Annotated in this window: 46 protein-coding genes (2 of these 46 cut by a window edge); 21 read left to right on the forward strand and 25 right to left on the reverse strand. The window is 44.6% G+C overall.

Translation table 11 applies throughout. The features are described from left to right. From BLT07_RS00480 to BLT07_RS00525, 10 genes are all read left to right on the forward strand, one after another. Nucleotides 1–1,548, forward strand: the 3' portion of a protein-coding gene (locus BLT07_RS00480) for a tetratricopeptide repeat protein (RefSeq protein WP_091864661.1). It extends 237 nt beyond the left edge of the window; only the last 1,548 of its 1,785 coding nucleotides appear in the window; its start codon lies beyond the left edge, outside the window; the stop codon is at nt 1,546–1,548. 233 nt (nt 1,549–1,781) lie between these two features. Beyond that, a complete protein-coding gene (locus BLT07_RS00485) occupies nt 1,782–2,093 on the forward strand; it encodes a DUF4286 family protein (RefSeq protein WP_091864663.1) in 312 nt (103 codons plus the stop codon). A gap of 25 nt (nt 2,094–2,118) precedes the next feature. Further along, nucleotides 2,119–2,430, forward strand: coding sequence for a gamma-glutamylcyclotransferase family protein (locus tag BLT07_RS00490; protein WP_091864665.1), 312 nt, complete (start codon nt 2,119–2,121; stop codon nt 2,428–2,430). A 10-nt stretch (nt 2,431–2,440) separates the two neighbouring features. Next, nucleotides 2,441–3,301: a 16S rRNA (adenine(1518)-N(6)/adenine(1519)-N(6))-dimethyltransferase RsmA gene (rsmA, locus tag BLT07_RS00495; RefSeq protein WP_091864666.1), complete on the forward strand. Its 861-nt coding sequence runs from the start codon at nt 2,441–2,443 to the stop codon at nt 3,299–3,301. A gap of 93 nt (nt 3,302–3,394) precedes the next feature. After that, nucleotides 3,395–4,750, forward strand: a complete 1,356-nt coding sequence (mgtE, locus tag BLT07_RS00500; RefSeq protein WP_091864668.1) for a magnesium transporter — start codon at nt 3,395–3,397, stop codon at nt 4,748–4,750. Between the two features lie 51 nt (nt 4,751–4,801). Further along, nucleotides 4,802–6,121, forward strand: coding sequence for a gluconate:H+ symporter (locus BLT07_RS00505; RefSeq protein WP_091864670.1), 1,320 nt, complete (start codon nt 4,802–4,804; stop codon nt 6,119–6,121). A 78-nt stretch (nt 6,122–6,199) separates the two neighbouring features. Next, nucleotides 6,200–6,664 (forward strand): RidA family protein, encoded by a 465-nt coding sequence (locus tag BLT07_RS00510; RefSeq protein WP_091864672.1) that lies wholly within the window; start codon nt 6,200–6,202, stop codon nt 6,662–6,664. An 83-nt stretch (nt 6,665–6,747) separates the two neighbouring features. Then, nucleotides 6,748–7,860, forward strand: coding sequence for a D-TA family PLP-dependent enzyme (locus BLT07_RS00515; RefSeq protein WP_091864674.1), 1,113 nt, complete (start codon nt 6,748–6,750; stop codon nt 7,858–7,860). Between the two features lie 146 nt (nt 7,861–8,006). After that, nucleotides 8,007–8,744, forward strand: a complete 738-nt coding sequence (locus tag BLT07_RS00520; protein ID WP_091864676.1) for an SGNH/GDSL hydrolase family protein — start codon at nt 8,007–8,009, stop codon at nt 8,742–8,744. Between the two features lie 66 nt (nt 8,745–8,810). Further along, nucleotides 8,811–9,467 (forward strand): hypothetical protein, encoded by a 657-nt coding sequence (locus BLT07_RS00525; RefSeq protein WP_245726412.1) that lies wholly within the window; start codon nt 8,811–8,813, stop codon nt 9,465–9,467. Between the two features lie 18 nt (nt 9,468–9,485). Here BLT07_RS00525 and BLT07_RS00530 read toward each other — a convergent pair whose 3' ends face one another. Then, nucleotides 9,486–11,726 carry an acylase gene (locus tag BLT07_RS00530; protein WP_091864678.1) on the reverse strand — a complete coding sequence of 747 codons (2,241 nt, stop codon included), beginning with the start codon at nt 11,724–11,726 and terminating at the stop codon, nt 9,486–9,488. A 371-nt stretch (nt 11,727–12,097) separates the two neighbouring features. Here BLT07_RS00530 and BLT07_RS00535 point away from each other — a divergent pair, with 371 nt between their 5' ends. Further along, the gene (locus tag BLT07_RS00535) at nt 12,098–13,834 is read left to right on the forward strand and encodes an ABC transporter ATP-binding protein (protein ID WP_091864679.1); all 1,737 of its coding nucleotides are present in this window, start codon (nt 12,098–12,100) and stop codon (nt 13,832–13,834) included. A 178-nt stretch (nt 13,835–14,012) separates the two neighbouring features. On the opposite strand, the gene BLT07_RS00540 is transcribed toward BLT07_RS00535, so the two are convergent. The 9 genes from BLT07_RS00540 to BLT07_RS00580 all read right to left on the reverse strand — a co-directional run bounded on the left by BLT07_RS00540 (nt 14,013) and on the right by BLT07_RS00580 (nt 26,061). Next, complete coding sequence (locus BLT07_RS00540) at nt 14,013–14,405, reverse strand: hypothetical protein (RefSeq protein ID WP_175455220.1); 393 nt, start codon at nt 14,403–14,405, stop codon at nt 14,013–14,015. Between the two features lie 187 nt (nt 14,406–14,592). Beyond that, nucleotides 14,593–14,922 carry a 2Fe-2S iron-sulfur cluster-binding protein gene (locus BLT07_RS00545; RefSeq protein WP_091864681.1) on the reverse strand — a complete coding sequence of 110 codons (330 nt, stop codon included), beginning with the start codon at nt 14,920–14,922 and terminating at the stop codon, nt 14,593–14,595. Between the two features lie 59 nt (nt 14,923–14,981). Further along, nucleotides 14,982–16,040 carry an NAD(P)/FAD-dependent oxidoreductase gene (locus tag BLT07_RS00550; protein WP_091864683.1) on the reverse strand — a complete coding sequence of 353 codons (1,059 nt, stop codon included), beginning with the start codon at nt 16,038–16,040 and terminating at the stop codon, nt 14,982–14,984. A 70-nt stretch (nt 16,041–16,110) separates the two neighbouring features. Then, nucleotides 16,111–16,362, reverse strand: a complete 252-nt coding sequence (locus BLT07_RS00555) for a NifU family protein (RefSeq protein WP_091864684.1) — start codon at nt 16,360–16,362, stop codon at nt 16,111–16,113. Continuing rightward, entirely contained in the window at nt 16,362–17,507 is a 1,146-nt protein-coding gene (locus BLT07_RS00560) for an Mrp/NBP35 family ATP-binding protein (RefSeq protein ID WP_091864686.1), read from the reverse strand. The genes BLT07_RS00555 and BLT07_RS00560 overlap by 1 nt, the downstream gene beginning before the upstream one ends. A 94-nt stretch (nt 17,508–17,601) precedes the next feature. Then, nucleotides 17,602–18,264, reverse strand: a complete 663-nt coding sequence (locus BLT07_RS00565) for an ABC transporter ATP-binding protein (protein WP_091864688.1) — start codon at nt 18,262–18,264, stop codon at nt 17,602–17,604. 167 nt (nt 18,265–18,431) lie between these two features. Then, on the reverse strand, nt 18,432–20,849 hold the full coding sequence (locus tag BLT07_RS00570) for an ABC transporter permease (RefSeq protein ID WP_091864690.1): 2,418 nt from the start codon (nt 20,847–20,849) through the stop codon (nt 18,432–18,434). 171 nt (nt 20,850–21,020) lie between these two features. Then, the gene (locus BLT07_RS00575; protein WP_175455221.1) at nt 21,021–23,390 is read right to left on the reverse strand and encodes an ABC transporter permease; all 2,370 of its coding nucleotides are present in this window, start codon (nt 23,388–23,390) and stop codon (nt 21,021–21,023) included. 241 nt (nt 23,391–23,631) lie between these two features. Further along, nucleotides 23,632–26,061 carry an ABC transporter permease gene (locus BLT07_RS00580; RefSeq protein ID WP_091864693.1) on the reverse strand — a complete coding sequence of 810 codons (2,430 nt, stop codon included), beginning with the start codon at nt 26,059–26,061 and terminating at the stop codon, nt 23,632–23,634. Nucleotides 26,062–26,387: 326 nt separating this feature from the next. Here BLT07_RS00580 and BLT07_RS00590 point away from each other — a divergent pair, with 326 nt between their 5' ends. After that, nucleotides 26,388–27,335 carry a lipid A deacylase LpxR family protein gene (locus BLT07_RS00590; protein ID WP_091864697.1) on the forward strand — a complete coding sequence of 316 codons (948 nt, stop codon included), beginning with the start codon at nt 26,388–26,390 and terminating at the stop codon, nt 27,333–27,335. A 293-nt stretch (nt 27,336–27,628) separates the two neighbouring features. Here BLT07_RS00590 and BLT07_RS00595 read toward each other — a convergent pair whose 3' ends face one another. The 8 genes from BLT07_RS00595 to BLT07_RS00630 form a co-directional block, all read right to left on the reverse strand. Next, complete coding sequence (locus BLT07_RS00595; RefSeq protein WP_091864698.1) at nt 27,629–30,061, reverse strand: ABC transporter permease; 2,433 nt, start codon at nt 30,059–30,061, stop codon at nt 27,629–27,631. Between the two features lie 236 nt (nt 30,062–30,297). Further along, nucleotides 30,298–32,715, reverse strand: coding sequence for an ABC transporter permease (locus BLT07_RS00600; RefSeq protein ID WP_091864700.1), 2,418 nt, complete (start codon nt 32,713–32,715; stop codon nt 30,298–30,300). A gap of 222 nt (nt 32,716–32,937) precedes the next feature. Continuing rightward, nucleotides 32,938–33,696, reverse strand: a complete 759-nt coding sequence (locus tag BLT07_RS00605) for a head GIN domain-containing protein (RefSeq protein ID WP_091864702.1) — start codon at nt 33,694–33,696, stop codon at nt 32,938–32,940. A 33-nt stretch (nt 33,697–33,729) separates the two neighbouring features. Continuing rightward, nucleotides 33,730–36,081 carry an ABC transporter permease gene (locus BLT07_RS00610; RefSeq protein ID WP_091864703.1) on the reverse strand — a complete coding sequence of 784 codons (2,352 nt, stop codon included), beginning with the start codon at nt 36,079–36,081 and terminating at the stop codon, nt 33,730–33,732. Between the two features lie 29 nt (nt 36,082–36,110). Further along, entirely contained in the window at nt 36,111–38,492 is a 2,382-nt protein-coding gene (locus BLT07_RS00615; protein ID WP_091864705.1) for an ABC transporter permease, read from the reverse strand. Between the two features lie 203 nt (nt 38,493–38,695). Further along, complete coding sequence (locus BLT07_RS00620; protein WP_091864707.1) at nt 38,696–39,391, reverse strand: ABC transporter ATP-binding protein; 696 nt, start codon at nt 39,389–39,391, stop codon at nt 38,696–38,698. A gap of 271 nt (nt 39,392–39,662) precedes the next feature. Further along, nucleotides 39,663–40,913, reverse strand: coding sequence for an efflux RND transporter periplasmic adaptor subunit (locus BLT07_RS00625; protein WP_091864708.1), 1,251 nt, complete (start codon nt 40,911–40,913; stop codon nt 39,663–39,665). Nucleotides 40,914–41,070: 157 nt separating this feature from the next. Further along, nucleotides 41,071–42,417 carry a TolC family protein gene (locus tag BLT07_RS00630; protein ID WP_091864710.1) on the reverse strand — a complete coding sequence of 449 codons (1,347 nt, stop codon included), beginning with the start codon at nt 42,415–42,417 and terminating at the stop codon, nt 41,071–41,073. A 296-nt stretch (nt 42,418–42,713) separates the two neighbouring features. Here BLT07_RS00630 and BLT07_RS00635 point away from each other — a divergent pair, with 296 nt between their 5' ends. From BLT07_RS00635 to BLT07_RS00645, 3 genes are all read left to right on the forward strand, one after another. Continuing rightward, nucleotides 42,714–44,075 (forward strand): sigma-54-dependent transcriptional regulator, encoded by a 1,362-nt coding sequence (locus BLT07_RS00635; RefSeq protein ID WP_091864712.1) that lies wholly within the window; start codon nt 42,714–42,716, stop codon nt 44,073–44,075. A 116-nt stretch (nt 44,076–44,191) separates the two neighbouring features. Beyond that, nucleotides 44,192–44,542, forward strand: a complete 351-nt coding sequence (locus BLT07_RS00640; protein WP_091864714.1) for a DUF2834 domain-containing protein — start codon at nt 44,192–44,194, stop codon at nt 44,540–44,542. Nucleotides 44,543–44,550: 8 nt separating this feature from the next. Then, a complete protein-coding gene (locus BLT07_RS00645; protein WP_091864715.1) occupies nt 44,551–45,942 on the forward strand; it encodes a sensor histidine kinase in 1,392 nt (463 codons plus the stop codon). Nucleotides 45,943–45,987: 45 nt separating this feature from the next. Here BLT07_RS00645 and BLT07_RS00650 read toward each other — a convergent pair whose 3' ends face one another. From BLT07_RS00650 to BLT07_RS00670, 5 genes are all read right to left on the reverse strand, one after another. Continuing rightward, a complete protein-coding gene (locus BLT07_RS00650; RefSeq protein ID WP_091864717.1) occupies nt 45,988–46,326 on the reverse strand; it encodes an MGMT family protein in 339 nt (112 codons plus the stop codon). Nucleotides 46,327–46,335: 9 nt separating this feature from the next. Continuing rightward, nucleotides 46,336–46,962: a LysE family transporter gene (locus BLT07_RS00655; protein WP_091864718.1), complete on the reverse strand. Its 627-nt coding sequence runs from the start codon at nt 46,960–46,962 to the stop codon at nt 46,336–46,338. Nucleotides 46,963–47,046: 84 nt separating this feature from the next. Continuing rightward, nucleotides 47,047–47,712 carry a tRNA (guanosine(46)-N7)-methyltransferase TrmB gene (trmB, locus tag BLT07_RS00660; protein ID WP_091864720.1) on the reverse strand — a complete coding sequence of 222 codons (666 nt, stop codon included), beginning with the start codon at nt 47,710–47,712 and terminating at the stop codon, nt 47,047–47,049. A 179-nt stretch (nt 47,713–47,891) separates the two neighbouring features. Beyond that, the gene (locus BLT07_RS00665) at nt 47,892–48,950 is read right to left on the reverse strand and encodes a sensor histidine kinase (protein WP_091864722.1); all 1,059 of its coding nucleotides are present in this window, start codon (nt 48,948–48,950) and stop codon (nt 47,892–47,894) included. Further along, the gene (locus BLT07_RS00670; RefSeq protein WP_091864724.1) at nt 48,950–49,636 is read right to left on the reverse strand and encodes a response regulator transcription factor; all 687 of its coding nucleotides are present in this window, start codon (nt 49,634–49,636) and stop codon (nt 48,950–48,952) included. Before BLT07_RS00670 ends, BLT07_RS00665 begins: the two co-directional genes overlap by 1 nt. 215 nt (nt 49,637–49,851) lie before the next feature. Between BLT07_RS00670 and BLT07_RS00675 the strand changes: the two genes are divergently transcribed. The 3 genes from BLT07_RS00675 (at nt 49,852) to BLT07_RS00685 (ending at nt 54,703) form a co-directional block, all read left to right on the forward strand. Further along, complete coding sequence (locus BLT07_RS00675; RefSeq protein WP_091865553.1) at nt 49,852–51,264, forward strand: hypothetical protein; 1,413 nt, start codon at nt 49,852–49,854, stop codon at nt 51,262–51,264. Nucleotides 51,265–51,356: 92 nt separating this feature from the next. Then, nucleotides 51,357–54,185 (forward strand): TonB-dependent receptor, encoded by a 2,829-nt coding sequence (locus BLT07_RS00680; protein WP_091864727.1) that lies wholly within the window; start codon nt 51,357–51,359, stop codon nt 54,183–54,185. A gap of 128 nt (nt 54,186–54,313) precedes the next feature. After that, complete coding sequence (locus BLT07_RS00685; RefSeq protein ID WP_091864728.1) at nt 54,314–54,703, forward strand: carboxypeptidase-like regulatory domain-containing protein; 390 nt, start codon at nt 54,314–54,316, stop codon at nt 54,701–54,703. 85 nt (nt 54,704–54,788) lie between these two features. On the opposite strand, the gene BLT07_RS00690 is transcribed toward BLT07_RS00685, so the two are convergent. Continuing rightward, nucleotides 54,789–55,151 carry a toxin-antitoxin system YwqK family antitoxin gene (locus BLT07_RS00690; RefSeq protein WP_091864730.1) on the reverse strand — a complete coding sequence of 121 codons (363 nt, stop codon included), beginning with the start codon at nt 55,149–55,151 and terminating at the stop codon, nt 54,789–54,791. Nucleotides 55,152–55,414: 263 nt separating this feature from the next. Here BLT07_RS00690 and BLT07_RS00695 point away from each other — a divergent pair, with 263 nt between their 5' ends. Further along, the gene (locus tag BLT07_RS00695) at nt 55,415–55,723 is read left to right on the forward strand and encodes a T9SS type A sorting domain-containing protein (protein WP_091864732.1); all 309 of its coding nucleotides are present in this window, start codon (nt 55,415–55,417) and stop codon (nt 55,721–55,723) included. A gap of 242 nt (nt 55,724–55,965) precedes the next feature. Beyond that, nucleotides 55,966–56,289 carry a T9SS type A sorting domain-containing protein gene (locus BLT07_RS00700; protein WP_091864734.1) on the forward strand — a complete coding sequence of 108 codons (324 nt, stop codon included), beginning with the start codon at nt 55,966–55,968 and terminating at the stop codon, nt 56,287–56,289. 132 nt (nt 56,290–56,421) lie between these two features. Here BLT07_RS00700 and BLT07_RS00705 read toward each other — a convergent pair whose 3' ends face one another. Continuing rightward, nucleotides 56,422–56,853, reverse strand: a complete 432-nt coding sequence (locus BLT07_RS00705; protein WP_091864735.1) for an FKBP-type peptidyl-prolyl cis-trans isomerase — start codon at nt 56,851–56,853, stop codon at nt 56,422–56,424. A gap of 252 nt (nt 56,854–57,105) precedes the next feature. On the opposite strand from BLT07_RS00705, the gene BLT07_RS00710 reads away from it, so the two are divergent. Beyond that, nucleotides 57,106–57,671: the 5' portion of a LuxE/PaaK family acyltransferase gene (locus BLT07_RS00710; RefSeq protein WP_091864737.1), read on the forward strand. The gene runs 412 nt beyond the window's last position; the window shows 566 of its 978 coding nt (coding positions 1–566); the start codon lies at nt 57,106–57,108; the stop codon falls past the right edge of the window.

The following is a 57,671-nucleotide window of genomic DNA, read 5'->3' on the forward strand; positions in this document are numbered from 1 at the left end:
GAGAGCAACGCCTATCCTACCTTGCTCATCGAACTGGGCTACAATTATACCTTGCAAAAAATGCCCAAGAAGGCCGACATATACTATGAAAAGGCCATTGCAAAAATCAATGAGAATCCCAACTTTGGGTACGGCGTAGGCTTTCGGTTCCAAAAGTATGTTTTATTGAATTGGGCATTGAAGGCCTACACCAAAGCCATGGAACTCAACCCGCAGTTGGATTATAATTACCAAATGGCCCGCATCTACGGCGAACAGGGCGATATCGAAAAAATGTATGTTTCGTACCTGAAACTTGTCAGCGAGGGCAAGACCTCAATGTCGAACGTGCTGCGACAAATCGACGATTTCGTAACGGCCGACCCCGAGAACGAGAACAACGTACTTTTCAAACAGGTAGTACTGAAAAACGCACAGCAAAGTCCTAATTTGCTTTGGAACGAGCTGCTGAGCTGGCTCTTTGTTCAACAAAAACAATACGACAGCGCCTTCCGCCAAGAAAAGGCGCTCTACAAACGTATGGATGCTCCCTCGATGCAACGTCTCGAAGGCTTGGGCGGTTTGGCCTTGGAAGATACCGAAATCGAAACTGCCAAAGAAATATTCGAATATATTGCGGACAACAGCGGTGAAGAAATAACCAAACTCAACGCTCAACTGCAATTGATCGATATACAGTTATGGGATGCCGATGAAAAAGATCTTGACGATATTCAAAAGCAGTTCGATGAATTGATGGCCATCCACGGTTATAAAAACCAGACGTTACAATTACAGGTCGCCTACGCCAATTTTCTCACTTTTGAAAAGGATACGCCCGAACCCGCCATCGACATCCTTAAGAAAAGCCTGGACCTGCCGCTCAACGATAGGGCGGACGCTTTCGTAACCTTGGCTTTGGGCGATATCTTGGTCTGTGATAAAAAATTCAATCAAGCGCTGATCTATTTTTCCCAGATTCAAAAAAGATTGAAAAACGATATTTTGGGCCAGAACGCCCGGTTCAAAGTAGCGCAGACCAGTTTTTATAAAGGAGATTTTGATTGGGCGCTGACACAGTTGAAAGTCCTGAGAAGTTCGACCTCGCAACTGATTGCCAACGACGCCATGCAGTTGAGCCTTTTGATTTCCGACAATTCGTTGGAAGATTCCACCCAAACCGCCCTGAAAAAATATGCCCGTGCCGACCTTTTGGCCTACCAAAATAAGAAAAAAGAAGCCATAGCCGAATTGGATGTCATCTTAAAAGATCATAAGGGCGAAAAAATAGAGGACGAAGCCTTACTAAAACAGGCCGAACTCTTGGAAAGTGTAAAGGATTATGAGGCCGCCGAGTTCAATTATCGTAAGATAACCGAATTCTATGCCAACGGAATCCTGGCCGATGACGCTCATTTTGCACTGGGCGAGCTATACAGAAACATTCTCGACGAACCCGAAAAAGCCCAGGCCGAATACGAGAAAATCATCTATAACTATCAAGATAGTTATTATTTTCCGCAGGCACGGAAGAATTTTAGGATGTTGCGAGGGGATGCTGTGAATTAAAGTCAAGCGCAAGTTCGAGAATATTCCAAAAGGATGCACTATTCAAAAGTTATTTTTTTCTAAACTCGTCAACTAATAAATTTCTAAACTTTACTTTTAGGTGGGGCTAAGGCGCCAGGTCGAGCCCGTTGATTGCGCCCAAGACAGGCGCACTAGAGACCAAACCGACGGGAGTTCTCGACTTTAGTTTATGCTGATCTAGTCGAAGTGCTAAAACAGGCAATATAAAAAATATGCTGATTTACAACGTAACAACAAACATCGAAGCCTCCGTTCATGTCGAATGGCTGCAATGGATGCAGGAAACCCATATTCCCGATGTGCTGGCGACAGGCAAGTTTTTGAACGCTAAAATGAGTAAAGTCCTGGTGGATGAAGATCTGGGAGGCCTAACCTATTCGGTACAATTTACGACCGTGGACAGAGAGGCATTGCGAAAATATTATTCCGAGGATGCTACCCGATTGAGGGACAATGCCTTAAAACGCTTCCCGAACAAATTTGTATCCTTTAGGACGGAACTAGAAGTAATCAGCGAACACTAATAATTAAAAATAGAGTAGAAGTCCAATGGAAAAAATCGAATTTCTGTTCACCTATGGTACCCTCCAAGATGAACGCCTGCACCATGCCCTTTTCCATAAAAAGATGGAAGGTACTTCCGATACACTGCGATGCTATCGCATATCGGAAGCCAAAGTAAACGGAGTCTATGACATGGCGGAGCATACCGGAAACGAGGAAGATACCGTCGAAGGCATCGTATATAAAATTGCCGAAGAGCATTTGAAAGGAGCGGATGAATACGAGGGCGACCTTTACGAGAGGATAAGCGTCACCTTGGTTTCCGGCAAAAAAGCTTGGGTCTATATCACCATTTGAAAACTTTGACATGTCCAAAAAGAAAAATTATGGGAAGAAATCTAAAAAATATCCTTCGGATAAAAGTCCCGTAAAGGCCAAAAAATATCTCGGCCAACATTTTCTGAAGGACGAAGGTATCGCGCGGCAAATCGCGGAAACCCTTTCTTTGGATGGCTATAAAAATGTCATCGAAATCGGTCCCGGTACGGGTGTACTCACCAAATACCTGCTGTTGCACAATATCGACCTGGTCGCCATGGACCTCGATCCGGATTCCATCGTTTACCTGAACCATAGTTTTCCGTTGGAAAATCCGAAAGTTTTGCAAAGGTCGGGTTCCTTTCAGGTGGTCGAAGCAGATTTTCTTCATTACGATTTGACCCAACTTTTCGGCAAAGAGCCCTTTGCCATCACGGGCAACTTTCCTTATAATATCTCTACCCAGATTGTCTTTAAAATGCTGGAAATAAAGGAGCAGGTTCCCGAATTTTCGGGCATGTTTCAAAAAGAAGTGGCGCAGCGCATCTGTGAAAAGGAAGGCAGCAAGGCCTACGGCATATTATCCGTTCTCGTACAGGCCTTTTACGATGCCGAATACTTGTTCACGGTACATCCGGAGGTGTTCGCCCCGCCTCCAAAAGTGCAATCCGGCGTGCTACGGCTCGTCCGAAAACCGGATTTTACGTTAGATTGTGATGAAAAACTGTTCTTCCGGGTGGTAAAAGCGGCCTTTAACCACCGGCGGAAGACCATCCGCAATAGCCTGAAATCTTTTGATCTTTCGGATGCGCTCCGGGAAGATAGTATTTTCGACTTGCGACCGGAGCAATTAAGTGTTGATGATTTTATTCAATTGACCACAAAAATAGAGGCGGAAATAAAGCTTTAAATCTCAGCCTCATTCCAATAATATAAACCCATAATCTCATAAACTCATAAACCTTTATTTACCTTTGCGCACTTTGTGTGAAACCCTCCAACGATGACCCCGTTCAAATTAACAGAAGAACTCGTAACCGAGATCGAACAGCTGATCGAAAACCAAAGGGATACCGACCTGGTAGCCCTAATGGAAGACATGCACTATGCCGATGTTGCCGAGATTATTGATGAACTAGACGAGGACGAGGCTACCTATATCATCAAACTGCTCGAAAGCGATAAGACTTCCGAGGTGCTTACCGAACTTGATGACGATGTTAGGGAAGCGATCCTGGGCAATCTTTCCGCCAAAGAAATTGCAGAAGAACTAGGCGAACTAGATACCGATGACGCGGCCGATATCGTAGGGGAACTACCTAACGACATCATTCAAGAGGTCATTTCGGAAATCATGGATCGGGAACATGCCAGAGATATCGTCGACCTATTGCGTTATGACGAATACACTGCAGGCGGTCTCATGGCCAAAGAACTCGTTAAGGTAAAGGAAGATTGGAACGTGCTGACCTGCGTAAAGGAAATGCGCGCACAGGCCGAGAACGTCACCCGCGTGCACTCCATCTACGTAGTGGATGCCGATGATAAGTTAATGGGCCGTCTATCGCTTAAAGATTTGCTGACCACTTCCACGACTACCCATATTAAGGATATCTATATTCCGAAAGTAGATCGTGTCGGTGTCAACGAAAAACCCGAAGAGGTGGCCAAGATCATGAGCAAATACGATTTGGAGGCTATTCCTGTAGTCGATGAAATCGGAAGGTTGGTCGGTAGAATAACCATCGATGACATTGTAGACGTTATCAAGGAAGAAGCCGACAAGGATTATCAAATGGCGGCCGGTATCTCCCAAGACGTCGAGGCCCACGATAGCATTTGGAAACTTACAAGGGCCCGTTTGCCCTGGCTGATTATCGGTATGTTCGGCGGTATCGGGGCGGCCAGTATTATCAATAGTTTTCAAGCCGTAATGTCCGAGTTTCCCATTCTACTGATTTTTGTGCCTCTGATCCAAGCAACGGCCGGAAATGTCGGGGTACAATCTTCGGCCATTATGGTACAGGGCTTGGCGAACGATACGGTCAAAGGCGAAATAATTAATCGCCTTTTAAAGGAATTCGCCCTCGGCCTAATCAATGGTGCGGTCATTGCCGTCATCGTACTGCTCATCAGCCATTTTGCCTTTCAAACTTCCTACTTGATATCGGCGACCCTTTGTATCGCTTTGGTCACGGTCATCATCATTGCGGCACTGATCGGCACGTTCATACCCGTTTTTTTGGATGCCAGGGGCATAGATCCCGCGGTTGCTACCGGGCCCTTCATCACCACGGGCAACGATATTTTCGGCATTCTGATCTACTTTTCGATAGCTAAAGTAGTGCTTGGGATTTAAGAATTTTACCCTATTCCCGATTTTAGTATCTTAGGCGAAACAAACCACCCTATGCCCCTCGCCATTGTCATTGCCGGAATCATTCTCCTTTTCATTCTGATCGCCCGTTTCAAACTCAATGCCTTTATTGCCTTTATTATCGTATCCCTTTTGGTAGGGGTCGCCGAGGGGATGGATTTTCTGACCGCTATCAAATCCATACAGAACGGAATAGGCAACACCTTGGGCTATCTGATTTTAATCTTGGGCTTGGGTGCCATGCTGGGCAAATTGGTCGCCGATAGCGGGGCCGCCCAACGGATTACCATGCAATTGGTAGAAAAATTCGGGAAAACCAACATTCAATGGGCCGTGGTCTTGACCGGTTTTATTGTGGGCATCCCCATGTTCTACACGGTTGGGTTCGTGATATTGGTGCCGCTGGTCTTTACCGTTGCCGCCGCAACGGGACTTAATTTGATTTATGTCGGGCTTCCTATGCTGGCCTCGTTGTCCGTGACCCACGGCTATCTACCGCCGCACCCCGCACCTACCGGAATCGCCATCATGTTCGACGCCAATATCGGGAAAACTTTGCTGTACGGCATTATCGTTGCCATTCCCGCTATTATCGTTGCAGGGCCTCTTTTTTCTCGGACTATTAAAAACGTTGAGGCCACTCCGCTAAAGGAGTTTATGAACCCGAAAGTACTTACAGATGCCGAGATGCCGAGCACCCTGAATAGCATCCTCACGGCTTTATTGCCCGTTGTTTTAATAGGATTGGGGTCGATCGTGGCGCTGGTTCTTCCCGAAGAAAATATCCTCCGAAAAATAACCGATGTTCTCGGAGACCCGGTTATCGCCATGCTGATTTCCGTACTGGTCGCCATTTACACGCTAGGCCTTGGCCGAGGTAAAAAAATGGACGAAGTGATGCGTTCCGTAGGTAGTGCCGTATCGGGCATTACCATGGTTTTACTTATCATCGCAGGTGCGGGCGCCCTAAAAGAAGTTCTCATCGATAGCGGTGTAAGCGAATACATTGGGGATATGCTCAAGGGCTCCACTATTTCTCCCTTGATTCTGGCCTGGCTTATCGCGACCGTTATCCGGGTCTGTGTCGGATCGGCTACCGTTGCGGGACTTACGGCTGCTGGTATCGCCCTTCCATTGATCGCAAATACGGGTGTTAGCCCTGAATTAATGGTATTGGCCATCGGATCCGGAAGCCTGATGCTATCCCACGTCAATGATGGGGGTTTTTGGCTCTATAAGGAATACTTTAACCTCTCGATAAAGGACACGCTCCGCACCTGGACGGTCATGGAAACGACCGTGGGCGTTATGGGTCTCATCGGGGTGCTGGTCTTGGAACAGTTTGTGGGGTAGGATGCAATATATTTTCATACCTCAGCAATTTGACAAAAAAATCGTTATTTTGTAACTAAACTTGCTAAAGAACGCTTTATGAAACCCATATCCCAAAGAATCGAAGAACTCGGCCTGATTTTGCCGCCCGCACCTCCCCCGGCGGGACTTTACAAACCGGTACTTGTCGTAGACCATTTTTTATATGTCTCGGGGCAAGGACCGATGCTGCCCGATGGAACCTTGATGAAGGGCAGGGTCGGTGATAGCCTCACGCTTGAGGAGGGAAAAGCCGGTGCCCGCCAGGTCGCCCTCACCATGCTTTCGACCATACAGACCCATTTCGGTAGTATCGACCAAATCAAGCGCTTGGTAAAAACCTTGGGTATGGTCAATTGTACTCCCGATTTTCCTGACCATCCTTTGGTCATCAACGGTTTTAGCGAAGTGATGGCAGAAATTTTCGGCTCGGAGAACGGGGTCGGGGTACGCAGTGCCGTGGGCATGATGCTTCCCGGAGGAATCTCCGTAGAAATCGAGGCGATGTTCGAATTACATCGCTAGCCCATGGGCAACGAATGTTGGCACAAAATTCCAAATTTCAAGTACTAAATTCCATCTAGTTATAAAGGTAAATCTGAAATGGTATGGAAAACAAGAACTGGTACGAATTGACCGATACCAAAGATGTGATTTCCCCGTCGTTATTGGTTTATCCCGATAGAATACTGCACAACATCCGAACCATGCTTGAAATGGCAGGGGGAGCGGAACAGCTACGTCCGCATATAAAGACCCACAAAACAGCGGAAATTGTCGAGATGCAGTTGGGTCAGGGCATTCAAAAGTTCAAATGTGCCACTATCGCGGAGGCCGAATTGCTGGCGATGTGCAATGCCCCTGATATTCTTTTGGCCATGCAGCCGGTCGGGGCTAATTTGAAACGGTTTTTTGGTTTGGTGGATACGTATCCGGAATCTAAATTTTCAGCGCTTGTCGATAATTTGGATACGCTGAAGGCCTTGTCCGAAATGGCCAGAGTGCAAGGGGCGAGGGTTTCCCTTTGGATGGATATCAACTGTGGGATGAATCGAACCGGGATTTTTCCTGACAAAAACGCCATCGACCTATACCGTAAAATGGACGCTGACCCAAACGTCGAGGCGAAAGGATTACATGCCTATGACGGCCACATTCGAAACACGGATGTCGCGGAACGGAAAAAAGCCTGCGATGTGGCGTTTGCACCCGTTGTCACCTTAAAAAATAATTTAGAATCCGAAGGAATCAAAGTCAAGGGAATTATTGCCGGAGGCTCTCCCACCTTTCCTTTTCACGCCCAGCGCGATGGGGTCGAGGCCAGTCCGGGCACCACCTTGCTTTGGGATGCCGGCTACGGCGACCTGTTTCCCGAAATGGATTTCTTGCCCGCAGCGGTACTCCTGACCCGAATTATCAGTAAACCCGCAAAAAACATACTCTGTTTGGATCTGGGACATAAATACCTCGCCCCTGAAATGCCCTTTCCGAGAGTGCGTTTTTTGAACCTGGAGAAATCCATCCAAAAAGGCCAAAGCGAGGAGCATTTCGTGCTGGAATGCGAAAATGCAGAGCAATACGCTATAGGCGACGTTTGCTATGCGCTTCCGGTGCACATTTGCCCGACAGTTGCCAAATATGATAGTTTGCAAGTAGTTTCTGAAGGAATGGTCATCGACGAATGGCAAGTTGTGGCCAGAAATCAGCGTATTACGCTTTGAAAATAGTAAAGGGCGCATTGAACCCATCTTGAGTTATTCTTTTGGTGTAGTTCCATACAACCACTCCAAATGGCTTCATGTAGGTAAAATGGTCTGTCCGAAATTATTTGTGTATTTTTCGACAGTATTCCAATTCATACCCTTCGATGAACCGACGACACTTTTTAAACCGCTCTGCCCTCGCCCTATTGGCAACGCCGCTTATTGGATGTTCGGACGATAACAAATTCCGGTTTAAACAGGGGCAGATTATCGGATGTTTTGGCGACAGTATTACCGCGGTGGAAAATGGGTATGTGGCCCTACTACAGTCCAAAATCGATAGTGCACATCCCACTATGGACTTAAAGTTTATGAACTATGGCCTAAGTAGTGAAACCGTAACCGGACTTACTGAAAAAGATCATCCCGGCCCAAGACCGTACCTATTCGAGCGCTTGGATGGTATTCTTGACAAAACGCCCATCGACGTTGCCTTTTTCTGCTATGGTATCAATGGCGGTATTTACGGAAAACCCTCCGAGAAATTGTTCAAAAGTTTTAAAATAGGGGTGTATACTTTTTTGGAAAAGATGCGACAGCGGAAAATTCCTGCTGTACTGTTGACGCCTCCGCCGCTGGCGTTGAAAGCAGCACCGGTCGAAACTTCCAGGGATACAGACTTCGGCTATAAAAATCCATATCCCAAATATGAGGAAGAGGTTTTACAGGAATTCGAGCGGATCATACTCCAGATGGAACATCCTTATGCAAAGCTCGAAATAGATATACACACGCCCCTTCTCGAAAATCAAGCGACGTGTTACGACACCGACCCCATTCACCCCAACCAAAAAGGACACGAACTGATTGCGGATACGATTTTCCGGAATTTAGCGTTTTAACAAGTACTTAAGTCCGCATGGCAGGGTATTTGTTATCTTTAATGCCGGTCTTTTATCGCCTCAAAAATGCCAAAAAGTTATCTTTTCATCGTACATGTTTTTTTAATGCTAGCCGCAGTCAGCTATGGTCAGACCGATTTACCTACCCAAAAACCTTTAGAAATCGGTGTTGCCAATAAAATTGATGAAACAGCGAAACCAGATAAGGGCACAGCGCTGAAAATACCTTCCGTCATCGATAATAATCCCGAGGTCAAATTGGATATGAACAAGAGAAATCCGGTAAAGATGTTACCGGATCGTGAACTCGTTCAAGCGGGCACAGGAATGAAAATCGATCCGAAAGCAGGCCCAAGGGAACCCAAAGAAGGATCTAGGGAACACTTTTCGGATATGTATCTCGGCGATGTAAAAAGCGGCGGTAAATTTGTGGGCATCGTATGTCGAGACCATGAATATGTCGACGGAGACCGGGTCAGGATATGGCTCAATGGTAACGTAGTAGATCCGAACACCTTGCTGACGGCATCCTTTAAAGGGATAAACGTCGATTTGGAGGAAGGCTTTAACCGCTTTGAATTCGAGGCCCTGAATGTCGGGTCTTCCCCTCCCAATACTGCACAAGTCGATGTTTACGATGATAAAGGTGAACTGATCTATTCGAACAAGTGGTTATTGTCTACGGGGTCAAAAGCTACATTGATTATTACTAAGGAAGAGTGAACAGTATTCTGTGACACCTCAATTTCCGCGCTCCCCAGGCCGGTATTTTTCCTCCGCGCGCTTCAGCACATCCTCTTGATAAAAAGCAACCACTTTCCAGTCCGCATTGGCGTAGCGTTCGATCTGGTCGTCGAAATGCGGGGAAGCCGGGTCTCCACTCTGCCCGCCTGCCAAGATGCTTTTCGCCTTGATTCTTTCGCCAAACTCGACCACGGCGGCAAAACTGTTGCCACGGGTGCCGTAAATCTTTTGGGTGTCGTTGTCGTAGCTGACGCCATAAGCGGCCAAAGCGCCCCACCGGCCGGAGGCCAAACCGATCGGTCTGCTAGGTTTGCTATCGTCAAAAGCCTGTCGGATGTCTCCGTTCAATCGCTGATAGCGGTTGACTTTGCCCCATGGGATGTTCCATGTGCCGAAATCGGCCGTCAATCGGTCGAAAACTTGTTCGAAAGTCCGTACGCCTTCCTTGGAATGTTGGCCCAGCCAAACAAAGGATTCCATATCGCTTAGGCCATCAGGTCGTTCGGCTTCCCGACCCATTGCGGTGCCGTAATAGTGGGCCAAGGTCATGGCTACAGATTCCTTACCCGTTTTATAATCCCATTTCTTCAAAACTTCCATAGCATCCCGAAGTTTAGGGTTTTTATCGTCATGACTATTGTAGGACTCCACCAAACCGGGAATCAAGGCCTCGAACGCCGGCAAATACGGGTCGTGTGCCAATTGGATCAGGCTATCCACCGTATAGCCGCGTCTGCCCCGCAAAAGTTCAATGGCATGAACTCCCCGAAAATTCTCTTGATCGATGGACATATACCTCGGATAATTTTCCTTATTTGGACTAAATTCCAAAGCCGCGGTGTAGGGGGTAGAATTGCAATTTTGTATCCATCCATTTTCAGGGTTCAGTAATAGGATGTTTTCATCGACCGTATGCAGCCCCTGCCAATCCGTTTTGGGATTACTGCCATCGACCGGTTTCGAGTAGTCGAAAACCGTATCCCGTTTCGGAATGAAATTCCCATGAAAATAGGCGATATTTCCCTCGGCATCTCCATATACCGTGTTGTTGCTGGAATTCGTTCGCATATCCATCATCTTTCGGAATCCTTTATAGCCCTCCTGTTTTGAGCGGATAAACGATTGTTCCAAAGCTTTGGGCGGTGCCCACATCATGGCGGTAGCCGTCCATTGGCCGTCTTCGAGATGGGTTATCGGACCATGATGGGTGTGGTATGCGGGGAAGGTTTTTTCTTTTAGGCTATCCCCATCAGTATATCTTAAAGTGATTTTGGATGTTTCTACTTGGCGAAGTTCTTCACCATATCGATACATCAACTTTCCATCGATATTTAGTATCTTTTCCTTGAACTCGTCGATAATATCCGTGTACGTGCTGGTATGCATCCATCCCGTTTTTTCATTAAAACCTTGATAGATGAAAAACTGGCCCCACGTAACCGCACCATAAGCATTCAGTCCTTCCTCGGAAACGGCATGCACTTCCCCGCGAAAATAAAAGGAGGTATGCGGATTGATCAACAGCATGGCGTTACCGGACTGTGTTAATTTCCCGGAAATTGCGATTCCATTTGAGCCTTGGGGTTCAAATTCCTGTTTTTGCCTCCCATCTTTATCCTTCTTCAATTTGACTTTCTTCGTCTCGGCCCTCCTCGAGTCCACCTTCTTCGCCTGAAATTCCCTATTACCGGGAATTTCCATCCCACTTTCATAAAAAGCCTTGATTTTTTCCGTAGAAACTCTTTCTATATCGCCACCTATCGAACCTTCGCTAAAGTACATCGGCATCCAAGGTTCGAAATGGGTCAATAATTTGGGTTGTACTTCAGGATGGGTGTGCAAATAATAGTTGATTCCATCGGCAAAGGCATCACAAAGCTTTTTTAACCAAGCGGGACTTTTCCCATAATTGGCCTTCGCTTCCTCCTCCGTCATAAAGAGTTTCGCCCTTAAATCACTGTAAAGAGCTTCTTTGCCTTCGACCTCAGACAAACGTCCGGTTGCCCAGATATAATTTTGTTCCACGCGGTTAAAATCATCTTCGCATTGGGCATAGAGCAATCCGAAAACAGCATCGGCATCGGTTTTTCCATAGATATGTGGAATCCCAAAATCATCGCGGATGATGTTTATATTTTCGGCTTGGGTCTTCCAGCGGAGGAGTTCGCTCTGGGATTGAGCCGTCACAGTGATGGAAAATAATATAGTGCCGATTATAAAAAATGGCTTATACAACATGGGAGACGATTTGTATTGTGAATGTAACAACTTTTGGTGAAACTTTGGTCCATTCGCGGAGTATCGGCCTTCCAAAAAGGTCCGAATTTCATTGTAGTAGGCACTATACATTGACGAATTATCAAATAACAGCGACAAATCGTGATTCGTACTATTGCAATAATGCGTCTCTTGCTCCTCGAGTTATTACTTTTGGCTAGTCCAATTAAATTTTTTCCTTTTTTATAAAATTTGGAATCTGTTTTTTAAAATTTTTGGCCTGATGGACTTGCCATGAGGAATTTGCATAGATTCCCGAGCATTTGTCCAATCTCTTTCCATTGCGTGTACCCTTATTTCAAGTACCTTGCGAGTTCTTTTAAAAAACTGATATGCCCGAACAAAAAGTGAGTATCCTTACCGCCTTTAAAACCATTATTTGGCCAAGGCGGAAATTGGTCTTTATCGGCCTTTTATTAATAGTAATCAGCAAAGCGGCCAGTTTTGTAACGCCGATTGCCTCAAAATATCTCATCGACGATGTTATCGCCAAAAAAGATGTTCAGATGCTTAAGATTCTGGTAGCAGGGGTCATCATTGCCATTTTGGTTCAGTCGGTCACTTCGTTTTTGTTGACCAAGATTTTGAGCGTTCAGGCACAATACATGATTTCGGAACTGCGTGCCGATGTACAGAAGAAAGTGCTCTCCCTGCCCATCCGTTTTTTCGACAATACGAAATCCGGCAATCTGGTGTCGCGGATCATGAACGATGTCGAAGGGGTCCGTAACCTTATCGGTACGGGACTGGTGCAGTTGGTCGGGGGCACCGTAACCGCGATTGTTTCCCTTATTTTACTATTGCGGATCAGTCCCACCATGACGCTCTTTACTTTTATTCCACTGGCGATTTTCTCTTTTATCGCACTGAAGGCGTTCAAGATTATCCGTCCTATTTTTCGCAAACGCGGAAAAATAAATGCGGAGGTCACCGGACGTTTGACCGAAACTCTGGGAGGCATCCGTGTCATCAAAGGTTTTAATGCCGAAGCACAGGAGAATCGGATTTTTGAGGATGGTGTCGAAGAATTGTTCCAGAATGTCAAAAAAAGTTTGACCACAACGGCCTTTATGACCAGTTCGGCCACTTTTCTTATCGGGATCGCAACCACTGGCGTAATGGGTTTGGGCGGATATAAAATTATTCAAGGAACGTTGACGATCGGCGACCTTTTGATGTTCACGGTGTTATTAGGCCTAATGGTCGCCCCTATCGTACAGATGAGCAACATCGGCAGTCAGTTGACCGAGGCACTGGCTGGACTCGACCGTACCGAGGAACTTATGAACATGGCCCCGGAAGCCGATGAGGCCAACCGCACCTTGGTACTCGATAACGTGAAGGGCGATATGGCATTTCATGACGTTTCGTTTGCCTATGAAGAGGATAAGGAAGTACTGCACAATATTAGTTTCGAGGCCAATTCAGGTTCGGTGGTAGCCCTTGTGGGAAGTTCCGGTTCGGGAAAAACGACTATAGCCGGATTGGCCGCAACCTTTTTGAATCCCGATTCAGGGAAGGTGACCATTGACGGCAAAGATCTATCGAAGGTTGACCTCAACAGTTTTCGGCAACATCTGGGTGTTGTTCTACAGGATGATTTTCTCTTCGAAGGTACCATTCGGCAGAATATTCTGTTCCCACGGCCGCACGCATCCGAAGAACGATTGCAGCAGGCGGTAAAGGCAGCCTATGTCAACGAATTTACCGACCGCTTCGATGACGGCTTGGACACCTTGATCGGCGAACGCGGTATCAAACTGTCCGGGGGGCAGCGTCAACGGATTGCCATTGCGAGGGCGGTCTTGGCCAATCCGAAAATCCTTATTCTGGACGAAGCTACTTCCAATCTGGATACCGAAAGTGAGGCACTGGTCCAAAAAAGCTTGGCCGAATTGACCAAAGGGCGGACCACCTTTGTTATCGCCCACCGGTTGAGTACCATTCGTAAGGCGGACCAGATTTTGGTTATCGAAAACGGACGCATTGCGGAGCGGGGCACACATGATGAACTGATTGCTTCCGAGGGACGATATTATAACCTATTTACCTATCAGGCAAGAATCTGAATTGGAACACGCAATTGCCAGGAGCGATTTTGTGACGAAGTAATCTGTATAAACTTCTCGCAGGGTTAAACAGATTGCTTCGCTGTGCTCGCAATTTTCAAAAAAAAAAAGGAACCGTGCTAACACGGTTCCTTTCTCACAATTGGTTTGGAAATATCCCCAAATCAATTTACTCTTCTTACTGCTCAACAGCGTTTCCTTCTTCGTCAACGATAAGGGCACCTGAAGTTCCATCTTCCAAAGAAACCTCTACTTTGTAATGACCAGCTTCGTTCTTGGCTGCACCGTTAACGGTAGCACCAGGATAGTTAGTTTCAATCATTGTAGTAATAGCTTCTGGCACTTCTTCAACTGCGATTTCGCTGAAATCGTCTTGGGCAACAGCTTCAGTGGCAGCTTCCTGTCCTTCTGCAGCACCTTCGGTTGCTTCATCTTGTACTTCTGTAGCAGCATCAGTTGCTTGATCTTGTACTTCTGTAGCTGCATCTTGCGCTTCAGTAGCCTGCTCTTCTTGAGCAAAAGCAGTTAAACTTCCTAATGCAAATACGGCTGTAATAAATAACTTTTTCATGATGTTCTGAATTTAATGTTTAATAGTTAAATACTTGTTCTATTTGCTAAACCATATTGAAAATATGATACCAAAATGAATTTAAAACATAATTTATTGACTATCAGTTATTTAAGTATGTCAGGGAATTCTAGCAGTGTGTAAATCCGTGAAAACATTCACCAATTGGGTAAATTTTTCACAGTTTTTAGCTTTCTGGGGCCAACTCTACCTCCAAACCGTCCAAGTCTTCGGTCAAGTGAATTTGACAACCCAATCGGCTATTTTCGGCTACATTAAAGGCTTCTGCCAACATGGCCTCTTCATCATCCGATTTTTCGGGAAGTTCGTGGTCGGATTTTACATAGCACTGGCAGGAGGCGCACATGGCCATTCCGCCACATATACCGATAGTGCCTTCGGGAGCCAGTTCGTAAGAGCGAACTACTTCCATCAGGTTCATGTTCATGTCAGTCGGAGCATCTATCTCGTGGACGACGCCTTCGCGGTCGGTGATTCTAATTTTAATGTCAGTCATTAATCAATAAAGGTTAATTCAGAAATTAGGTCCCTAATAAGGTAATCCCTTGTAAAACTTTAATCTATCGCTTTAACTACGGCTTTTGGTGCCTCCTTTTTGCTGCCATCAAAACCGATCACTCCTCCTACCGTCGTATACTTCATTACATATTTTTTATCGGGATGGATACGTTGGTAGGCGCTCTGGCACATCAGCGTCGCTTCGTGGAAGCCACAAAGGATCAATTTTAGTTTACCGGGATAGGTGTTGACGTCCCCGATAGCGTAAATTCCCGGTACGTTGGTCTGATAGTCGAAAGTGTTTACCTTAATGGCATTCTTTTCGATTTCGAGCTCCCAATCGGCAATAGGGCCCAACTTGGGCGATAATCCGAATAAAGGGATGAAATGGTCTACTTGTATCCTCATATCCTCTACCGCAGTGGTATTCTTTCGGACGGTTACCGCTTCCAGCTTTTTATCACCCTCAAGAGCCGTGACCTCGCCGGGGGTAATCAATCTTATCTTCCCCTGATTTTTAAGGGATTGTACTTTTTCCACGGAATCCAACGCACCCCGGAATTCCTTTCTGCGATGTACAAGGGTTACTTCGGAAGCTACGTCCGAAAGAAAGATACTCCAATCCAAAGCGGAATCGCCGCCCCCGGCAATCAACACCTTGGTATCGCGATAGACCTCGGGGTCTTTGATGATATAGGCTATGCCGTTATCCTCGTACTTTTTCAAGTTCTCCAGTAAGGGCTTTCTGGGTTCAAAACTTCCCAATCCGCCGGCTATAGCGACAACGGGGGCTTGGTGCTTCGTTCCTTTGTTCGTAGTCACTATAAAGGAACCGTTTTCTTGCTTTTCAATGGTCTGCGCCCTTTCGCCCAAGGTAAAACCGGGGGAGAAGGATTTGATCTGTTCCATGAGATTATCGACCAAATCACCCGCTAGGACTTCGGGAAAACCGGGAATATCGTAAATGGGTTTTTTGGGATAGATTTCCGAGCACTGTCCGCCCGCTTGGGGCAAGGCATCAATCAAATGGCATTTTAACTGTAACAGGCCTGCTTCAAAAACGGCAAAAAGCCCGGTGGGGCCCGCACCGATAATCAATATATCAGTAGTAATCATTCAAAAATCATCTTTAAAAATCCCACGCTCATCATCATCTGCATTTAGAAGAGTAAGCTCCCAGCAGTCATTACGCTACCGGTTGGCCTACATTAACGACCTCTTCGATCTGGGGCGCATATTTCTTTATGGTCATTTCCACGCCGCTCTTCAAGGTCATTTGGTTGACGGTACATCCGATGCAATTTCCTTCCAACCTTACCTTTACAGAGTTCTCGTTATCGATGGATATCAATGAAATATCGCCCCCGTCACTTTGCAAAAAGGGACGGATTTCATCCAAAGCCTTTTCTACGTTCATTGTTAGTTCTTCCGAAGTCATTATTTCTTTCCTTTGACAGCGGAACAGCCCGCCATTGTTGTTATTTTGATCGCTTCCGTCGGGGGAAGGCTTTTGTTTCTTCGTACCAGTTCCTGTACGGTATTCTTGGTCAGTTGCTCGAAGGCCTCTTCAACAGGAGTAGCCGTTTGCAAAGCGGCCGGTCTTCCAATATCACCGGCTTCCCTTATACTCTGTACCAATGGAATCTCTCCCAGAAAAGGAACTCCGAGGTCTTCAGCCAGATGCTTTGCCCCCTCCTTTCCAAAGATATAGTATTTGTTTTCAGGAAGTTCCTCAGGTGTAAAATACGCCATATTCTCGACAATACCCAATACAGGTACGTTAATGGATTCTTGCTGGAACATCGCGACACCCTTACGGGCATCGGCAAGCGCCACCTCTTGTGGTGTACTTACGATTACGGCTCCGGTTACCGGCAGGGCCTGCATAATACTTAAGTGGATGTCGCCCGTTCCCGGGGGAAGGTCCAACAACATAAAATCAAGCTCGCCCCAATGGGCGTCAAAAATCATTTGATTGAGCGCCTTTGATGCCATCGGCCCACGCCAAATGACCGCTTGGTTGGGTTGCGTGAAAAATCCGATGGAAAGCAACTTGACGCCGTGACTTTCCACAGGCAACATTTTCGATTTACCATCGACATTGACTGCCTTCGGTTTTTCTTGGGTCACATCGAACATGGTCGGCATAGAGGGGCCATAGATATCTGCATCCAGAAGTCCGACCTTAAAGCCCATCTTCGCCAAGGTCACCGCCAAATTGGCCGTAACGGTAGATTTACCGACACCGCCCTTACCGGATGCCACGGCGATTATACTTTGAATACCGGGAATCGGTTTGCCCTTAATCTCGTTCGCCTTCGGTTTCGCAGCGGGAGCATCGACCTTGATATTGATTTTTATCTTAGCTTTCTCGTATACTTCCCTATGGATTATTTTTAGGATTTCGACCTCGGTCTTCTTCCGGGCTTGTAAGCTGGGGTTACCGATGGTAATATCGACCTCGACCTCATCCCCAAAAATCTGTATGTTCTTGACCGCCCCGCTTTCGACCATATTCTGGCCCTCGCCGGGTACGGTAATGTTTTCCAAAGCCTTTAAAACTGCCTGTTTTTCAATCTTCATTCTCCGATTTCTTTCCGTTTTAATGTAAAATCATTCTAAACAACAAAGATACGGCGTAGGATTGAGACGGTAAAGGGATGGGGATTAAATGTGGCTATACCTTCCTCCCATCCAGCAAATTTAGGGTGCGCTTGCCATATGCGGCGTTTTTCTCGTTATGCGTCGCCTGAATGATTGTTACCCCGTCATCATTTAATTCCTTAAACAATTCCATAATCTCATTGCTTTGTTTGGAGTTCAGGTTGCCCGTGGGTTCATCGGCCAAAATCAATTTGGGTTTGGAAATCAAGGCGCGGGCGACACCGACCAATTGTTGTTGACCGCCACTAAGTTGGGTCGGAAAAAGGTCTTTTTTGCCGACGATACCGAAGCGATCGAGCATGTCGGCGACCATGGCCTTGCGCTCGGAACCTTTCAGTTTTTTGTACAATAAGGGCATTTCAAGGTTTTCGTAGACCGTTAGCTCATCAATAAGGTGGTAGGCCTGAAAAACAAACCCGATGTACTGTTTGTAAAGATTGGCGCGGTGTTTTTCTTTGAGCTGGTGTACGGGTTCATCCAAGAAATTGTATTCTCCCTCATCAAAATCGTCGAGCATACCGATGACGTTCAGCAAAGTCGATTTCCCCGATCCCGAAGGGCCCATTATGGAGATAAATTCTCCCTCTTCGACTTCAAGGTTGATGTCTTTTAATAGGAAGACCCGTTGCCCGCCCTGTTGTACCCATTTGAAAATCCCGTTTAGTTGTAGTAGCATTTTTTAAATTATTGAGGTTACTGAGTTAATTGGATATCGTGTTACGTTATTTTTAAAAAATGGAAGGCACCTTGCAAGTTTGGGTTCGGAATTCCACAGTAAACCTACAACAATCGCTTATGCCGCGCCAATAGCATACAAATCAGTGATATTTGGAAGTCTGCGCATCACTCATCCCGCAGCGCATCCACAGGGTTGTTCGTCGCCGCTAGAAAACTCTGCCAGCTCACTGTTATTAATGCGATGACCAATGCCGTTAACCCCGCCAAGGCGAATATCCACCAGCTCAAAGTGGTTTTATAGGCAAAGCCTTCAAGCCATTTGCCCATGGCGTACCATGAAATGGGTACAGCTATAACAAAGGCCAGGCCGACCCATTTGACAAAATCTTGGTTCAATAGTTTTAGGATTTGGGTAATCGAGGCACCATTGACCTTTCGGATTCCTATTTCCTTCCTCCTTTGGATGCAGGTGTAGGAAGTCAGACCGAAAAGGCCCATGGAGGCGATCAGGATGGCAAGGATGGTGAAAATCTGGAAGGCCGAAGCGAACTTTTTATCCTCTTTATATTGGGCCTCGAAATTTTGATCTAAAAAGGTGTACTTATATGTGCTTTCCGGAAAGACTTGATGCCATGTTTTGTTCAATTGCTCCAGCGCATCGGTCATACCTGCCATGGTGGCCGACCGTTTTTCCAGTTTGACCAGAATATTTCTTAGGGGTTTGTTATGCATTATGATTAAGGGCTCAATGGGGGACTTCAATCCGAAGTGATGGTAATCCTTGACGACGCCAACTACGGTCCACTCATCATCAAAAAATTTGACGGTCTTACCAATCAAAACTTCAAGGTCGGTGACTTCCATAAAGCGGGCCATTTTTTCGTTGATAACGATTTTTTTGCTAAATCCACTGGCCGTTTGTGGAAAAGTTCCTCCTGCCGCGAATTCCATTCCCATGACATCAAAATAGTTGGGCTCTGCGACATAATTGTACCACACCCGTTTATCATCGGTTTTTCCGTTGGAAAAGGTCATACCAATATTTGAATTCAAGTTTGAGAAATCATCGCCCGGATAGGTCGAGCTTAAGGCGACATCGGCTACGTAAGGGCTTTTTTTAAGTTCGCCGACCAAAGTGCTATAATCACTTCTCAATACAGAATCCCACTCCCTGTTCAAAACTTGTCCATTAAGGGAGACCAAATTATCAAGCTCGGCACCGATGGGCCGGTTTTGGAGAAAACGGATTTGCTTATTCGCCATAAAGGCCCCGGTCAACAAAGTTATCGTTGCTAAAAACTGTCCGATAATCAAGCCCCTTCTCAAATTAAGCCCTTTGGTAGAGGCCTGTAACTTTCCCTTCAGCACAGTTACCGGTTTGTACTTGCTCAGAACAAAAGCCGGATAGAAAGCCGACAAGATGGCTCCTATTAACATAAACCCGAAATACGGTAGAAGCCTCTTTATTTGTGTGCCATTAAGTTCAAGCTCCAACCCGACGAACCGATTAAACGCCGGAAGCAAGACGAATGCTGCCCCAATGGCCAAGACTATTGCAATACCGTTCAAGAGACCCGATTCTATAAGGGACTGCAGAATCAATTGTGGTCTTCTTGCCCCTACGACCTTTCGCACTCCGATTTCCTTGGCCCGTTCCATCGATTTGCTGGTGGAGAGGTTTACGTAATTCATCCAAGAAAGCAGAATGGTGATAAACGCGATAATCGCCAAAAGCCGAACACTATTCACGTTGCCGTTGGCTTCGGCCTCATAGGGCTTATTTGAATTGAGATGGATATCCTCTATCGGCTCTAAATGATGCCTTTCATTTTTTAGGCCTTCCGGCTCGAACGCCATTATCTTCTTGTTTAACGCAGTGACATCGGCATTTTGATCCAATTTTAAATAGGTAAAATATTCATTTTGGTTCCATGTATATTTCCAATCGCGCTCGAATACGGGCCAAGTATAAAAGGTCTTGAACGAAACGAGAAAGTCGTTATTGATATGGCTGTTCGGTACATCTCCGTTCAACACCCCGGTAACCTTAAAGTTGGTATTTCCCCCTTCGGCTATTTTCACGATTTCTCCAATAGGATCTGCGGAACCGAAAATCTTTTCTGCCAATGCAGCCGAGAGTACAATGGAATAGGGTTCGTTCAAGGCGGTACGTATGTCGCCTTTTTGCAGATTGCGGTCGAATATCCCAAAGTAACTGGGATCCGCCAATGCCCCGGTGTTTTCGTCAAAAACGGTATTGTCATGCACCAACACCAAACCTTTCACGCGACGGAGCCGAACGAAATCTTCAATTTCCGGAAATTTTTCTAGTAAGGTGGGACCGGTTACAATATAAGCATTGGCATCACCAGGCACCCACTCGACACCTTCCACATAATCCATAAACACACGGTGTACATTTTCCGATCCTTCAAAGGTGTCAAAGCTACGTTCATGGTTTACGTAGAGCATAATCAGGATAAAGGATGCTACGCCAATGGCCAATCCGAAAATGTTGATAAAGGAGTACAGCTTATTCTTGAGCAGATAGCGTATTGCGATTTTTAGGAATACGGTGTACATGGTTTTTCTTTTAACTGGATGTTCTTGGTTTGATCAACTTGTAAGGTTTGCTACCTTAGGCTAAACCTTTAGGGTTGAGCTCGCAAACCTCACTATACTCACAAAGATTGCTCGTTCCTATACTTATACCTCGCAGCTCAGCGACGTCAGCGACAGCTTGAGGGCGATTCATCACTCATCCCGCAGCACATCGACCGGCTTCTTTCTTGCGGCCTTGAAACTCTGCCAGCTTACCGTCAACAGTGCGATGGCCATGGCGATGAATCCCGCCAAGGCGAAAATCCGCCAACTTACTGTTGTTTTATGGGCAAAGCCTTCCAGCCATTTTTGCATCGCATACCATGCAATCGGTACGGCAATCAAAAAAGCGAATACTACCCACTTTAAAAAATCTTTATTGAGCATCGCCAATATCTGGAATACCTTGGCGCCGTTTACCTTTCGGATACCGATTTCCTTTGTCCTTCTGGCCGTGGTATAGGCCGAAAGGGCAAAAAGACCCATGCACGACAGGATGACCGCCAAAATGGAGAACCAACCGATTACCGTGTTTATCTTTATGTACTCCTTGTACTGTTCGTTAAGCTTGTCGTCGGCGAAGAAGTAGGAAAGGGTCGAGCCGGGAAGCACTTTATCCCACCTTTCCTTCATCAAATCGACTACTTTCAAACTCGATCCTTTTTTTGCCTTGACCGATAAATAGTTCCAGTCCGTAAAACTTTCCTGTTTCGAATAGAAGTGGGCCAAGGGCTGCATCTCGTGCTGTACGCCCTGATAGCTGATGTCATCGATTACGCCGATAATCTTGTAGGGCTCCCCTGATTCGGAACCTTCATGGAGTACTTTTCCGATGGGATTGGGAATTCCCAATTCGGCAATGGCCTTTTTGTTCAGTACGACCGTGTTTTTATGCGACAGGCCATTCTTTTCAAAACCTGAACCGCTCAACAGAGCGATACCGAAAGTTTTAAAGTAATTGTTGCCAACATATGCCTTTCTCAGATATAGGGTTTCGGTATTGTTTTTTCCTTCGGGATAAAAAACATTGTAGTTTTCATTGTAGGTGCCGGGAATATTTCCCGAAAAACTTACCGATTCCACATACGGGCTGGCCTCCAATTCTTCGGATATACGCTTAAAGTTTTGGGAGGTGGTTTTCGGATTTTCATATTGCCAACTATCCAATTGGGCGATAATTACGTTTTCGTCGTCGAACTTGGGGTCTTTGTGCAACATATAATCGATTTGTTTCCGCACCAAAAAAGTTCCTGATATCAGCACGATGGCGATGACGAACTGTACCACGATCAAGGAATAGCGGGAAGCCGATTTTTTGGTATCCCCTGAAAACACATTCCCCCGTAGGCTTTGGGTCAATTTTCCCCTTGCCCAAAACAGGGCGGGAATACTTCCGGACAAAAGCCCGACAATACCCCAAATCAATGCAAGTACGCCCAACCAAATTGTATTTTCAAAAGGGTCGAAGCTCAAATCGGCCTCGAATAGTTGATTAAAGGCCGGAAGCAGCACGATCAAAAGAACCATACCAAGGATTAGGGCGATAAAACTGACCAGTAGCGATTCCGTCATGATCTGTTGGAAAAGCGTACGGGAGGTAGCACCATGGACTTTTTTGATACCGATTTCCTTAATCCGTGCCATGGAACCGGTTATGGTCAGATTGATAAAGTTAACGATAGCGATACCGATGATGCCCAAGGCGATAATGGCCAGAATTACTATCAGCGTTTGGTTCGATTCTACAACGGAATGATACTCTTTGGACGGCAATAGGTTCAGGTCGGTCTTATTTTCGCCAACGGGAAGAAAATTCTCGGTGACGATGTTCTGTAGTTTGGTTTTAATGTCTTCGGGCTTTGTTCCATCCTGTAAAACGACATAAGTTTCCGAAAATGTATTGTACCAATCATGAACATCCATTATCCATGAAGAAATTTCTTCCCCGGTTTCGTACGATGCAACAATATCAAATGTAACTGAAGAATTGGCCGGAATATCGACTACTCCTTTTACGGTAAGAAATACATCGTCAAATTTTATTCGCAGTTGTTTTTCCAGAGCAGATTCGCTTCCGAAATATTTCTCGGCAAATTTTTTGCTTATAACGACCCCATATTTTTCCCCGATAGCATTTTTCGACGAACCTTCGATAAACGGATAGGTAAAAACGGAGAAAAATCCGTCATCGACATATTTAATGTTCTCAAGGAAGGCAATGTCGTTATAGCTGATTCGGAATTCCTCCCAATCAAAAATGCGTGTCCCATCAACGACTTCAGGAATTTCTTGAAGCATTTGGGGCAACAATTGCCCTTTGGTCTGTACGCTTTCCCCTTCACGTACCCTATAAATGTTCTCCAGATTTTTATTAAAATGGTCGTACGTAAGGTCATTGTAAACGTAGAGTGCCAACACCAAAAACGAGGCGATTCCCACCCCGAGACCTATCGTATTAATCAAAAAGGTGGTTTTGTTCTTGATAATGCTTCTTAGAAAGAGTTTCAGATTGTGTTTGAACATGGTTTCTAATTTTTTATTCGTTGTTCTTTCGTTGACTAACTTGCAGGATTTAGGTTCGGGATTCTGCCTGCGAAGTCCTCTCCCCAGCCCCTCCATTCCTCTCTGTCGCGCCTCACTTGTCGGATGCATGAGGGAAGGGAGCTACCTGTCGCAGGTATTTAAAACTGCATTTTTTCGATGTTCTCCTTTTCAAGGAGGTTTCGAGTTCTCCCCCACAAGTGGGAGTTAGAGTGAGAACTCTTCACTCCGTTCGCAGACTCTTCACCGGATTCCGATTCGCCGCTGCAATCGTTCGTATACTAATAATCACAAGTGCAATCAACAACATGGCAACCCCGCTCAAAACAAACACCCACCAGCTCAGTTCCGTTTTATAGGCAAAATCCTGTAGCCAATTGTTCATACCCCACCAGGCGATCGGTGCGGCAATTACAAAGGCGATGCCGACGAGGATCAAAAATTCCTTACAGAGCAATAGGTTCAGTTGTGCCAAGGTGGCACCCAATATTTTCCGTATACCGATTTCTTTGGTGCGGCGTTCGGTGGTGTGGATGACCAACCCTAGAAGGCCCAGGCAGCTGATTGCGATTGCTAGACCGGTTGCCCATGTCAGCAGTACTGAGGTTTTTCGCTCTTGTTCGTAGAATTGTTTTATGGTATCGTCCATGAATTGGACTTTAAAGTCATCTTCGGGATAGATGGATTTCCAAGCGTCTTCGATTTTTCCTATAGCGTTTGGCCAGTTTTTAGTGTCATCGGTCCGAAACGAGAAGTGTACCGTTCCGTTCTGATTTCCCCCAACAAAAGCCAAGGGGTCTATTTTTGACCTTAAGGAACGCTGGTTGAAATCTTCCATGACACCGACAATAGGGATATTTTTGTCATCTGCTTTCACAGTCTGCCCGATAATATCCTGCGGATTCTCAAAACCCAAAAGTTTCATGCCGGTTTCGTTGACCACATATTCACGAATAGAATCATTCAGGGGTTTACGGCCCGCCAAAAGTTTTATGCCATAAAGATTAAGATAGTTCTTGTCGCCATTGAGCAATTGTAATTGTATATTGATTTGCTTGCCCTCGGCAAAATACGTCAATGATCTGCCAGCATAGTTGTTCGAGGCGGGAGGCCCACCCGCTAGGCTGACTTCTTGTATTTCAGGTAGAGCCTCTATCATCTTGGCAAACCTTTGTCTCTTTACTTCGGAATGAATATGGTAAGGTGTGCCAATATAAGCGACGGATTTCGTTTTTATACCCATGTCCTTCGTCATCATATAATTAATCTGCCTGCCAACTAGTAGTGTTGCAATAATAAAAATCTGGGCGATCACGAACTGAAAGATGGTTAGATACTTCCGTAGCGAACCTTTATCGTTACCGGGTAAAATTTGGTTCTTCAATACTAATACCGGCTTGAATTGGGAAAGTACTAGTGCGGGATAAAATCCGGAGAAGATTGTAATCAGAATAACCAATACGATAGTACAGAATATGAGTATTGGATTTCTAAAAAGCGCTAAACCAATATCCGGGGGCATAAATTCTGAAAATAACCTGAACAGGCCTGATGCAAAGAATATAGACACAATGGCCGCCGTCGAGGTCAAAAACAAAGTCTCGCCCAAAAATTGATAGACCAACTGACTTTTTGAACTACCCAAGGTCTTGCGGATGCCGATTTCCTTAGCACGTTTGGTCGCTTGGGCAGTATTCAAATTGATAAAATTAATACATCCCAAAATCAGTAAAAATAGGGCTATCAACGATAAACCTAGTAAAACAGTGTCATCCGCCCTATGTCTTGTACTATCGAAAACGGCATAATCATCGTTCATATGAAGTTCTGCCAATGGTTGCAGACCGTAGGTTGTAATATATCCTCTAGCTACGACTTTTTTGTTCTCGTGTTCCTTGGCTAAACCGATAAGGTACCCTTTCAGACTTTCTAGGTTAGCTTTTTCCTTGGCCTTTATAAATACTTGCGTAGAAGAACTCATACCCTCCCAACTTTCATTGTAAACACCGTAGTTCATATCAGTGTTTTTAGCGGTCTTGCGTGAAACGAATTCCTGAAAAGTAAAATCGCTGCGTTCTTTAAAATTAGCAACGATACCCGTAATCTTTACGATTATGGAGTCGTTATAAGTTACCGTCTTTCCCAAAACTTCCTGAGCAGAAGTATTCGGGAAATAAGTCGCGGCCCTCTTTTCCGTAATGACCACCTCATTGGGACCGTCGAGAATGTTTTTTGCGGATCCAGCTAGCCAATCGTATTCAAAGACTTCAAAGTAACCAGTTTCAGCGAATATAATATCCTCGGGATTTTTAAAATCCTTTCCTGTAGCATCAATCCTAATGGTGTTGAAATGAGTGATGAAAAAAGTGCTGACGTTCTCAATACCGGACACCTCGGCTTTTAATGCATTACCCAAAGGTACCGGCACGCCCCGAAAGTGACCTTCTTGATCCGGCCCTTTGGTATCAGTCACAACCCGATAAATCCGCTCCCCATCCTTATGGAATTTATCGAAAGTAAAATCATAATAAATCATAGCCCCTATCACAAAAGCGGAACTTAGGCCTATCGAGAGACCAATAATATTGATTAGGAAAAACACCTTGTTCTTCCAGATGTTTCGGAAGGCGATTTTTATATAATTTCTAAACATGGTTCTCTTTTTTCTTTTATGGACACATGGCTTTCGAGGACATTTCGACCTCTTTGGGAACTGCCTTCATCCAGAGAATACCACTAGTGAATGGGATTCACAGGGTAATTATGAAGTCGATTTTCATGCCACATTCACAAATAACTAAAGACCAATTACTTAAGTATAAAAACAAAATTAAAATACTATCTAAGTGTCAAATATTTAGACAGACACTGTATAATATATGGACATCTTCTAGGCACATGGATGCCGCTCAAAGCCAACGCAACTCGCCAGGATTCCACTTTTAAAACCCTCCTAACCTTATTTCCGTAAGTCTGGTCATGAAACAATTCCTCTTTTCGCTACTTTTTCTTCCGAGCGTCATGCTTGGGCAAAAAATAGATCATTTGGCATCGTTTCGCGACCTCAACACCGATTCCTATTTTCGATCCAATTATGACAACGACTTTTTTGCCGCTGCCGACAAGGATTATACGCAAGGCTATAACTTTGAACTGGTAGCTCCCGTTCTCAAAAAAAATCCGCTCAACGTTTTGCTTTTGGCCCCAAAAGAAAGTGTTTCCAAATATGGGCTTTCCATTGAACATATTGGTTTTACGCCACAACAATATCAACTCCCGGACATTCAATTCGAAGACCGGCCGTTTGCCGCAGCAATCGTACTTAAGAGTTTTCTTGTGGCGACGGATAATGTTCAAAAATCTAGAATAACATCTTCGTTGAGCATCGGCCTGATCGGTCCCGGCGCCTTTGGTAAGGAAATGCAGACGGGCATCCATAAGCTCACCGGCAACAAGATTCCTTTGGGCTGGCGGCATCAGATTAAAAACGATGTGGTGCTCAACTATCGTTTGGGCTATGAAAAAAGGCTATGGTCCTATAACGATCTATTTTCGTTACAAGCCCATGCGAACGCGCAGTTGGGCACCTTGTTCACACATGTATCCGCTGGGGCAAACAGCACTGTTGGACTTATCGACTCCCCATTTACCGGAGACAAAAAAGGTTTTCGACTCTATTTATATGCACAGCCTACGTTAAAATTCGTAGGCTATGATGCGACCTTGCAAGGTGGTCTTTTTAATAGGGACAGCCCTTATACCATTTCCGCAGCTGCCGTGGAACGGTTTACGGCCCAATTCGATTTTGGCGTAGTACTTAAAACACGCACCCTGTACTTCGAATATACCCGCTCTTTAATCACACGGGAATTTGAAACCGGACAAGCCTCGGCTTGGGGAGGCGTGAACATCGGGGTTACGTTTTAACGATCGGGCGTTCTTCTTAGCAGGCTATTATTGAGAAGAATGCTTTCCATAGAAAATGGATAAGGTTAATGCATTTACATTTTTCTTTGGAACAGATCAATCTTCTATAGTAACCTATTTTTCTCATCTTCGGCACCGCCCTTTTTATCCGCAGACTTCAATTTGATGATTCCGAATTTGTAGGAAACTCTTAATCGGGTAACAATACTGTCAAAATCCAAATCAATATCATAACTGTCAAAGATGCTGAAGATGGTTCTTTTGCCCCAGCACCTAGCAGGTTCGCAAACGTCTTACTCCGACCGTAGACTCTTTACCGGGTTCACAACTGCCGCTTTTATACTTTGATAGCTAACGGTCAACACTGCTACCCCTAAGGCCAATAAAGCCGCAACGGCAAAAATGCCCCATCCTATTTCCATCCGATATGAAAAATCTTCGAGCCATTTGTTCATAACGTACCAGCCTACGGGTAGAGCGATGGCTATCGCGATGACGACCAGTTTAAGAAAATCCGTGGTAAGCCGGTAGGTTATTTGGCCGACACTAGCTCCCAGAACTTTGCGAACGCCGATTTCCTTGGTTCGTTTTTGGGCGTTAAAGGCGGCGAGACCTAACAATCCCAAGCAGGCTATTACGATGGATAGGATGGTAAAAAGGATAAAAATACTTCCCAATCGTTGTTCGGCTTCGTAGGTGCTGGTGAAAGAATCATCCATGAAGGAATAATTGAAGGGTTGGCCGGCTGCGATTTCGTTCCAAATAGCTTCGATATCTGCGATGGTGTTTTTAAAATCCCCCGCTTTTAGTTTTACTGCCAAGGTTCCTGTTGAAGGTCGCATAAAAAGGCCCAAGGCGCCTATATTCTTCCGTAAAGTTTGGTAGTGAAAATTTTTAACGACTCCTATCACGGTATAGAATACCTTTTCCTCGAGATCGGTATCCTCTGTAATCCGCATCCCCAAGGCTTCATTGGGGGTAACGCCCATAACCGGAAGGGTCGCCTCGTTGATGATGACCGCCGTGGAATCGGCGATAAACCGTGGGTCAAAATTTCGTCCGGCAATAAGTTGCATGTCAAGGGTAGATAGATAATCGGCATCAACATCCCATTCCTGCATCTGAATGGCGTTCTCCTGATTCATGGCACTTTCCTCAAAGAAAGAACTGTCTGATCGGAAAGAGGGCGTAGGAAGAAAACCGCTCATTGTAGCATTTTCGACTCCGCTTAATTTGAGCACCTCATCCTTAAAGGCCTTTGTCTGATTGCCCGCTGCATAGGTATCGTTGATAAGAAGAATTTGATTTTTGGTATACCCAAGGTCTTTGCCCTGAATAAATTGCAGCTGTTGAAAAACGACCAGAGTGGCCACGATCAAAAAGACCGAAATTGCGAATTGGAAGACCACCAACGTATTTCGGATGCTTCCCCCACCAACTTTGGTCTGCCCGCCTCCTTTAAGGGTTTTCACGGGCATAAAGCGGGACATAAAAAATGCGGGGTAACTTCCGGAGAAAAGTCCCAATAAAACAGTTGCGGATATTAAAATTATCCAGAAAAAGGGATTTGCGAAGGGGATGGTAACGGACTTACCGGAAAGTTCATTGAAAAAAGGCAAAGCCAAAACAGCGATGACAACCGCCATAAGCAATGAAAGGAAAGAAACTAGGCCGGATTCCGTCAAGAATTGGCGTAGCAAATCGGCTTTATTGGACCCCAAAGTCTTACGAATGCCGACCTCCTTGGCCCTTTTGAGGGAATGCGCGGTAGAAAGGTTCATAAAGTTCACGCTGGCCAAAACGATCAAGAAAATCCCGATAAACAACAAAATATATACGTTTTGAATGCTGCTGTTGGCACTAAGCTCTACATTGCGGTTCGAATACAGATGTATGTCGGTCAACGGCATGGTGTGATAGCGAATATAGTCTCCTGAAGCCGCGAACGTTTCCGCTGTCATCCCCGGAAAATACTTCTGTGCCCAGGGTAGCATATATTTTTCGAGCATCCCCTGTAAATTCATATTAAAGTCTTCAATATTCGCACTGGGTATCAGTTTGACGAATGTGAAATAGTTCATACCACCCCAGTTTTCTTCCCGTGAGGCGACATTACCGGCCATGGCCATAAAAACCGTATGATCCCTTAAAAAGGAATTTTCGGGAAGGTCGTTCATAACCCCAGTTACGGTGTAGGTATCGGTATTGTTCAGCAATAAGCTTTGGCCCAGCGCATTCTGAGTGCCGAAATATCTTTCCGCGGCTGCTTTCGTAAGCACCAAGGTGTTGGGTTCGGTCAGGGCGGTGTTGACATCGCCAACGAGAAGATGTATATCGAACACGTCAAAAAAGGTGGAATCGGCAAAGGTTACCTGCATTTCCTTGGTATTGTTCTCCGTGCCGGATTTTCGGATCAGCATACTCCCCAGTTTCCGAAACCTAACGGTGTTTGCCACTTCTGAATAATCCCTTCGCAATGTCCCGGCCATGGGCGCGCCGGCTTCAGCGGCCATCGTTTCCGCTCCGCCAAACTTGATATCGGTATCTATTCGGTATATTCGGTCGGCATCGGAGAACATTTTATCGAAGCTCAGTTCGTCGTAGATGTATAGCGCTATTAACAACCCGCCCGCCATTCCGACAGCTAATCCGAAGGTATTGAGAAAGGTCAGAAAGGGTTGCTTCTTTAGGCTTCTCCAGGCTATTTTTAGATGGTTTTTGAACATAATTACATTCTTTTATCTTCTTTCCCGAACCTCGGCTATGCTCGGCATAAACTTCGGGGGGATTTTGTTAAACTTAATTTCTAAATTCCTTCGATTTTCAAGGCATTATTTCGCAGGCGGAACCTTTTAGGTTTGCTGCTAAATTGCGCATCAGAACTAAAGGGATTACTCGTGCCCTTCTCATACCTTGCAGGTCACTCCTGAGCCTCGACGATACCCTGCATATCGGGATTTTCTCACTCTGACCGCAAACTCTTAAGAGGCTGAATCAACGCCGCCCCCACCGATTGATAGCTTATGGTCAGAATGGCAATGCCCAAGGCAATACCGCCCGCGGCCAAGAATATTTCCCAGCCTATGTCGATGCGATATGCGAAATCTTCTAACCATCGGTTCATTGCGTACCAGCCTATGGGGACAGCTATGGCGATGGAAATCAGGATCAATTTCATGAAATCTAAAGTCAACAACTGATAAATGCTCTTGAACGGGGCGCCAAGCACCAAACGGATGCTTATTTCCTTTTTACGCTGTTCGACCATAAAGGCGGACAGGGCAAAGAGGCCCAAGCAGGCAACGAAGATGGCGAACAGGGCAAAGCTGTTGAAGATGCTGCCCATTCGCTGTACATCGGCATGCATTTGGGTAAACTCTCGGTCCAAAAAACTATAGTTGATGGTTTGGTTCGGCACGTTTTTGTTCCAAACTGATGTAATAGCCTCCAGAGCCTGGTCAATATTTCCTTTTTCTAGTTTTACGGATACCGCTCCGATATCTTTACCTATGACCAAGGAAAGGGATGAAATATCCTCCTTCAAGGATTTAAAATGAAAATCCTTGACAACCCCGACTACGGTCAAAATTTGGCCATTGTTGTCCAATTCTTTTCCTACCGGGTCGGTCAATCCGAGCTCTTGCGCCATTTTGGAATTGATGATGATGGAATTGATCGAATCGGAAGCAAATTCCTTGGAGAAATCGCGACCTTCTTTCAACTGTATGCCTAAGGTTTTGATATAATCGTAATCGACCCTCCAGATTTGGGCGGGAATACCCCTGCCCTCGTTGCCTTCATCAGCTCTTCTAAAGGTATTGCCGTTTCTACTGCCCCCGTCGATCGGCAAATAATTTGTAGCGGTAACTTCTTTTACCTGAGGTAATTGTAAGAGTTGTTCTTTGAAAGTGTCGCTACGATTTCCCAAAACTCCCGTACCTTCGAGAACTACGACATGCTCTTTATCGTACCCTAACTCCTTTTTGAGGATAAAGTCCATTTGACGGTAAATAATCAAGGTGCCAATAATCAATATCACGGAAGTGGTAAATTGAAAAATGACGAGGCCACTCCGAAGTTTTCCGCTTTTGCTGCCCACGCTAAGTTTGCCTTTCAAAACATTAACAGGCCTAAATGCCGATAAATAAAACGCGGGATACAATCCTGCAACAACGCCGACCATTACCGAAGAAATAAAGAGTATAGGCAAAAACCACCAAGCGGCCCAAGGCATGGCGATGGACTTCGCTGCAATGGCATTGAACGAAGGCAGTAACGCCCAAGCCAATACAATGCCCAATACAAAAGAGATACTACTGAAAACGACCGATTCGGTCAAAAACTGGGCGACGAGATTTCGTTTAAAAGCACCCACGGTCTTTCGCAGACCAACTTCCTTGGCCCGGTTGGCCGACTTTGCCGTGGAAAGGTTGATAAAATTGATAACGGCCAAGAGCAAGACAAATCCGGCAATGGCTGCAAACAACCAAACGAACCGGATGTCGCCGTGTTGTAGTCCGTCTGCCATTTTGATATCGGACCGCAAATGGATATCGGTTACCGGCTGCAACTTGTATTCAAATGTTTTTAGCACCTCTATAAAATCCGGGGCGCGACCACGGTCCAGTTGCGCGGGAATCAAATACTTTTCTACGATGGATTTCATTTTTTGTTCCAATTCCAAAACATTGGCGTTCGGGTCGACCAAAACGTAGGTAAAGTAGTTCTGGTTCGTCCAACTCCCATTGGGATCCTCTATCGGGAGCATAAAATCGAAGTCGAGATGCGAGTTCTTGGGCACATCCTTCATCACCCCCGTTACCTTAAACGGTTTTGAGGCGTCATTATCCAAGATAATGGTCTGCCCCAATGCATTTCCGTTCTGAAAGAATTTTTCCGCCTTCGATTTAGAAATGACAATGCTTTGCGGATTGGTCAGCGCCGATTTCGGATTACCCTGTTCCAGATTGATTTCCAGAATATCGAAGGCCTCTTGGTCGGCAAGAATAAACCCATTCTCAAAAGTGTTCTGCGATTTTCCGGACAAGCGCATTCCCCGCTTACCGGCACCGAAAATCTCTATGGTATTTACCTTGCCCGCCTTAATTATTTCCGGGAAGTCGGTTTGGAGGGCGTCGGCAAAAGGCAATTGAAAATGCGTGCTTTTGAAAAGCTCGCCCTGGAAAGTCCCCTGCATCACCACCCTGTAGATTTGATCTTTATTGGCGTAATGTTTATCGTAGCTGATTTCATTACGAATAAACAGGGCTATCAAAAGACAAGCGGCGATACCCACGGCAAAGCCCCCAATTTTGATGGCGGTAAAGAGTTTATCCTTTCTGATGCTTCGCCATGCGATTTTTAGATGGTTTTTGTACATGATTTCTAGGGATTTCTTATTCTATTAGGAATATTTCACGATTCACGGCAAAACAATGAGTCAGTAGCAAGTCGATTTCCATGCCAAACAATTAAACTTCTAAAATTCAGACAGTTATATTATACTCAAAATATTTTACAGTTTAAAGTGTAAAATATTTGGACAGCGCTTGTAAAAGATTTTGACATACTATCTTGCCTAATTTCGCTAATAAACTCTAAATCACTGTATTTTACGAACTGTTGCCTCCCCTATAATTATACCTTTGTTGACCTTGGGATTTCCTTCATAAGTCACCGTGGCTTCTCCATAGGCGGTAACTTTTAGGTCGTCATTCACTTTCAGGCGATAACTACCTTCTCCGTAAGCAATTATCTTGGCAGACTTACTGTCAACACCCAAGGTGTTGATTTTGGTTTCTCCATAAGCCGTAATCTTATGTCGCCCGATGGTACCTTCCTTGATCTCGAGATAACTTGCGCCATATATGGTAGTCTTTAGACGACCTATATCCACGCTATTGAGATATACTTGAGATGCCCCATAAATTGTCAAGTTGAATTTATCTCCTTCCAAAGTGCTTTTGCAGACTATGTTTTCTTCGCCTCGTAAAGAGAGTTCTTCAACCTGTTTATAGGTCACGGTCGCCTTTACCACCGTTCCGTTATATATGGATTTCCTTTGTTCGTAACCGTTTTGGTTGGGCTTCTCGCTTTTGGTCACATCCCGGGCACCATCTAGATAGATGCGAAGGGTTTTACCGTTGACCTCGATGTTGATTTTATCTTCCGGTTCGGTACTACTTTCTAGGGACACACTTTCTGAATCGCCTTGTTGAAAAACCACCTGTATATGTGGACTTACGATTACTTTATCAAAGGTATCGACATCTACGGTCTTTGCTTGGGCTAAACCGGTTTGTATGGCCAGTAGGACGAATAGGATTGTGGGAATGGTTTTAATTTTTGTTGTTGTTTTCATGGTTCTCTTTTTTGTTTTTCAACTTCTTTTTTTTCACTCCGCTCGCAAACTTTTCACTGGATTCGCATTCGCCGCTTTCAACGCCTGAAAACTTACGGTCAACAGCGCAATACCGACCGCGGCCAGACCGGCAAGGGCAAATACCCATAAATTGATTTCAATATGATAGGAGAAACTTTCAAGCCAGCGGTGCATCGCCCACCAGGCGAAGGGTATGGCAATCAGAATGGCCACCAGTACCAGCCGCATAAAATCTTGTGACAACAACCTTACGATTCCGGTTACGCTTGACCCCAAAACCTTTCGCACACCGATTTCCTTGCGACGCTGCTCAGCCGTGTAGGCGGAAAGGCCGAACAGGCCCAAACAAGAAATGATGATGGCGAGCAAAGCAAATATTAGGGAAAGGTTGCCGACGAGTTTTTCGCTTTGGAACCTGGCATTAAAGGCATCGTCAACAAATTCATATTCAAAGGGAAAGGCGGGGTTGTAGGCATTCATTACCTCTTCCATAGCGGTAAGCGTCTTGGCCATTGCCACGCCGGGCTTGGTCCGCACGTACATAAAACGGGCAAAATCGGGATTGTTAAAATACATTACGGGATCGCTGGTTCCATACATGTCTCCGTATAAATAATCCTTTACAACACCAATCACCGTGTAGGGTCTGTTTCGCGTGACCGTTTTACCTACGGCACTTCCTTTACCCATCAATTGGGCAAATGATTCCGAGATGAGAATATTGGTGCTGTCCCGGGCCATATCATCGCTAAAGCCTCTGCCTTCCAGAATTTCCATCCCTGCGGTTTTGAGAAATTCGGAACTTACATATCTAAAGGATATAAGTACATCCTCGGTCTTGGCACCTCCTTGCCATTGGAGTCCTGAACCATTATTTCCGCCGGATAGGATTTCGGAATTGTTCAAGGCCACATTTTCAACCGTGCCCGAAGCAATCATATCCGCTTTTATAGGATTGAAATTTTTGACCATATCCCCGTTAACGTCCATTTTAATAAGATTCTCCTTATCATAGCCCAGATTGCGGCTTTTGACGTGTTGAACTTGCTGATAGACAATAACAGTACTGATGATAAAGACTATGGATACCGTAAACTGTGCGACGACCAGCCCTTTTCGTATCACCGTGGCACTACTATCTTTGGATTTCGCACCTTTTACGGCATCCACAGGTTTGAACGAAGACAGGTAAAAGGCAGGATACCAGCCTGCGAGCAGTCCGCAGATCAAGGTAATGCCAAAAAGGGATGTAAAATGCACGGGGTCAAAAAACCGGAGCATCAACTGTTTTTCGATAAAGATGTTGAACTGCGGCAGTAAGATCAATAGTAGCAGGACACTTACCACCGCTGCCAAGGCCGCCGTGATCAAAGCTTCCGCAAGAAACTGTGAAATCAATCTTCCTTTTCCGGAACCGAGGACTTTTCGCACGCCGACTTCTTTGGCTCTTTTTTCGCTTCTTGCCGTGGAAAGGTTCATAAAATTGATACAGGCAATCAATAGGATTATGATAGCTATAAGCGTAAATAATCGAACATAAGTGATTTGCCCGCCCACTATTTTCCCGTTCTCGAATTTAGACCATAGATGCCAGTCTTTTATGGAATGTAGAAATGCATAGGTATCGGATTGCTCGATTTTTGAGGGAATCATTTTCCGTATTTTAGCATCCACAGAGGCAACATCAGCTTCCGGCGAAAGTTCCACGAACGTATCCGCAAAATTGCTATCGTACGCTTTCATCCATTCGACACCCTTCGAGTAGCGTTCAAAGGGCACCAGCCATTCAAAGGTAAAGGTCACGGTTTCGGGAAGGTCGTCAACTACGCCCGTAACAGTATAATTGTCCTCATTATTTACTCGGATAACCTGGTTCAGAACTTGAACGTTCTTACCAAAGAGGTCGGCGGCAGTTTGTTGGGTCAGTATGATAGCATCCGGTCTATTGAATGCCGTTTCTGCATTTCCTTCCTTAAAGTTGAGACTGAAAATCTCTAAAAAATCGGTATCGGCATATCTTCCCCTTCTATTTATGGCATTCTCTTTTTCCGTAAAAAGGAAATTCTCGCTCGAGGTTCTCGCCGATCTGATAATTTCGGGGATTTCGTTTTTTAGATCGGCTGCCAAAGGGCCGGGAGTGGAGTAAAACGTTCGCCATTCCCCTTCGTAATTTTGATTGGTGGGCAAATAGTAGACCGTCTCCTGTTTGGGAAAGACGCTATCAAAATTCATTTCGTCTTCTACCCACAATAATATCAAGCTGGCGCAAGTTATACCGATGGCCAGTCCGAAAATATTGAGGGCGCTGTAACCTTTGTTCTTCCAAAGGCTTCGCCAAGCGATTTTTAAATTGTTTTTGAACATATTTGATGATTTCGATTGATGCTATTATTTCATTCCGTGCGTAAACTTTTCACAGGGTTCGCCAATGAAGCCTTCACCGCATGAAAGCTAACGGTCAATAGGGCAATCAACAGAGCTGAACCTCCGGCCAACGCAAACATCCACCATTGGATTTCTATGCGATAAGCGAAATCTTCCAACCAGTAATGCATGCCGAACCAAGCGATCGGGATTGCGATCAAAAAGGCAATGCCGACCAGCTTTAAAAAATCTTTTGATAATAGATTAACGACCCCGCCAACCGTCGAGCCCAGCACTTTGCGGATACCGATTTCCCGCTTACGCTGTAAGGTGCTGTAAGCGGCAAGGCCTAATAATCCTAAACAACTGATCAAAATAGCCAAAGCGGCAAAATTTAGAAAGAGATTTCCGAAGCGCTCTTCGGTACGGTACTGCCTATCGAAAAATTCATCCAAAAAGTAATAATCGAAAGGTTGATCGGGCAGTATGGTCTGCCATGTATCTTGAATCGATGCAACGGTTTGCGTACTATTTTCAGGGCTTATCTTGACCGCCATAAGATTGGTGTTGTTCGGTTCAATACGAACTGTCATCGGCTTGATATTCTGCTGCAGAGACTTAAAATGAAAATTCCTTACCACACCGATAATCTGGCCCTGACGGCCCCACTGGTCGAATTTGGCCCCTAAGGCATCCTCGGGAGAACTGTAGCCCAAAAGCTGTACGGTCTTTTCGTTCAAGACCATTGCTTCGGTGGAATCTGTGACAAAATCCCTTGAAAAACCTCTTCCGGCTACCATCTTCAAGCCCAACTGATTCATATAATCGTAATCAACAAAATAGGCGTCGAGATTGGCGACCTGCATGTCTCCGTTCTTGTTCTCGATTTCGGAATAGGCTCCGCTATTCTCGCCCCCGGGAACTGCAGAACCCAGACTAGTAGATACGACGCCCGGCAAATTATCAAGGGCAAGCTTTAGGGAAGTTTGGGATGGTGAGACGTTAGTCTGCAAAATCAGCGTCTGCTCCTTGTTGAAACCCAATTCTTGGCTGCGCATGAATTGCATCTGGTCATAGATTACGATCGTACCAATGATGAGCGCGATCGAAATGGTAAACTGCGCGATGACCAATCCCTTTCGCAGCAGCGTACCCTGAGTACCTGTCGAAAAACTTCCTTTTAGTACACGTACCGGTCTGAAGGAAGATAGAACGAAAGCAGGATACATTCCGGCCAAGGCTCCGATTCCTAAAGAAATCAGCAGCAATATTCCTATATATCCGGGATTGGAAAAAATACCGTCGCTCACCGTCTTACCTGCCAAATCATTGAAAAGAGGTAAGAAAAGTGCCGTGAGAATCGTGGCCATTACAAAGGCGACGAGACAAATAATCACCGACTCGCCGATAAATTGGAAGCCCAGTTGTCTTCTTTCCGCTCCGATTACTTTGCGGATACCCACTTCCTTGGCCCGCTCAACGGAACGCGCCGTGGTCAGGTTAATGAAGTTGATACAGGCAATCAATAGGATAAATACTGCGACAATCGAAAAAATATAGACATTCGACATGCTTCCGTCACCGTTTCCGCCTCTTTCAGAATGCAGATAAACATCCTTGAACGGCTCAAGGTACAGCGTGACGAACATTTGCGATTCCCTCTGGTTGTCCCCGGTATTACGTTCAATGAACTCTGGGAATTTGGACTCTAAAACTTGGTAATCGGTGTTCGGATTAACGAGTATATAGGCAGAAGGGTTATAACCACCCCATTGCTCATCGCTTTCCGGACTCAAACTTTGGGTAAAAGTCGCCATCGACAACACCATATCTCCCTGAATATGGGAATTTTCAGGAATATCTTCCATTACGCCTGTAACCCGTACGGGAAAAGCGTTGTCACTAACGAGCAGGGTTTTTCCGATGGGGTTCTGCGTACCAAAGTATTTGGTTGCCGAGGTTTCCGATAGCACCATGGTATACGGCTCTACAAGCACATTGGCGGCATTACCCTGTACCAGTTTAAAGTCAAAAATTTCAAAAAACGCCGAATCGGCCGCGATAGTCCTAGCTTCCTTGTACTTAATATCATCCTTACGCACCACCCCTTCCAAATTCATAATTCGCACTGCCGCTTCAATTTCCCCAAACTGACTTTCAAGGTTCTTCGCTACCGCCCATGCCGGTTTATCGGCCTCGATAGTTTCCGAAGGCGTCTTAATGTCCGCCACTACCCTATAAATGTTATCGCCCTTGCTGTGAAAACCGTCATAGCTCAGCTCGAATACCACATAAAGCAATATCAGGAAACCAGCGGCCATACCGATGGCGAGGCCCATAATGTTCAGAAAAGAGAAGCCCCTGTGCCTCCAAAGGTTCCGTAGTGCTATTTTTAAATAGTTTCTAAACATGGTTGACGTTTTTAATTTGATAATGAATGGAGTTCTGCATGAATCGATGAAGAACTTGCTTCCCATTTTAAACCTATCAGGTTTCCGTTTGTCGCCGAAACTTCGACTACTTTGGATGGCTATCGTTGATTACTCGATAGGCCTGACAGGTCTGCCCTTGAGGCTGAACTAAATTCAGTATGAATTGATGAATAAACCCCCTGTTAAACCCGTGCCTCCATAGCCCGATTATGGCTCTCGGTAACAATCTGCCCATCGAACAGATTGACCACCCGGTGGGCAAAATGCGAATCATGGTCGGAATGCGTAACCATTACGATAGTGGTGCCCTCTTGGTTCAATTCGGTGAGCAGGTTCATGACTTCGAGTCCGTTTTTGGAGTCTAGGTTACCTGTGGGCTCATCCGCAAGGATCAGTTTGGGGTTCGTAACGACGGCCCTTGCAATGGCCACACGTTGTTGCTGTCCACCCGATAGTTGATGCGGAAAATGCCTTTCGCGATGTGCGATTTTCATTCGCTCCAACACTTTCATGACCTTTTCGCGGCGGCTGGTCTTGTTTTCTTTGAGGTAAATCAAAGGCAGCTCGACGTTTTCGAAAACGGTCAACTCGTCGATCAGGTTAAAGCTCTGAAAAACGAAACCCAAATTGCCTTTCCGAAGCTGGGTGCGCTGGCTTTCTTTGAGTCCGGCTACTTCATTTCCGGCGAAGTTGTAACTACCCTCGGTGGGGTTGTCGAGCATGCCGATGATGTTCAGCAACGTGGATTTACCGCAACCGGAGGGGCCCATAATCCCGACGAATTCACCGTCCTCAACTTTGAGGTTGACCTTGTTTAGGGCTAGGGTTTCGACCTCTTCTGTACGGAAGCTCTTTTTTAGGTTTTGGATGTGTATCATAGTTTTAATTGTTTAATTCCGTTGATTATTTGTCATTTTCTTAATTTCGGCAGAAAGGTTGTTATTCAGTCGTCATTGCAAGCGAAGCGAAGCAATCTGTTGACTTTTTCTATACATCTTATAAAATATCTGTTGCTTTGACTTCCCGTTCTAGACCTAAAAGGATCGCTCGTGCCTCACTCATACCTTGCAGGTCAACCAGCCGCGGTCATACCTTTAAGTTCTCTATCGAAAGGCATCTCGACCGTGCTTGATATGACATCCTTATGGTTTACTTCAAAACTATTTTCTCCGCCTCCCCGAACGAATCATAATTACTCGTAATCACCTTCTCCCCGGCCTGCAAGCCTTCCAAAACTTCGTAATATCGGGAATTCTGCTTTCCTATTCGGATGTTTCGCTTTAGGGCTTCCTCGCCATCAGGGCCGACGACGAATATCCATTGACCGCCAGTGCTTTGAAAGAAGCTGCCTTTAGGGAGTAATAGGGCATCGCTCGATTCGCCCAATTGCAATTTAATGTTGTAGCTCTGTCCGGTGCGGATGGTCACAGGCCTGTTATCCGTAAAGACGAGATCGACCTTGAACTTGCCGTTGCGCACTTCAGGATATACCTTTCGCAAGCGCAGTGGATACTCTTCCCCGTTACGATCTAGAACAGCGGTCAGGTCACGGACAACCCTGTCGATATAATGTTCATCGATGGTCGCCTCGATTTTGTAATCGGTAAGTACATTGATCTGGCCGATACGTTCGCCCTGTGCGATGCTCTGACCAATCTCGGCATCCAAGAAGCCAAGCTGGCCGTCGGCCGGAGCACGAACGTTCAAGTGGTCTAAACGTTGGTAGACCATACCGAGAGTTTTTTGCATACGGTTCAAGTCGGTTTCCAAGACCGGCAGGGAAGTTTCCCTCAGTTCGTCATCGTTGTCTGTCTGCACTTTTACGATTTCATATTGTTTTTGCGATAGCTCATAATTTTCTTTAGACAGTTGATACGCTTCCTTAGAAATCAGTTCATCTTTATATAAGGCTTGATTTTGTTCAAAATTCCGTTTCAACTTTTGTAATTCCGTACTGGCAGTTGCCAATGCTTTCCGACCTTCCACTTGACGGGAATCAAAGGTCAGTTTAGTGGAACGCAGGTCGTTTTGCTTTAAGGCCAGGCTACTCTCGCTCTGCAGAATCTGTTCATATAAGCTGATATTCTCCAATTTTAGGATGATATCCCCCTTTTTGACCATGGCACCTTCTTCAATGAGCTTTTCCTCGACTCGCCCGCCCTCATAGGCATCCATATAAATGGTAGCGATCGGAGCCACATTGCCGTTGATGGTGATGTAATCGTCGAACTTGCCCTGGGTGACCTCCGCCACCGAAAGTTTGTCCTTTTCCGTGCGGAAAGTCGATACCGAACTGGCAAATATCAGTTGATACCCCGCAAAAAGTATGAGTAGGCCCAAGGCAATGTAGCCGTAGTGTTTTGGGCGGAGTCCTTTTTTCTTTTCTAGTTTTATATCCATTTTTTAAATTTCTTTACTTATTTTTTTTAATTCCTGACGCATTACGAGCGCAGCGAAGTAATCTGTTGAACATTCTGCGAAACTCAACCATCCCAGCGAAACAATCCTTTCAACATTCTGCAAAGCTTCAACAATTTGCCGTGCTTCGCCCGCCAAATCACTCTATGTCAAAAACCGGTAGCCCCCGATAAAAGTCCAATGTACTTTTATTAATCTCCGAACTTAAGCGTACCTGCAAGTTCTCATTTTGGGCACTGGCAAAAAGGTTTTTAGCCTGAAAAAGTTCCAAGGCGTTGATCAGTCCTTTTTCGTATCGTTTTTGGGCGATGGTAAAGGCCAGTTCTTGGGCTTCCATCTTTTGGGTACTTTGTTCGTACTCTACGACCAGTGAATTATAGTCCTGCACCAAAGTCTGAACTGTTTGATAAAGCTGCTGCTTTTGTATATCCAAATTATTCTGGGCCCTTAATCGCGCGATTTTCTGCTGTTTTATTTTTGAACGTCCCGACCACCCGTTGCTGATGGGAACATTTAAGCTTAGGCCTACAAACCGGAACGTATTATCACGAAACTGATCGCTAAAAGGTACCGTCTCGCCCAAACTATCCCTAGTAGTTTCATAAAAACCGGTTCCGTAGCCTCCGAAAAGGGATATGGAAGGGAAAAGCTCGCCCCTGGCCGCCGCCACTTGCTTTTGCGCGGCATCCGCCCGAAGTTCTTGCGCCTTGACGATAGGCATAAAATTTTTGGCTTCAGTGAAAATCGAATCCGACTGTACTTCGGAAATATTGGTATCGTCCTTCACTTCGGCCATTTCGGGCTGTATGGTTATGGATTTGGCATCCTCAAGGTTCATTTCTTGAATTAGTTTTAATTGTGCGGCGACCAGTTGATTTTTGCTTTGGGTCAGGTTCAATTTATCGGTTAGTAACAAGGATTCGGCCTCATAAAGGTCGGCCCCAGCCTTCAGGCCCAGTTCTATCTGTCGCTTCACCAAGTCGTAGTTCGATTGAGAAACTGCCAATTGTTCTTTGGATATGGCTACCAATCCCTCAAAAAATTCGATGTTATAAAAGGCCTGCATCACCCGAAACGCAAGTAAATATTTTTCTTGTAGCGTCTCTTCCTGGGTGGCCTTGTACAAAAATTTCGTCGCCTTGATCGTATTCAGCTTTTGAAAGCCGCGAAACAAATCAACGTTGGCATTCAAGTTGTAATTATTGGAGAAAAAATCGGTAGTAATAATGCTGTTGTCATTGGGGTCGATCGAACGCCCGAAACGAATGTTATATTCGGAATAGGCATTGACGCTTGGCAATAGGTCCCTGACGGACTGCCGATACGATTCCCGATCAGATTGGGTCGTATATTTGAAATCGTTCAACTGAAGATTGTGTTCCAAGGCATAGGCCACGCATTCGTCCAAGGTCCATTTTTCTTGGGCCTGGACCCGCATCGATAGTGCGATTATAAAAAGTATTGCTATTTTAAAAGTTGGATTCATAGTTTATAGGTATGCCAAAAAAGAAGCGATTCGCGTGCCAAAAATACAAATCATTGATTTTAAGTATTTTACGTTTAGTTTTATATATGGGATGGCATTGAAGTGTAAAATAAATGTACACTTGTTGTCAAATATGTTGACAGATTTGGATGTGGAACGATTTTGATATTGTAGTTTTAGAACGTCATTGCGAGCGTAGCGCAGCAATCTGCTGAGCCTAAAACGCTGGAGGCTCAACATATGGCCACGTCGCTAAAGCGCTCCTCGCAATGACGGCTGTTAATAAACTTTAATTGATGCTGGATGCAAAATTATTAGTAATCGACGACAACAAAAGTGTGTTGAGCGCTTTGGAGATTCTCTTGCAGTTCGAATACCAGACGGTCAAGACGATTTCAAATCCGAATCAGATATCCTCTTTTCCCGATTTGGATACCTACGATATCGTGATGCTGGACATGAATTTTTCCGCGGGGGTGAACACCGGAAATGAAGGGATTTTTTGGCTTCGGGAAATCCGTAAAAAAGCGCCCCAAATCTCGGTGATTATGATGACCGCCTACGGTGCCATAGACTTGGCCGTAAAAGCCCTGAAAGAAGGTGCAGCGGATTTTGTGCTTAAACCTTGGAACAACGACAAACTGCTGGCCACAGTGAAATCGGCCTACGAACTACGCAAATCACAAAAGGAAGTTTCCCTGCTCAAAGCCCAAGAGAGCAATCTTAAACAGGTCATCAACCAGAGCAACAACCACATCATCGGGAGTTCGGAAGCACTAAAAGAGGTTTTAAAACTCACCGCCAAGGTGGCGAAAACGGAGGTCAATGTGCTGGTAACGGGCGAAAACGGCACTGGAAAAGAGCTTATCGCCCGTGAACTCCATAAACTATCCGGGCGAAGCAACGAGGTGTTTATTTCCGTGGATATGGGTTCCATCTCCGAAAATCTGTTCGAAAGCGAACTTTTCGGCCACACCAAAGGTTCGTTTACGGACGCAAAGGAAGACCGCGCCGGTAAATTTGAAGCGGCGAACGGAGGTACCTTGTTCTTGGATGAAATCGGGAACCTTTCTCTTCAAGCCCAAGCCAAATTGTTATCGGCCATACAGAACAAAACCATCGTTCGCGTTGGATCGAACAAACCGATTCCCGTAAACATCCGTTTGGTTTGCGCCACCAACGAAAATCTGGATAAAATGGTGAAGGACGGACTTTTTAGGGAAGATTTGCTCTACCGCATCAACACCATCCGCATTGAAGTGCCTCCGCTTCGTGAACGAGAAGACGATATTCTGGTGTTGGCGGATTTCTACCTTAAAAAATTCGCCGCAAAATATGCCAAACCAGGCTTACGCATCAACCAACCGGCACAAGAAAGACTGATGGCCTATGCCTGGCCTGGAAACATCCGCGAACTTTTGCATACCTTGGAGCGAGCCGTAATACTATCCGAAGGTAACCTACTACAGCCAGAGGATTTTCTTTTAAATGCAAAATCGACAACTTCCGCAACAAACGGTCCGGAAACCTTGGAAGAAATGGAACTGTTGATGATAACTAAAGCCTTGGATCAAAATGAGGGGAATTATAGTGCGGCAGCCGAGCAACTGGGGATTTCGAGGCAGACACTTTATAATAAGCTTAAAAAGAAAAAGTAAGCCCTTGGAGATGAATTGGACTATCTTAGGCTGTTTGCGAGAAGGATAAATGAATCTTTGGTAAGCATGATGAGATAAAACAAAAAGAAGAATAAAGTCATAAGCCATAAATCCAGATGAAATTCAAATATATCTATTTAGCAATATCAGTTTTAGGAATTTGTTATACGTGGTATTACAATATTCAATGGTTTCAAACAGTAGAAAATCCCACATTTACAAATTTTTTGAATGATGCACAGGCTAATTTTGCGGGCAAATCTCTTGGAGCGGATCTATCAGTGGTCGTAATAACTTTCTTTGTATTTATGATTTCAGAAAGCCTAAGACTTAAAATCAAATTTTGGTGGCTTTTAATTCCCCTGACGTTTCTAATTGCAATTGCATTTACGTTTCCGTTGTTTTTATATATGCGGGAAAACCGATTGGAAAAGATACAGAACGAAGCTGCTAATACTATAGTTTAAACCGAATAATGGTAAGCAGACACATTTATTGGCAACTCATATTCCGGATACTCCTTATCTCCGCTGCTGCCATGGGATCTGGCTTCCTCTTTTTTGACGAGCAATATGTTTTATCCGTGCTTGTATTTGGTTTTTTAGTGCTACAAACCGTTTTTCTGATTCGTTATGTCAACCAGACCAACCGGAAAATCGCGTACTTCTTCGATGCCATCAAAAACGAGGATTTTACCCTGCGGTTTCCTGAAAAACTAAGCGTAAAATCCTTGGAAGAACTGAACCACAGCCTGAACATGTTGAATGCGATGATTCAGGACATCCACCTTAAAAAGCAGGCGCAAGAGCAGTATTATCAAGAAATCTTGAAACAGGCCGATATCGGTATCCTAACCATCAATCCGAAGGGACATATTCTTTACGCCAACCCCACGGTCGAGAAACTGTTGAATTACCGACCACTAAACCACATCAAACAACTGAACCAAGTCGACGAAAAACTGTACGGGTTGTTTGAAAACCTAGAACCCTTTGAAAGCAAAACTTTTCAGTTGACCAACGAACGGGAGAAGATACAATTGGCGTTGAAATCCACCTCCATCAACCTGGAAAAAGAATCGTTGTTACTGGTGGTCGTTCAGGATATCCGAAGGGAACTCGACGAAAAAGAAACAGATTCGTATGTAAAATTGATCCGTGTACTGACCCATGAAATCATGAATACAATTACCCCGATCACTTCGATTTCGGAATCCATTTTAAAATATTTCAAGAAGGATGGGCAGTTGTTGACCCCCGATGAATTTGCCGAACACCATATGAAAAGCACAATCAAAGGCTTGGAAGTCATCAAGGGGCAAGGTAACGATCTGATGGGATTTGTACAGTCATACCGTACGTTTCTTAGTGTACCGGAGCCGGAAAAGGCGCTCATTGCTGCCCAAAACCTGCTCGAAAAAATTAAGCTTTTGATGGGCGGGGATAGCGATTGGGAACAAATCGACATTGAAGTCATTGTCGACCCCGGGGATCTGGAGCTTTTTATCGACGAAAAACAGATTACACAGGTACTTTTAAACCTCGGGAAAAACGCCCAGCAGTCCTTAAGACATCAAGAAAATAGTGCTGCTCCGGATAAAGCATCCTCGGACGAATCAGAAAAAAAGGGGCAAATCAAGTTTTTGGCAGGTATCGACCCTAAGGGGAAGAAAATCGTAAAGGTCTGGGACAACGGTCCTGGAATTCCCCAAGAACATCTAGATGAAATTTTCGTGCCTTTCTTCACTACCAAAAATACCGGAACGGGTATCGGCCTTAGCCTTTCGAAACAAATCATGCGATTGCACGGGGGGAGTATTGAAGCCGCCTCAAAAGAGAATACGGTTTTTACGTTGACCTTTGATTGAGCGTTTGACCTCGCTGGACAACCAACAAAGGAGAACCACAGAAATCTAGACACCAAGCTCCCTAAACGGATCCCAAAAATAGTTATCGAAATCCACGATTTGGTTATCGACCACTTTGATACCCTCGTTTTCCAAAAGCTGCTGCATCAGGTTGGTTCCATCAAAATGATGCTTTCCGGTAAGCAATCCTATTTTATTCACAACGCGATGTGCCGGTACTTCAGGCATACTCCCAGCCCCGTTCATGGCCCATCCGACCATTCTGGCACTACGGGCGGCACCGAGATATTTGGCAATGGCACCATACGAGGTAACCCTACCCTCGGGAATCTGCCGGGCCACTTCGTAGACTTTTTGGAAGAAATTTTTGTTATCGGGATTCATGTAAAAAATTCAATAAATTATCCGAATCAATGTAATCACTAACAAAACCACCATCAATCCACTTAAAATATAATTGGAGTTCTTTGAAAAACGATTGGTCTTATGTTCTAGTTTGTTAAAATAAATGGTATACATGTACAGCACCGAAAAAGTGCCCAGACCGGCGGCCAAAATAAAAATGGCGATATCCCAGACCTTAAACTGTATCCACCCAGAGGCGTTCCACATAATATTGAGACCGCTGTAATAGGGAATGGTCAATAGGTTGACAGCCGCTAAGCCTATACCCTTTAAAAAACTGTTCTTCTTACTGATTTTCACCAACTCGGGATTGGAAACTTTATTCCGTTTAGCGGCCCAAAAAAAATACACGGCGAAAAAAGCAAAAACGACCGTGGCGACTTTCAACAGCACGGCGATCACATGAGGGTTATTATCCAAAAATCTGGAAATATAGACCGCAATGGTCGCCTGCAACATAATCATGGTAGACACCCCGATGCTAAAAATGATACCGTTCGTTTTCCCTTTCTCTACACTTACCTTTGCTGCGTTCATATTAAGCAGCCCAGGTGGCACCGTGGCCATAAACGCTGCCGAGAACGTGGCGAAGAAAAGGATGAAAAGATGGTGCATTTCGTAGTCGTGCGTTATATTCTAAATATGAAATCTAAAATTAGGTTTAAGTCAAAAAAAAAACTGGGCCGCTAGTATAAAAAGCTATATTTTAAACTGAATATACGTAATCGGCTTTCCTTTATCAAGGTACTGCTTTTCGTAAAAAGTCTGTAGCCCAATAACTTCTTTCGGACTTCCCTCATTTTTGTAGATGTCGTGATTGGCGTAAACGATTTCCAATCCCAGACCGTGCAATAATCCTAGCGTATAGCCATGCATGAATTCACTATCCGTTTTTAAATGCATCAAACCCTTTGGACGCAGAATCTTCTTATACTTCCCTAAAAAATCTCGATTCGTCATGCGGTGTTTGGTACGCTTGTATTTAATCTGGGGGTCGGGAAAGGTGATCCATATTTCGGATACCTCGTTTTCGGCGAAAAGTGCGTCTATCATTTCGATTTGGGTACGAAGAAAGGCTACGTTTTCAAGCTTTTCTTCTAAAGCAGTCTTGGCGCCGCGCCACAAACGGGCCCCTTTTATGTCTATGCCGATGAAGTTTTTATCGGGATGGAGTTGGGCGAGGCCTACGGTATACTCGCCCTTACCACAGCCGAGTTCGAGCACTATGGGGTGGTCGTTGCCAAAATGGGACGCCCAGTTTCCTTTGTAGGAAAATCCGCTCTTGACCGCATCCCTATCGGGTTGGATAACGTTTTTAAACTGTTCGTTTTCCTTGAACCTTTTGAGCTTGTTTTTGCTTCCCATTACTTTATATTACGATTTCTATCTTGAAATTTACAGAGCGGAAAATTTTAGCCATACTCCATAAAATAGGCTTGACACACGCCAATCGCTAAGCGCATAAATATTGGGCATATAGCACAGGTCGATCAGCGAAGTGCTAACAACCAGTAAAATTAATGAAAACTTACGTGAAGAAATAACTATGGGTTCACCTTGACCTTACTCTTCTCCAAAGTAAACGAAAACTCGGACCCTACCTCTATTTCACTCTCGACATAAATCTTTTCTTCGTGGGCCTCGATGATGTGTTTTACGATGGCAAGCCCTAGACCTGACCCTCCTTCTTTACGGCTTCCGCTTTGGTCGACCCTGTAGAAACGTTCGAAAAGACGGGGTATATAACGTTTCGGAATGCCTTCGCCGTTGTCGGTGATCCTGACAATCACCTTGTTTTTGATCAGGTTTTCGACACTAACTTCCGTTGTACCGTCGCGCCGACCATATTTCAAGGAGTTGACCAGCAAGTTCGTAATGACGCGCTGTATCTTCTCCTTATCGGCATACACGTGGATCGGCCGGGAATAGTCCATATCAAAAGTGAGTACGATGTTCTTTTTTTCCGCTTTCATTTCCAACAGGTCGAAGACACTTTGGATCAACTCTACGATGTCGAAATTTTCTTTTTCCAAATGGAGTTCGCCGACTTCCAGCTTTGTGATCAGGTCAAGGTCCTTTATTATATATATGAGCCTATCCACCCCTTTACTGGCGCGTTGCAGGTATTTTTTGCGCACATTCTTATCGTTCATCGCACCATCCAACAAGGTTTCGATATAGCCTTGAACGGTAAATAGTGGGGTCTTGAGTTCGTGCGAGACATTCCCCAAAAAATCCTTCCTATATTCTTCGCGCACCTTTAGGGTATCGATTTCAACCTTCTTGTCTTTGGCGAACTTTTCGAGTTCTTCGGTCAGCGTGCGCATATCGGTCGTAATCGGGTCGGAAGTTAAGGTCGAAGATTCCAAAAGGGCAAAATCGTCATAGATCTGTTTTATCTTCCGGTAAATAAATTTTTCTATGCGTACCTGAAGAATGAAAAAGGATATTAAAAAAAGTAGTACTGTGGATAGCACAACGATCAAAAGATCGAAAGTGTCGAAAAAGAAGAGTAGCGTGCCCAAGACCAAGGCGAAAACCGACGCTATAAAAAGGGAGGACCGCAGGGCGAACCGATAGGATCGTTTTAGCTTGATGGCCATTACAACACGAACTTATATCCTACCCCTTTGACCGTCTTGAAATGGGCTGACCCGATTTTTTCGCGCAGCTTGCGAATATGAACGTCTATGGTGCGACCACCTACGACCACTTCACTGCCCCAAACGCGATCTAAAATGGTTTCGCGTTTGAACACCTTATTGGGCTTAGAGGTCAAAAGGGCCAATAGTTCGAATTCCTTTCTCGGCAAGATGAGCTCTTTGCCACGGTTTACGATTTTATATTCCTCTCGATTGATGACAATATCGCCGACCTTGGTAATATCGTCTTGCGTTCCGTCATCTTCCTTGAGCCTTCTAAGCAGGGCCTTTACTTTACTTACCAGAACCTTTGGCCTGATCGGTTTGTTAATGTAGTCATCTGCCCCTGCGTCAAGACCGGCCACTTGGGAATAGTCTTCGCCCCGCGCCGTCAGAAAAGTGATGATGGTATTTTCGAGTCCCTTGATCTTGCGTATTTTCTCGCAGGCCTCCATACCATCCATTTCCGGCATCATTACATCGAGAATGATCAAGTGCGGCTCCTTTTTTTTGGCCATGGCGACCCCTTCTATCCCATTTTTTGCCGTGAAGACCTGATAGCCTTCCGAGGTTAGGTTATAACCCACGATCTCAAGAATGTCGGGTTCGTCATCTACTAAAAGTATCTTGATGTCTTTCTTTTTCATGGGATGTTGCTATAGGTTAACCCGTCGAAGATAAAGATAATACCGCTATCGAAGACCGACTTAACATTGATTTAATGTCGTAACGTTTAGCTAACGGTATTGCAATATAGGTTTAATGTGGGGGTAACGTGGGTTTTACGGCGGTACTCTTTATTTGCAGTGTTCAATAACAGCGTTAAACTCAAACGATAATTATGAAATTAAAAACGAAAACAATGAAAAAATTAGTGTTTGCAATTATGGTTTTAATGGCAGTTGTAATTTCATCCTGTAAGAAAGACGACCCGGTTGTAATCGAACCATTGGCCACTTGTGCCGATGGAGTAATGAACCAAGGCGAGACCGCTATCGATTGTGGCGGGCCAAACTGTCAACCTTGTACCCCGCCCCCGACTACGGGTGCAACTTGCGACGATGGCATTAAGAACGGAGATGAAACCGATGTAGATTTCGGGGGTTCTTGCAGCGAAACTATTACCGTTTCCGGCGAAATTACCGGCGATACCACTTGGATGGCCAAAAACATTTACCTTTTGGCAGGTAAGGTAGTTGTGGGCAAGGGAGTGACACTCACCATTGAACCAGGTACTATTATAAAGGGGAAACCAGGTTCGGGTTCCCTGGCCTCTGCCCTTATCGTACAAAGGGATTCCAAGATTATGGCCGAAGGAACCGCCGAAAAACCCATCGTATTTACTGCCGAATCCGATAACATCGGCGTTGGCCAGACCATGGGCACGAACCTTGACCAAAACAACAGGGGTCTTTGGGGTGGTGTTATTGTATTGGGAAGGGCTTCGGCTTCGCTAAAGGGCGATGTTACCGAAATACAGATAGAGGGTATTCCCGCTACGGATACCTTTGGACTATATGGTCCTGGCGAAGCGCTGAACGACGCTGACGATTCGGGTACATTAAAATATGTTTCCATTCGCCACGGCGGGGCCTTGATCGGGGAAGGGAACGAAATTAACGGACTAACCTTGGGCGCCGTAGGTTCGGGTACAACTATCGATAACATAGAAGTAGTTGCGAACGTTGACGACGGCATCGAGTTTTTTGGTGGTACCGTAAACGCTACTAACCTTTTTATCTGGGCACAGGCCGACGACGGGCTTGATATCGACCAAGCATATTCTGGTACCATTGACAACGGAGTGGTCGTAGATGGCGACGAGTCAGATAATGGTCTTGAGATTGATGGTCCGGAAGGATCTCTCACCGGTTCGTTCACGGTAAAGAACATAACACTTTTTGGTAATGCGATCGCCCCCGGTGGAAAATACGCCGATTACAGAAGTAATGCCATGGGCACTACCGAAAATGTTTATGCTATTGGTTTCCCTGCCGATAAAAAAGCACAATTGAGCAGCAATCAGGTAGCGCAAAACTTAATGGACGGGTTATTGGTGTTCACAGATTGGCAAATCGTTGGCTTTGATGGTTCCATTTTTGCGGAAGCCCCTTCAGTGCCAGATGGCGAAAGTCCCATTATAGTAAATCCAGATCTGTTAACAAGGGCCAATACATGGACCAAAATGGTAACGGAAGGCAGCCAAACAGTAGGTGCGGACCTATCGGTTTTCGCTTGGACCTACGCGAATACCAAGGCCGGACTCGGACTTTAACCTAGGCAAAGTATTAAATATAAATATATTGCCATTGCCCGCCAGACTTCTTTGGCGGGCATTTGGTTTATTAAGACGCAATACCCTTAAATATGAAGATCAAATTAATACTATCAGTTTTTATTTTTTCATTCGTTCATTTGGCTTTTGCCCAAAAAGGAGAGCTAACGGGTAAATTAATAGATTCCGATTTTCAAGATCCGATTGCCTTTGCCAATGTTTTGGTCAAAGGCACGACAACAGGTACCACTTCAGATTTTGATGGTAAATATTCCCTAAATCTGGATGCAGGCACTTACACCCTATCATATTCCTATTTGGGCTACAAAACTGTAGAGATTACCGAAGTTCTGGTCAAGGACGGGGCAGTAACAACGGTAGATGTTACGATGGAACCATTGGCAGAAAATTTGGACGAAGTCGTGGTTACCGTGAGCGTTAAAAAGAATACGGAAACCGCCGTACTTGGAATCCAGAAGAAAGCCGTAAACCTTTTGGACGGGCTATCGGCGGAGGCGTTCAAAAAATCGGGGTCAAGCGATGTGGCCAGTGCCATTAAAAGTGTTCCTGGCGTATCGGTGCAAGGCGGCAAATATGTATATGTAAGGGGCTTGGGCGACCGTTACACCAAGTCTATTCTCAACGGGGTCGATATTCCGGGTTTGGACCCTGATAGAAATACCATTCAGTTGGACATATTTCCCACCAATATCATCGATAATGTGCTGGTGCTAAAATCGGCATCGGCCGACCTGCCAGCAGACTTTACGGGCGGCATGGTAAATATTGTTACCAAAGACTATCCTACCCAAAAGGAATACAGCCTTTCTGTAAGTGGTACATATAATCCCGACATGCATTTTAATGATAACTATCTGGACTATAAAGGAAGCGGTACCGATTTTTTGGCATTTGACGATGGAACGCGCGATGTGCCGATCAACAAAAATCAAGATGTACCCAATACCTTTGATTTCGACCCTAGGCTTACTACCATTACTAAACGGTTCAACCCGGAGCTCTCGGCCATTCGTGATAAAAGCTTGATGGATTATAGTTTTGGCTTTACCGCCGGTAACCAATATAACGTAGGAGAGGGCGAAAATAGATTGGGCTTTTTAGGATCTTTTTCCTATAAGAACAGCACCGATTTTTATCAAAGCGCAGAAAATAACTTTTATAGGCGCGATTCCGACAAATCGGTTTACGAACTGGCGGTTGACAGAACACAGAAAGGTGATCTTGGCAGTAACAATGTTCTGTTAAGCGGGCTTTTGGGCACCTCTTTTAAAACGGCAAAATCGAAGTACAAACTGAACCTCCTACATCTACAGAATGGGCAGTCCTCGGCTGGACTTTTTGATCAAATTCTAAATTTTGCCGATTTTATCGAATATAAGAAAGATAACCTTGAATACACCCAAAGGTCTATTTCCAATGCACTGCTGAACGCCATACATACCAATGACGATGCCTCGTGGACTACGGAATGGTCATTATCGCCAACCTTATCAAAAATACAGGACAAAGATATTCGGACCACTGCCTTCAGAACAGACAACGGCGTATATTCCATACAACAAAACAATCAGCCCAAACGGATTTGGAGGGACTTGGAAGAAGTAGATGCCGTTGGCAAACTGGATTTTACCAGAAAATACCAATTGGCAAAAAAGGATGCCAAATTACAGTTCGGAGCCTATGGCTCCTATAAAAAACGTGATTTCAGTATTTTTAACTTTGAGATTCAAAGCAATAAGAATACAACGGTATATGAAGGGATTGCCGATAACATTCTAAATGAGGAAAATTTATGGACGGTTGCCAACAATTCCGGCTCATTTATCGATCCCGATGTTTCAATAGCGGAACCTGCAAACACCTATGGGGCTACTCAACAGAACTTGGCGGCTTATGCGAGCAACGAATTCAAAATAGGAAACAAGTTAAGGACTATATTAGGTCTACGTATGGAGAAATTCACCTCCAAATATACCGGTGAAGACAATAAAGACATCGACGACCCTCAAAAAGTGATTTTTGACAATCAGACCCTAATCGATAAGTTCGACTTTTTTCCGACCGCCAACCTTATCTATGAAATGACCGATGAAATTAATTTGAGGGGCTCTTATTCGAGGACCACGGCAAGACCTTCTTTTAAAGAAGCTTCCATCGCTAAAATTTTCGACCCCTTATCAAGTTTTACTTTTATAGGGAACATTGATTTGGAGCCGACCTATGTCAATAACTTCGATTTTAGGATCGAATGGTTCGGCAAAAGTTCCGAGATGATTGCATTGAGCAGTTTTTACAAAAAATTTCAAGATCCCATAGAACTAACCTATTTTGAAGCCTCTTCGGACAATTTTACCCCACGAAATCTAGGCGATGCGAACGTAGTTGGATTGGAGTTCGAACTGCGCAAAAACCTTAGGTTTTTGGCGACCGCCCTGAAAAATCTGAGTATCAACATAAACACTTCGATTATAAAGTCAACACAGGTTTATAGCGAGAGCGAGCTCAATTTAAGGCAGTTGGGACTGCGCAATGGGGAAACTTTGGGAAATGATAGGGAACTTCAAGGTCAGTCGCCATTCCTAATAAATGCCGGCCTCAATTATCAAGGGCAAGAAAACAGACTTCAAATGGGACTTTTTTATAACGTACAGGGCAAAACCCTTCAGGTGGTGGGCAACGGTTTTGTTCCTGACGTATACACAATGCCCTATAATAACCTAAATTTTAATTTGACAAAATCGTTCGGTGAAAATCAGAACCAGAATATAATTTTAAAAGTCGGTAATATTTTGAAAGATGATGTAGAGAGTCAGTACGAATCTTTTAGAGCGCAGAAACAGATTTTTTCCATAAGAAGCCCGGGAACCGATTTTTCATTAGGGTATAGCATCAAATTTTAGTTAAAATTATTGTTATTGCTACTACCGATTAACTTTCGAAAGGTTATAGCCATTCCCTATCTTAATCTACACATAACCTTAACTTTACGTTTCGGTAGTTTCTTTGCAGTGAAAACGGAATGATTTAGATGAAAAAGCTTTTGTTGATTGCCTTTCTTGCCAATACTGCCTTTATTGCTGCCCAAAATGGGGGCGCAATTTTGGGTAAGATTACCGATTTGGGGCAAAATGGGGAGCCAATGTTGATGGCCAATGTTGCGGTAAAAAACACCAATATTGCCAGACACACGAATTTTAACGGTAATTTTGAGATTACAGGTATTGATTCTGGCTCTTATGTGCTTATGCTAAGTTTTGCGGGATATGATACCGTCGAAATCCCCGTAATTGTGTCTACCAACCATACGATAAAAATTGAGCAAGGCCTTTCGCCAAAGAGTATAAGCTTGGATGCGGAGTTGCTGAGCGAGATCAGAACCAAAAATGGCGAGGAACTAAATGCGAATGCGGAAAAATAGTTTAATTTATGAGTTGAAAGGTATTTCATAAACTTGCAAAAAAACTTCCGCCCTAGGGCGGAAGTTTTTTAATATTTGATAGCAATCAATTTTTGATGACAATTCCCGAACTGTTCTTGGTATTTGCCACACTGGCAATATCATTATTGTCGAACACGACTTCCCGCAATGTTTTATCATTGTCCCAAAACAGCCATTTTCCTGTTTTTAGTCCGTTCTCATAAGATCCTACCGATGTTTTTTGTCCCGTTTCGTTAAAACTGGTCCAATTACCCTCCAATTTGCCCGCCAAATTGAAGGTTCCCATTTGGCTTACCTGCCCATTCTCATAGAAATAGGTCGCCTCTATCAAATTGGTTACCTTGTTTAACTTTAAATTCTTTTCCTTTTGGGAATATCCAAAGGTAGTAGTCAGAACTAGGGCTAGAAGTACGGTAATAATTTTCATAATCAACACTTTATGTTTAAAGATACTGCAATTTACATTAAAAACATCTTTGATTTACATTAAATTTACATTGAGAATGTTTTGAACCGTATTCTGCTATTCCGGAGTTAAACTTAAAACCATGAAATAATACGTTGCCACATACGTGAATTTGGCATTTAAAACATATTTCAACCGAATTTCCATACCATTTACACAAACGTCGTAACGTACTGCAATCAAAATTATTATATTTGTGGTATGTTTTTTGAATAAAACAGCTTATGAAGCACCTCTACCTTGTTATTGCTTTATTATGTATCTGCTATAGCTATGGGCAAAACGCCCCGGCCAATGGCGATATCGACGGGTTTAAGCTTTACCCGAATCCCGTTACGGACGGTAGGGTCTTTATAAGCACTACCGAGAATTCCCCAAAACAAATTTCTATTTACGATGTGTTGGGCACCCAAGTGCTCGAAACCAGTATTTCCGGTAACGAACTGTTGATTTCCGAACTCGATGCTGGTGTTTATGTGCTGCGGGTATTCCAGAACAATAAAATGGCTACCAGAAAGCTTATCGTAAAATAGTTTTAGCTACGTTTGACTGCCAACAATCGTTCAATAATAGTTTTCAAATTTTAGGCCGTTCTACTGTTTATCTCCGATTTCCACATCCGATAATGTGCAGATAACTCCGTTGAAGATACCCCCGAATTCTTTTCACCTACAATTTATCGGGTTTCACAACATTTTCACAGTGTGCGTAAAACCTTTCGTTATTTTTACGTACTGAACTCGCAATGAGTCCCTTGATTCCCAAATCAACACCTATGAAAATACTCTACTTTGCACTTTTCATGTTCCTCACGGTTGCGCTTTCCGCTCAAACATCCCTTGATTTTCAAAACGGGACTACCAAAGAAATTTCGGAGGTCAAACTCTATCCGAACCCCGCATTCGAAGGGGTAGTCCATCTTCTCACTAAAGCCAATGCCGATAAACGCATTACTGTTTACGATGTTTTCGGCGAAGTGGTACTAACCGATAAAATTACAGGGAAAACTCTGGATATTTCGCGTCTCGTACCCGGCGTATACGTACTACAGCTCGATGAAGGCCAGAACACGGTGACACGAAAATTGGTAGTGAAATAGTTTGAAAATTGTCGCTTTTTTTTGGTTATCGGCTCCATTGACTTCTAATTTTTAAATAATGACCTGATTTTTAGGCATAAAAAAAAGCACCCTTCACTGAAAGGTGCTTTTATAGGTTACTGAAAATCGTTCCTACATTATCTCGACCACTTCCAGTTCAAAAGTCAAATCTTTACCGGCCAATGGATGATTGCCATCGACAACGATACTATCTTCCTTGACATCCTTTACTACTAGATTGATATCCTGACCATTCTGGGTTTTAGATACTAATCCCATGCCAACCTCGGGCTTGATATCCTCGGGCAACTGACTTTTGGGCACTTCTTGTACCAACTCTTCGCGAGTATCTCCATAAGCATCCTCCTTAGATATGTTTATCGTTTTCTTTTCCTTGACCTTCATATCGATAAGTCCCTTTTCGAAACCCGGGATCAATTCGCCTTGGCCTATCGTAACTTTGATGGGTTCGCCACGCTCAATAGAACTGTCGAATACCTGACCGTCTTCCAACTTTCCAGTGTAATGTACTTTTACGGTGTCGTCTTTTTTTACTTGACTCATACTTTGCTTTTTGTCGAAGCCCTAATGGCCTCATTTTACAGTAAGGCTTGCTTCATCCGCAAACCAGTTACGCAATGTAAAAGGTCTACGGGGCATAGCCAAATGACAGGGTAGTTTAAGCCCTAATTTAATAAAGATTAACATCCATCAAGTCTAAAGGTTAAAAGGATTAACAGAATTGACCGAGGTTTCAAGGGCAGTTGGTTTTTTTCGATAACGGATATCGTTACTTTTACGTTGTTTTTAGAGGATATGCAAACCGATAGTATTTTTGACATCAGCACGACGACGGATTTCGAAAAAATGGCCCTGGCAATTTTTAGGATGCAATATGCCGAAAATCCTATTTATCGTGAATTTTGTGGGTATTTGGATGCAACCACTGCCAATGTTCTTCAACTGACCGACATCCCTTTTTTACCCATCGGCTTTTTTAAAACCATGGAAATTATATCCGAAGAAAAGAAAAGTGAAATTATTTTCACTAGTAGCGGTACCACGGGAAGTATAACCAGCAAGCATCTGGTAAGTGATATTGGGGTGTATGAAAAGAGCTTTCAAAAAGCTTTTGCCCATTTTTACGGAAATATCGAGGAGTACTGCGTGTTGGCCCTGCTCCCCTCATATCTTGAGCGGGAAGGCTCTTCGCTGATTTACATGGTCGACCATCTGATCCGTAAAAGCGGACATAAAAAAAGCGGATTTTATCTGGATGACCTGGAAGGATTAGAAAACCAGCTGACGCAACTCGAGGCAGCGGGCACAAAAACACTCTTGATCGGTGTATCTTTCGCTTTATTGGATATGGTAGAAAAGCA

Origin of the sequence: Pricia antarctica, from assembly GCF_900101815.1 — a bacterium.
Classification (GTDB): Bacteria; Bacteroidota; Bacteroidia; order Flavobacteriales; family Flavobacteriaceae; genus Pricia; species Pricia antarctica.

Bases quoted from the DNA above. Each gene is read 5' to 3' on its own strand.
- BLT07_RS00515 (WP_091864674.1), top strand. From the start codon at position 6,748: ATGGAAAACAAGAACTGGTACGAATTGACCGATACCAAAGATGTGATT.
- BLT07_RS00635 (WP_091864712.1), top strand. From the start codon at position 42,714: ATGCTGGATGCAAAATTATTAGTAATCGACGACAACAAAAGTGTGTTG.
- BLT07_RS00525 (WP_245726412.1), top strand. From the start codon at position 8,811: ATGCCAAAAAGTTATCTTTTCATCGTACATGTTTTTTTAATGCTAGCC.
- mgtE (WP_091864668.1), top strand. From the start codon at position 3,395: ATGACCCCGTTCAAATTAACAGAAGAACTCGTAACCGAGATCGAACAG.
- BLT07_RS00650 (WP_091864717.1), bottom strand. From the start codon at position 46,326: ATGAATCCCGATAACAAAAATTTCTTCCAAAAAGTCTACGAAGTGGCC.
- BLT07_RS00545 (WP_091864681.1), bottom strand. From the start codon at position 14,922: ATGACTGACATTAAAATTAGAATCACCGACCGCGAAGGCGTCGTCCAC.
- BLT07_RS00530 (WP_091864678.1), bottom strand. From the start codon at position 11,726: ATGTTGTATAAGCCATTTTTTATAATCGGCACTATATTATTTTCCATC.
- BLT07_RS00610 (WP_091864703.1), bottom strand. From the start codon at position 36,081: ATGTTCAAAAACAATTTAAAAATCGCTTGGCGAAGCCTTTGGAAGAAC.
- BLT07_RS00645 (WP_091864715.1), top strand. From the start codon at position 44,551: ATGGTAAGCAGACACATTTATTGGCAACTCATATTCCGGATACTCCTT.
- BLT07_RS00705 (WP_091864735.1), bottom strand. From the start codon at position 56,853: ATGAGTCAAGTAAAAAAAGACGACACCGTAAAAGTACATTACACTGGA.
- BLT07_RS00490 (WP_091864665.1), top strand. From the start codon at position 2,119: ATGGAAAAAATCGAATTTCTGTTCACCTATGGTACCCTCCAAGATGAA.
- BLT07_RS00590 (WP_091864697.1), top strand. From the start codon at position 26,388: ATGAAACAATTCCTCTTTTCGCTACTTTTTCTTCCGAGCGTCATGCTT.
- BLT07_RS00580 (WP_091864693.1), bottom strand. From the start codon at position 26,061: ATGTTTAGAAATTATATAAAAATCGCCTTCCGAAACATCTGGAAGAAC.
- BLT07_RS00555 (WP_091864684.1), bottom strand. From the start codon at position 16,362: ATGACTTCGGAAGAACTAACAATGAACGTAGAAAAGGCTTTGGATGAA.
- BLT07_RS00520 (WP_091864676.1), top strand. From the start codon at position 8,007: ATGAACCGACGACACTTTTTAAACCGCTCTGCCCTCGCCCTATTGGCA.
- rsmA (WP_091864666.1), top strand. From the start codon at position 2,441: ATGTCCAAAAAGAAAAATTATGGGAAGAAATCTAAAAAATATCCTTCG.
- BLT07_RS00640 (WP_091864714.1), top strand. From the start codon at position 44,192: ATGAAATTCAAATATATCTATTTAGCAATATCAGTTTTAGGAATTTGT.
- BLT07_RS00630 (WP_091864710.1), bottom strand. From the start codon at position 42,417: ATGAATCCAACTTTTAAAATAGCAATACTTTTTATAATCGCACTATCG.
- BLT07_RS00700 (WP_091864734.1), top strand. From the start codon at position 55,966: ATGAAAATACTCTACTTTGCACTTTTCATGTTCCTCACGGTTGCGCTT.
- BLT07_RS00600 (WP_091864700.1), bottom strand. From the start codon at position 32,715: ATGTACAAAAACCATCTAAAAATCGCATGGCGAAGCATCAGAAAGGAT.
- trmB (WP_091864720.1), bottom strand. From the start codon at position 47,712: ATGGGAAGCAAAAACAAGCTCAAAAGGTTCAAGGAAAACGAACAGTTT.
- BLT07_RS00510 (WP_091864672.1), top strand. From the start codon at position 6,200: ATGAAACCCATATCCCAAAGAATCGAAGAACTCGGCCTGATTTTGCCG.
- BLT07_RS00685 (WP_091864728.1), top strand. From the start codon at position 54,314: ATGAAAAAGCTTTTGTTGATTGCCTTTCTTGCCAATACTGCCTTTATT.
- BLT07_RS00695 (WP_091864732.1), top strand. From the start codon at position 55,415: ATGAAGCACCTCTACCTTGTTATTGCTTTATTATGTATCTGCTATAGC.
- BLT07_RS00655 (WP_091864718.1), bottom strand. From the start codon at position 46,962: ATGCACCATCTTTTCATCCTTTTCTTCGCCACGTTCTCGGCAGCGTTT.
- BLT07_RS00485 (WP_091864663.1), top strand. From the start codon at position 1,782: ATGCTGATTTACAACGTAACAACAAACATCGAAGCCTCCGTTCATGTC.
- BLT07_RS00690 (WP_091864730.1), bottom strand. From the start codon at position 55,151: ATGAAAATTATTACCGTACTTCTAGCCCTAGTTCTGACTACTACCTTT.
- BLT07_RS00675 (WP_091865553.1), top strand. From the start codon at position 49,852: ATGAAAAAATTAGTGTTTGCAATTATGGTTTTAATGGCAGTTGTAATT.
- BLT07_RS00505 (WP_091864670.1), top strand. From the start codon at position 4,802: ATGCCCCTCGCCATTGTCATTGCCGGAATCATTCTCCTTTTCATTCTG.
- BLT07_RS00670 (WP_091864724.1), bottom strand. From the start codon at position 49,636: ATGAAAAAGAAAGACATCAAGATACTTTTAGTAGATGACGAACCCGAC.
- BLT07_RS00570 (WP_091864690.1), bottom strand. From the start codon at position 20,849: ATGTACACCGTATTCCTAAAAATCGCAATACGCTATCTGCTCAAGAAT.
- BLT07_RS00625 (WP_091864708.1), bottom strand. From the start codon at position 40,913: ATGGATATAAAACTAGAAAAGAAAAAAGGACTCCGCCCAAAACACTAC.
- BLT07_RS00550 (WP_091864683.1), bottom strand. From the start codon at position 16,040: ATGATTACTACTGATATATTGATTATCGGTGCGGGCCCCACCGGGCTT.
- BLT07_RS00535 (WP_091864679.1), top strand. From the start codon at position 12,098: ATGCCCGAACAAAAAGTGAGTATCCTTACCGCCTTTAAAACCATTATT.
- BLT07_RS00680 (WP_091864727.1), top strand. From the start codon at position 51,357: ATGAAGATCAAATTAATACTATCAGTTTTTATTTTTTCATTCGTTCAT.
- BLT07_RS00595 (WP_091864698.1), bottom strand. From the start codon at position 30,061: ATGTTCAAAAACCATCTAAAAATAGCCTGGAGAAGCCTAAAGAAGCAA.
- BLT07_RS00560 (WP_091864686.1), bottom strand. From the start codon at position 17,507: ATGAAGATTGAAAAACAGGCAGTTTTAAAGGCTTTGGAAAACATTACC.
- BLT07_RS00665 (WP_091864722.1), bottom strand. From the start codon at position 48,950: ATGGCCATCAAGCTAAAACGATCCTATCGGTTCGCCCTGCGGTCCTCC.
- BLT07_RS00575 (WP_175455221.1), bottom strand. From the start codon at position 23,390: ATGTTCAAACACAATCTGAAACTCTTTCTAAGAAGCATTATCAAGAAC.
- BLT07_RS00620 (WP_091864707.1), bottom strand. From the start codon at position 39,391: ATGATACACATCCAAAACCTAAAAAAGAGCTTCCGTACAGAAGAGGTC.
- BLT07_RS00605 (WP_091864702.1), bottom strand. From the start codon at position 33,696: ATGAAAACAACAACAAAAATTAAAACCATTCCCACAATCCTATTCGTC.
- BLT07_RS00540 (WP_175455220.1), bottom strand. From the start codon at position 14,405: ATGAAAAAGTTATTTATTACAGCCGTATTTGCATTAGGAAGTTTAACT.
- BLT07_RS00615 (WP_091864705.1), bottom strand. From the start codon at position 38,492: ATGTTTAGAAACTATTTAAAAATAGCACTACGGAACCTTTGGAGGCAC.
- BLT07_RS00565 (WP_091864688.1), bottom strand. From the start codon at position 18,264: ATGCTACTACAACTAAACGGGATTTTCAAATGGGTACAACAGGGCGGG.